This is a genomic window from Leisingera sp. ANG-Vp (assembly GCF_000813725.1).
Lineage (GTDB): Bacteria > Pseudomonadota > Alphaproteobacteria > Rhodobacterales > Rhodobacteraceae > Leisingera.
In genome coordinates this window covers 1-56257 of the sequence record NZ_JWLD01000084.1, presented here as the reverse complement: position 1 = coordinate 56257, position 56257 = coordinate 1, and the positions used below count along the sequence as shown (strand labels likewise).

Here is a 56257-nt window from a genome sequence, read left to right as displayed (position 1 = left end):
TCGATGCCCTTCATCGAGATGCCGCAGCGCGAGGAGGCATTGCCCTTGATGACCAGCAGGCCGCCGTGGCCGGTGGCACCGGCGTACTGGCTGGCGTCGCCTTCGACAATCACCTGGCCGGACATCATGTTTTCCGCCACACCCGGGCCAACCGAGCCTTCGACGCGCACAGTCGCCTGCTGGTTCATGCCGGCGCAGTAGTAGCCGGTGGAGCCTTTGACGGTCACGTCAATCGGCGAGTCCAGGCCCACGGCGATCGCATGGCTGCCTTTGGGGTTCACGACTTCCCAGGCGGTCTTGTTGGTACCGCCATTCTGCTCCTGCAGGGTCGAATTCAGACCGCGCAGGCCATTTGCTTCAAGATCGTATGTCTGCATCTTAGTGGTTCCAGAAGTAAACGGTTGCGGGTTCGGGCTCCCAGACCTTGGCGTCTTCGATGCCCGGCAGGTTCACCAGCGCGCGGTATTCGGAACCGAAGGCCACATACTGGTCGGTTTCCGCCATCACGGCCGGCTTGCAGGCGATCGGGTCGCGGACCACGCCAAAGCCGTCCTTGGTGCCCACCACGAAGTTGAAGAAGCCGTCCAGGTCTTCCAGGGTGCCTTCCAGCGCCTCGCCCAGGGTAGCGCCGTTCTGCATCTTCCAGGTCAGGTAGGCCGCGCCGACTTCGGTGTCGTTCTGGCTTTCGATCCGCACCCCGTCGCGGCGCAGCTTGCGGCGCAGCGAGTTGTGGTTGGACAGCGAACCATTGTGCACCAGGCACTGGTCCGAGCCGGTCGAGAACGGGTGTGCGCCCTCGGTGGTCACGGCGGATTCGGTGGCCATACGGGTGTGGCCGATGCCGTGGGTGCCGCTCATGCCGCGCACGTCGAAACGCTCGGCGACTTTCTCGGGCAGACCCACTTCCTTGTAGATCTCAATGGTGTCGCCTGCGCTCATGACACGCATGCCGGGGCGCAGTTCGGCCAGCGCGCTGCGCGCCTCTTCAGCCTTGCCCGCGGCCACGTCCAGCACCGCATGGGTATCGATCACCCGGATCGACACATCGCTGCTCAGCGCTTCGGCCAGGGCGCCGTCCAGCCCGTCAAAGGCCTCCTCCGGCGCATCCGACTGAACGGTCAGCTTGGTGCGCCCGTCCGCTTCGGATCCGTAGATTGCAATGCCCGCACTGTCAGGACCGCGGTCCGTCATGGTGATGAGCATATCGGTGAGCATATCGCCCAGTTTTGGCTCTAGTGATTTGTCTTTCAGAAAAAGACCGACAATCCCGCACATGGGTGTGCCTCCTGCTTTTCATCTCGAATCAAGGCTAGCAGTTTGCGATCTGCCGTTCAACTCTTATGAAACTTATTTTCCCCTGAAGGAAAGAAAAGGCGCGCCGTCCGGCGCGCCTCTGGTTAGATCCGGGTCAGTATTTTTCGAGCAAGGAGTTTATTTTCTCCTTGTCCCCCATATGCTTGGCCTTCTCCAAATGCTCACCCTCGCGGACAAACTGGATCCTGTGCCAGGCAATCCAGAAGACCACCCCCAGGACAACCATGATTCCTTCTGATCCTTGGAAGGGGTAGACCGCCCCAACTTCTGCCAGATCCACAGCCCAGCTGTCGTATCCGATCGTAGACATTCCAATTCTCCTTATTCAGCCGGGACGCCGCTGCCGTTCACAGCTGCCTTGTCCGCAGCAATGATTTCGGCCTTGGCGTCTTCGTAGGCATGGTGTTCAGCGTAATCGAGGCCTTGCAGTTCAACCTCCTCCGGGATCCGCAGCACGCCGGCAGCAGCCTGCAGCTTGGAGATCACAAAGGCAGGCAGGAAGCCGAGCACGAAGAACATGATCACCGCACCGATGGTCTGGCCAACCGGGTTCACAGCAGCATAGCCTTCATACGGCGAGCTCGGTGCGCCCCACAGCAGGAAGCCGGCGATGATCAGGCCCACGATGCCGGAGTAGCCGTGCACAGCAACCGCACCAACCGCATCGTCGATCTTGAACGTGCGCTCGACCCAGTAGTGCAGCTTGTAGACGATCACGACGCCAACTGCGCCAACCAGCATCGCCTGGATCGGGTGATACAGATCGTTGCCCGCGGACGCGGTGATGATGCCCGCCAGACCGCCGGAGAAGGTCCAGAACGCATCGCCCTTGGACACCACATAGGCTGCCATCAGACCGCCGGACAGCGACATCAGGAAGTTGAAGGTGATCGCGGACAGCGAGGTGGGCGCCAGATAGATGTTGGTGGCCGTCCAGGTTTCGCCGGTTATCAGACCGCCGATTCCTTCGGGCGAGATCGCCGGGATGTTGCAGGCGGCGTAGAAGCCCCAGAAGCCCGAGTAGATCAGGAAGATCCCGATGGTCAGCATCCAGGGGTTATGCGGCGGGATATCGCGCGGAGTGCCGTCAGCGGCAAACTTGCCCAGGCGCGGACCCAGCACCATGATCACACCCAGCGCATAACCGCCGGCAATCGCGTGGATCACGCCGGACGCATAAGCATCGTGGTAGCCCAGGTATTTCACCATCCAGCCTTCGGCATGCCAGCCCCAGGCCGCGTCGATGATCCAGAACACCGAGCCGATCATCACCGCGTGCACCCACAGGGCGGACGAGCGGATGCGCTCGATCACCGCACCCGACACGATCGAGGCGGCAGTCCAGGAAAACAGCAGGAACGCCGCCCAGAACACACCGGTGATCCGGTCGGAAAGGTTGGTGCCCATGTTCTGCGACCACGGCAGATTCGCCGCGCCGGCGTCATGGTTCAGGCCTCCGAAGAAGGGGAAGCTGGGGAACGCCCAGTAGATCCACCATCCGAAGAAGAAGAAAGTCACCGTGACCAGCGGAATGATCATGATGTTTTTCATAAGTGTGTGCATGTGGTTGCGGTGGCGGCTGGCGCCGACCTCATACATGCAGAACCCCACGTGAATGAGGAACATGAAGACAACGGTCACCCAGTAGTAGAACTCGGTGAACACCGTTGTTAACGCGTTCAGATTTCCATCCAATGTTTTGCCCTCCTGTTGGCAGTGTTCCCGGGCATTTTTTGCCTCTTGGGAATATTATTTTCCTTTATTATTGGTTCCCCGGGGGCTGAGCTGTCAATCTTCATGTGAAAATTTGTTCACTTGCAGGGAAACTTCCGCCGCATCTGCATGTGTATTTTGTCGCTTTTGAAGCCTGGTAAGCCACGAACATCCAAGGACTTAGCCCGCTTTGGCTTGAACCGGTTCCAGACGACAGCGGCCCGGGCTCGTCAGCGTCAAACCCATGACAGAGCTGCGGTTTTGCGACGGAATCACGCGAATCTCCGGCACCTCCGCGCCTGATTCTCAGCCGAAACGGGTTGATCCGCAGCTGTCGCAACCAGAAGAAAACAGCCAAGAAAGACCGTTTCAGGCCAATTCATGCCGCAAACCCGTTCGAAATCGGCATTTTAAGCGAAATATTTTTCCTGTTAGGAATAATCATTGACATCCAGCCCCCTCTCTTGGCTAACTGGACCAGACCAATGGAACCAAATCAAGAATTTTGGTCCGCACCAATAGGGAGAAACGCAAAATGGCCATCATCTGGCGGACTTCAGCACTGGCGCAGCGCCACAGGGAAATCGGCGGCGAGCTGGAAGATTGGAACGGTATGGGAACCGCCTGGTTCTATGACCACACCCCGGAGCGCGCCAAAGCCGACTATGAGGCGATCCGCACCAAAGCAGGCCTGATGGATGTTTCCGGCCTGAAGAAAGTCCACGTCGTGGGCGAGCACGCCGCGCAGGTCATCGACCGGGTCACCACCCGCAACGTCGAAAAGATCATGCCGGGCCGCTCCACCTATGCCTCGATCCTGAATGACCAGGGCAAGTTCGTGGACGACTGCATCATCTACCGCCTGTCAGTGAACAGCTGGATGGTTGTGCATGGCACCGGCACCGGTATGGAGCAGTTGAACACGGTTGCAGCCGGCAAGAACTGCTCGGTGATCTTCGACGACAACCTGCACGATATGTCGCTGCAGGGGCCGGTTGCAGTAGATTTCCTGGCTGAATACGTGCCCGGCATCCGCGATCTGGCTTACTTCGGCATCATCCAGACCAAGCTGTTCGGCTGCCCGGTAATGATCTCGCGCACCGGTTATACCGGCGAGCGCGGTTATGAGATCTTCTGCCAGGCCAAAGATGCAGTACACGTCTGGGACAGCATCCTGGACAAGGGCAAGGACATGGGCATCGTGCCGGTGCAGTTCTCCACCCTCGACCTGCTGCGCACCGAAAGCTACCTGCTGTTCTACCCGGGCGACAACTCCGAGACCTATCCGTTCGACGATGAGACCTGCGGCGACACGCTGTGGGAGCTGGGCCTCGAGTTCACCGTCTCCCCGGGCAAAACCGGCTTCATCGGTGCCGAGAACCACTATGCTGCCGAAGGCAAGGAGCGGTTCAAGATCTACGGCGTCATGCTGGAGGGCACCACCCCGGCGGATGAAGGCGCGGACCTGCTGCAAAACGGCGAAAAGGTCGGCGTGGTCACCTACGGCATGTACTCCGACGTGAACAAGCACAACGTGGGCATCGCGCGGATGCCGGTGGCCTGCGCCAAGCCGGGCACCGAGCTGACCGTCCGCAACAGCGACGGCACCGAAATCGCCGCCACCGCCGAAGAGATGCCCTTCTACGACAAGGACAAATCGATCCGCACCGCAAAGGGCTGATCCGGATCCCGGGCGTCTCCATCCCGGAGGCGCCCGCTTTCGTTCACCCGGACTGCAGGAAAAGCGACCCACATGTCTAAGACCGTATTCCCCCCTTCCATCAAAAGCCGCCCCGTCTACGGCGAGCTTGAAGCCCGCGCCGGCAGCGGCCACCTGATGATTGCCGACGCCGAAGGCGCCGAGGCGATCCTTGATCTGGCCAAATCCGCCGACGCGGCGTTCTGGGCCAAAGCCCATATCATCTACATCCCCAAGGACACCGGCAGAAAATACAGCAGTCAGCTGGAAGAGCTGGGCGCAGGCCAGTATTACGCGGGCCCTTCCTATGAGGCCGCGCAAAGCCGCATCCGCCGCGCCCTTCTGGACTGCCACATGGGCACCCAAGTCTATCTGACCGGCACCGAAAGCCTGATGGGCCAGGCCATGGCCGAGGCCACCGCCGCCGGCATCCCCCATACCGCGATTCAGACCGAGCACCGCGGCTCCACCGCGCGGCGCATGCAATGCGTGCACTGCAAGGGCATCACCGAGGACGTCACCACCGACCCGTTTGAATGCAGCCATTGCGGCCTCAGCCTGTTCGTGCGCGATCACTATTCGCGCCGCCTCGCCGCCTTCCAGGGCGTGCGGGTGGATGCCGAAGATCCGGGCAATATCCCCGAGAAAGTGGAGCTGTTCAAATGAGTGCTGGCACCGCAAAACTGAATGTCACCGTGGCTGAGGTCAAACCGATCAACGATCTCGTCACCCGGTTCAAATTCGTCCGCACCGGCGGCGGCGACCTGCCCACGTTCTCGGGCGGCGCCCATACCGTGGTGGAAATGCAGGACGGCGATATCACCCGCCTGAATGCCTATTCGCTGATGTCCGACCCGGCTGACCGCGGCGCCTACATGATCTCGGTGCGCCGCGACGATGAAGGCCGCGGCGGCTCCAAATTCATGCATTCCCAGGTAAAAGAGGGCATGGAGATGGTGATCTCCAATCCGGTGAACCTGTTTTCGCTGGACCTGCGCGCCAAGAAGCACCTGATGCTGGCCGGCGGCATCGGCATCACGCCGTTTATCGCCCAGATGCACCAGCTCTCGATGATGGGCGGCCAGTTTGAGCTGCACTATTCGGTCCGCAACGCCTCGCTCGGCACCTACGCCGAGGACCTGGAGGCGAAGTATCCGGGCAAGGTGAACATCTATCACGATGACCAGGGCGAAGCGATCGACCTCAGCACCCTGCTTGCCACCCAGCCGCTTGGCACGCATGTCTATGTCTGCGGCCCCAAAGGCATGATTGAATGGGTGCATGGCACGTCGGAGGACATGGGCTGGCCGCGCGAGGCCGTGCATTCCGAGGAATTCCTGGCGCCTGCTTCCGGCAAGCCGTTCGAAGTGAAATGCGCTGTTTCCAACAAGGTGGTACAGGTCGGCGAGCATCAGTCGCTGCTGGAAGCCCTGGAAGCGGCGGGCATCGACGCCCCCTACCTTTGCCGCGGCGGCGCCTGCGGACAGTGCGAGACCAACGTCATCGGCTACGACGGCAAATTCCTGCACTACGACCACTGGCTGACCGACGAGCAGAAGGCAGGCGGCAAGCACATCATGCCCTGCGTTTCACGCTTTGAAGGCAAAACCCTGGTCCTGGACCGCTGAGGGAGACAGATATGACGATCCAATTCAACGACGAAACCTTCCACGGCGACTTCACCTTCAAGAACTCGGACTGGGCGATCAAACGCTTCCCCTTCCCGTTCCACGAAGACAGCTACATGTACTCGGTGAACATGGAGCCGCACACATCCTACCGGCCCGGCTCGGTGTTTGAACGCACCTTCGACGTGGACGAGCACTATGTCGCGGAAATGAAAGACCGGGCACGCGTCCTGGCCAACGACCCGCTGCGCTGCCAGTCGCTTCCGCATATGACGCTGGCCGGCTGGGATCTGGTCGAACTGATCATGGAAGCCAAGGCGCGCGAGTACCCGGACCTGTTTGAACTGCACAAGGACGGCAACCGCTGGCGCTGGATCAACAAGCCGCTGGGCATCGACGACACCTTCACCTTCCTCGATGAAAGCACCCTGCCCTACGGGCCGATGGAATACATCACCCGCCAGACCCAGGGCGATTTCGCGGTGCTGGACCAGCGTGACGACAACCTGTGGATGGATGCCGGCATGGTCACCACCCAGGCCGACTGGTCGCTGGACTTCGACATCGGCATGAACTTCTTTGAATGGCACGCGCCAGTGCCTAAAGCGCATGAAATGGGCATCTTTGTGCGCGCGCTGAAGTTCCTGCTGAACATCCAGCAGGGCCAGCCGGCCCGCCGCCTGAACTGGACCATGACGGTCAACCCGCTGCTGGATACCTCGCCCGAGAACTACCACAAATGGGGTGTGATGAAGCAGGGCCTGACGATGGAGAACATCGGCGAGAAGCAGCACCTGCGGGTCGAGCTGCAGACCTTCTTCCGCCTGCCGCGCTCCAACGCGCTGGTGTTCCCGATCCGCTGCTACCTGATCAGCTTCAACGATCTAGTGACAGTGCCGAAATGGGGCCGCCGCCTGCACCGGGTGATCCGCGACCTGCCCGAGGAACTGGCCACCTACAAGGGCTTCATCGACAACCGCCCGCTGATGGTGGAGTGGCTCTCGCAATATGACGACGGCAGCCCGACCTCGGACGGTATCTGGCCCGACGATTGATCCCGAGCGGACCTGGCGGGCCGTCCCTACCCCCTGTCACTTAGGCCCGCCTTACTGACTGCCGTTGCTTCGCGCTCCGGCAGTTTCTTTTTTACCTATAGGGGGGGGTGCTCCCGCCCCTGCATCAGACGGCTGGCTGCGCCTGCCCCCTGTGCAGCGTTGGGCCGGGCAGCGCGCTTCGCGCGCTGCAGGCGGCAGATAGCAAGCTTAAGGCAATACACGACCGCGCCGCGCACCGCGCGGCGCTACGCCCAACTGCGCAAGGACATCTTCAGATGTTCTTCAAGCAGGCGGGAGCTTCCCGCCATATCTCAGCTCGACTGCGGATATGAGATGATCGACAGATAGCGTGCAGGCAGCTTCACCAGCCCTTCGGGCCCATGCGGCGCATCAGCGTCAAAAAACAGCGTATCCCCGGCCTTCAGGGAAAACACCTTGTCGCCATGCCGGTAGTCGACCTCGCCTTCCAGCATGTAAAGCATCTCGATGCCGTCATGCTGGAAGGTCGGAAAGACATCCGACTCTTCGGTCAGGGTAATCATATAGGGTTCGACAACAACGCCCGACGCATTCGCGCCCAGGTGCCCCAGCAGCTGGTACTGATGCCCGGCCCGCGTGCCTGCGCGCTCAGTCTCCACCCCCTCGCCCGACCTGGTATGCACCGCCTCGCGGGTTTCCTCAAACCGGCGGAAGAAAGACGTGATCGGCACGCTCAAAGCATTGGCCAGCAGCTGCAGCGTTGTCAGCGACGGCGAGGTGTTGCCGTTCTCGATCTTCGAGAGCATCCCGATCGACAATCCGGTCAGATTGGCCAGGTCCGCCACTGTAATCCCCTGCTGACGCCGGAACGAGCGGACCTCGCGGCCGATGGCCACTTCCAGAACTTTTTCCGAGCCATCCCGGACTCGATGCGGATCTTGCGAAAGATTGTTGGCCACTGCGTCGGTATCGTCTTTGGGTTTTGCCACTGTGTTATCTTCCTTATGGACAGCCTCTGACAAGCGCGCAGCGGGGATTACGCAAAAACTTTTACGGCCGCAAGAAACCACGCGAAAATTATTTTACTGCCATTACCAGTTTTTCCCAAGCCCTCACCGTCACAGGAAAGAAAATTGTTGCCCCGCCGCTCCAGCCCGGAACATTGAAACCCGGGGCCGAGGACCCCGGGCCTGCACCAGCTGCCGCAAAACGCAGCGTCTCAGTCATCCAGCAGCAGCAGACAGGCCCCGAGCACCTTGCGGGTGCCATCAAACACCACCGGCTTCTCGCCGCGCCACCGGCTGGCATGACGGTGGCCCACGGGCCAGCCGGACGTCAGGCTGCGCAGGGTCTCTTCCGTTTCAGAAGCAATCGCACCGATCCTGATTTTGAGATTGCCGTGGTAGGTTTCCCGGTGCAGCGCCTCCATACGCAAATGAAACAGCGACGAGCGGCTGCGCGGAGCGATAAACATCTCCGCCACTTGCTCCGAGGCGCCGCTCCAAACCCGCAACGCGCGGGCTTGCAGCTTCTCAGCCTCCTCCAGCGCCCCCGAGCGGAACGCCAGCACCGCCAGATTGGCGGGGGCTGTGGCCTGCCGCAAGTCTGCGCCAGGAAAGGCAATCCGCGCCAGCAGGCCAGCCAGCCGGAACAGGCGCATCGCCTTTCGTACATGCCCCGCCGCAGCCTCTGCCAGCGCCCGCTCCATCAACCGCTCCCAGATCAGGTCGGCGCGGGACCAGCCAGCCGCGCGCGCCACCTTCATTTCCGTGTCCCGCTTAAAGCCCCAGATACGCGGCGCGGACGTGTTCGTTTCCGTGAAGCTCATCTGCAGGTCCCTCCATTGCTGCATTTCCGGTTTCCAGGACATAGGCGTAGTCAGCCAGTTCCAGCGCCAGCTCGGCATTCTGCTCGACCAAGACGACCGACAGCCCGTTGGCGTTGATCTCCTCAACGATCTGGGCGATTTCCTCGACAATCACCGGCGCCAGCCCCATCGAGGGTTCATCCATCAAGAGAAGCCGCGGCTTGGACATCAGCGCGCGGCCGATGGCCAGCATCTGCTGTTCGCCGCCCGACATCGTCTTGGCCATCTGGGTGCGCCGTTCGCGCAGCCGCGGGAAGCGGGTGAAGACATCTTCCAGGTCCTCCTCCACCGCGTCCTTGTCCTTGCGCAGAAACGCCCCGGTGCGCAGGTTTTCCTCGACCGTCATGTCGGGGAAAATCCGCCGCCCTTCCGGCACATGGGCGATACCGTTGGCCACCACCTTATACGCGGGCAGATGGTCGATCCGCTTGCCCTCGAAGGTGATTTCGCCCGCAGTGATCGGCAGCATCCCCGACATCGCCCGCAGCGTAGTGGTCTTGCCCGCGCCGTTGCCGCCGATGATGGTGACGATCTTGCCCTCCGGCACCGCAACCGAGATGTTCCGGATTGCGTTGATCTTGCCGTAGTTGACGGCGATGTTCTTCATCTCAAGCAACATGGCGCGCGCCTCCCAGGTAAGCCTCGATCACCGCCGGATGGTTGCGGATCTCATGCGGGCCGCCTTCAGCCAGGAATTTGCCAAAACTCATGCAGGTGATGTTGTCGCACAGCCCCATGATCGCCTGCATGTCATGCTCGACGATCAGGATGGTGATCCCGTCGGCCTTAAGCCGCTCCATCAGATCCATCATCTGCCGCGTCTCTTCCGGGTTCATACCGGTGAACGGCTCGTCCAGCAGGACCACATCCGGGTGGCTGGCATAAGCCACCGCCATGCCCAGTGCCCGCTGATGCCCATGGGACAGATCACCCGCCCGCTCGTGCATCACGTGATCCAGGCCAAAGAACTCCAATGCTTCCTTGGCACGCGCCTCGGCGCCGCTGCGGTCCTCCTTGTCCCAGCCGATGATCGCGGCAAAGATGTTGGGGCGGAACGGCATATGGGTGCCGACCAGCGCATTCTCCAGCACGGTCAGTTCGGCAAACAGAGTGGAATGCTGGAACGTCCGCACAACTCCGCGCCGGGCCACCTCATGCATCTGCAGGCCGGATATATCCTCGCCCCGCAGCAGCACCTGCCCCGAGGTCGGCGTGTAAAAGCCTGAGATCATGTTGAACGTTGTGGTCTTGCCCGCTCCGTTCGGACCTATCAGACCATGGATCGAGCCATGCGCCACCTTGAACGACAGGCTGTCTACTGCCACCAGGCCGCCAAACCGCATGGTCAGGTCTTTGACTTCGAGAAAATCGGTCATTCTGCCGGGCTCCGTTCCGGCGCGCCGTTCGAGGCACGTCTTTGAGTGAATTTCTGCACGATGCTTTCCAACCCATTGGGCAGGAACAGGATCGACAGGATCATGATGGCGCCATAGATCAGCGGCCGCATCTGCTCGAGCCCCAGCTCGCGCAGCACAACCTCGTTGATGACGGTCAGCACCACACAGCCCAGGATCGGCCCATAAAAGGTCGCGGTGCCGCCGACAATTGCCCAGGTCAGCACGAAGACCATCAGGTCGATGTCAAAGGCGTTGGGATTGATGGTGCCCACGTAATGCGCCAGCAGCGCGCCGGAAATGCCGGCAAAGCCCGAGGCAATGGCAAAGGCCAGCGTCCGGTAGGCCCGCACATTCACCCCCGAGGCCTGCGCCAGCTTGTCCTGCCAATGCACCGCATGGAAGGTGAGGCCAACCGGCGACTTCTCGATCCGCCACAGGATCCACAGGCAAACCGCCACAACAACGCCTGCAAAGTAGTAGTAGGAGGTCGGCTCGAAGAAATCGAACTGATAGAAGCCAACCGAGAAATCCGGCATCGGGTCGATCCCCTTGATCCCCTTCGCGCCGCCAAAGGGATCGCGGAACCGCTTCCACAGCAGGCGGATGATTTCGCCGGCGGCAAAAGAGCCGATCAGAAAATAGAACCCCTTCATCCGGAACAGCGGGAAGGACAGCAGCACCGCAATCAATGCGGCAAAGACCCCGCCCAGCAGCATTGACACCGGCACGTAAACACCCAGCTTCTTGGTCAGCAGAGCCGAGCTATAAGCCCCCACCCCCATGATCACCACATGCCCCAGCGACCACTCGCCGGTCAGCGTCAGCAGCCGGTAGCTCGCTACCAGCAGCACATTGATGGTCAGGAACACCAGGATTTCCTGCTGCGAGAAGCTGAGCCCATGCGGCAGGGCGATCAGCGCGGCCAGCGCCGCGATCCAAATCAGGAACTTAGGCACGGTCCGCACTCCCAAACAATCCAGTCGGCTTCACGATCAGCACCAGCAGCATCAGCGACAGCCCGACGATGTCGGCCAGCACGCCGTCCCAGAAGGTGGTCACAAATGTATGCACCAGCGCATAGGCAACCGAGGCGACGATGGCGCCCTCCAGCGAGCCGACCCCGCCGACGATGATGACGATAAAGGCGGTGACAATCACCGAATGGCCCATATGCGGGTTGACCGAGACCAGCGGCGCGGTCAGGGCCCCGGCAATCCCAGCCAGACCCGCACCGATGAACATGGCAATCCGCGCGGTTTGGGTGATTGATATCCCCTGCAGCGCCGCAGCCTCCGGGTCCTGCGCCGAGGCGCGCAAAGCCCAGCCGAATTTGGTGCGTTTCAAAAAGTACCAAAGCGCCGACAGAAGCACGATGGCGGCGATGATCACATAAAGCCGCGCCACCGGCAGCCGTACTTTCTCGGAGAACGCAATCACCTCCTGCGTGACCGGCGGGATATGCACCATCCGCACGCCAAATCCCATCACCGCCAGCGCCTGCAGGATCATCAGGAACCCGATCGAAGCCACCAGGCCGCCCAAGGGGTTGTCCTTCAACGGCCGGAACAGCGCCCTCTCCATCAGCAGGCCCAGGCAGCCGACAAACAGGAGCCCCGCCGCCACGGCCAGAAAGAACGGCACATTTAGCCCGGCATACAGCGCCACAATCGCATAGGCGCCCGCCATGAACAGTTCGCCATGGGCAAAGTTGATCACCCCCATGACACCGAAAATCAGCACAAGCCCCACAGCAACAAGGGAAATATAGCTCGCAGCATACACGGCGTTGAGGCCGGTCTGCGCCAGAAGGTCCAGCATTGGATTGTCTCTTTTTTCAGTCGGTCCCGCGGCGCGGAAACTTGCCCCGCACCGCCTGATTGCCTGCCTGAAAGGTCAGCTGCGCTGATCCCACATCTGGTCATAGGCTTGCATATGCTTGACCAGCAGGTCGCCATGCTTGGCGTACCAGTCCGGGATCGAGCGGAACTCCTTGATCGTGGCCTTGCCGCCCTCGATCGCCACCACCGGCCAGTCGCCGACCAGCGCATTGTCGATGCCAAACAGCTCGGTACCCCACCAGTCGGCATCGCCAAAGGCGTGCTTGCCCTTGCCCTCTTTCATTGCCGCGGCCACCGCATCCGGGCTGGCCGATCCGGCTTTCTCGGCCGCCGCCTTCCACAGATCCATGATCGAGGCATATTCCCAGCTCACCGCGCCCCATTGGCCCGGGTGCCGCTTATTGAACTCGGCATAGAAACCATTGGGATCGGTGAAATTGATGTTATCGCCGTTCAGCGCCGGATCGTCGAAATCCGGGAACTGGAAGACAAAGCCCTCCATGAACTCTTCCGAGGTCTTGGCGATCATCTGGTCATAGAAATCCGCTGTGCAGGAGATGATCTGCCCCTTGAACCCCTGCTGGAACAGCTGCTCGGCAATCGGGTGCACATAGTCGCTGTAGCAGGTGTCCAGACAGACGATATCCGGGTTCTTGCTGATCAGCCGGGTCACAACCGGTGCAAAATCCGTGGTCGCCGGGTCAAACAGCAGCGGCGCGTCCAGCATCTCGATACCCGCTGCCTCAAAGGCCGCCAAATAGGTCGCGACCGAGGGCAGCCCCAGCGCGTCGTCCTGCGCGCACATCACCGCGGTTTTCAGTTCCGGCCTGTTCTCGGCCAGCCACTCCACGCCGGTCACATTGTAGATCGGATGCACCTCGGCCGGCGCAATCAGCGTATTTGTATCCGGCGACAGGTCCGACGGCAGCAGGGTTGAAAACAGCATGCCGGTCTTGTCCGCCACCGGCTGCACCCCTGGCCAGGTGTCGCCGCCCAGCATCATGATGAAGCTGACACCGTCTTCGCGGATCAGCTTGGTGGCGCCGGTGCGCGCCTTGGCCGGGTCGTATTCGTTATCATAGGCCACGAACTCGACATTGTGGCTGCCATCGCCCAGCTTGATGCCGCCCGCGGCATTCACCCTCTCGGCCCAGATCTCGCAGCCGTCCAGCCCGGGCTTGCCCCAGGCCGCCACCGCGCCGGTCAAAGGCGCCAGAAAGCCGATCTTGATGGTGCTGCCCGCCGCCAGTGACGTGCCCGGCAGCCCGGCGCTCATCGCGGCAGCCGCCGTCGAATGAAGGAACGTCCTCCGGGTCAGCCCCGATTTCACGATCTTGGAAATCATCTTCTTCTCCCATGTTGGACCCGCCTGTTTGTTTTTGCGGCGGTGTGTTCTGCGGGATGAGGCCCTCCTGCGGGACCCGCGGGTTCAGGCCAACGCCACTGAACCAGTTGATCCAAATTGGACCCACCCTGGATCAAGGCTGGCAGCGAGATGGTTCACCGTCAAGAAATTTTCTTTCACTTTCAGGACCGAAAAGGCACCAAAATCAGACCACAGCTGCGCAAATGCGGCAATAAGCACATTAAAAACGGCATTAAAACATACCCTTACCGCTCACCTTAACAAATCAACCAGAAAGCCAATTTCTGAACCAATTTCCTCAACTTTCTTGCTGTCTGGCGCAGAAACCGGTAGGCTGAAAGCCAATCACAGCTGCGTCAGATGGTTGCAAAATGGCCTCCAAAGCCGGTATTGGCACCCCTGTTGCAGTGATCAGGAGCAGGGGATTCTCCCGCTCAGCCGGCCGGGAAAACCAGATTATGAGCTCAGCGGAAGAAACCACGTCGCAGATCCTGACCACCCATTCGGTGGGCGCCACCGTGCAGGTGGTGATTGACACTTTGTTTGCCCGCATCAAATCCGGCACATACCCGGTCGACACCCGGCTGCCATCCGAGCGCACCCTGGCGTCCGAGCTCGGCGTTGCCCGCAATACTGTACGCGAGGCACTGGATGTTCTGGCTGCGCAAAACGTGATCCACCGCCGCCCGGGTTCTGGCAGTTTCGTGAAATTCCGCTCCGATCCCAAGCCCGAGACGTCTTATTCCACCTTGGCCAAGGAAGTCTCACCGCTGGACCACCTGGTGGTGCGCGGAATTCTGGAACCGGAGCTGATCCGCCTCGCCGTTATCAACATGACGCCGCGCCAGATCGAAGAGCTGGACGAAATCCTCTCCCGCATCGAAGCCGTGCGCACCGACACGGATGCGTTCATCGAGGCTGAGGAGGATCTCTACCGCAAGATCGCCGAGGGTTCCGGCAACCCGCTGCTGCACTCCTGCTACGAGCTGACGATCGAGGCCTGCCGCCTGTCCTACCGCACCGCCCTGCGCCGCCGCCACCTGACGCCGCAGCGGATGCAGGACTACCAGAAGCGCTACAACACGCTGTTCAACGCCATCGCCTCGCGCGATGTGGAATCGGCGGTGGAATTCATCAAGCTGCACCTGATCGACGAGCAGAAACTGCTGCTGCAGGAAGTCTGAGCCGGATTAACCCAGGACCGCCCGCGCGCTGGCCTCATTGCCGGGCGCCGCGCTTTCCAGCCGCTGGTGCCACAGCTGCCCCAGTGCCGCCATTTCCGCCTTCAGAAGGTTGGAATGCTGCGCCAGCCAGCCCGGGATGGAGCCGAACCCGGCAATCCGCGCCTTGCCTTCCTGGATGGTCACCACCGGCCAATCCCCCACCAAAGCGTTTGAAATGCCGAAGATTTCCTCGCCCCACCATTCCGCGTGGCCAAAGGCGTGGGTGACATGACCCAGCTGTTTCATCGCTGCCAGAACCGACGGGGACTCGACCGAGCCCGCCTTTTCCACCGCGCTGTGCCAGATATCGAGGATCGCCACATATTCCCAGCTCACCGCGGACCAGGTTCCTGGGAAGCGGCGGTTGTATTCTTCATAGAACGTGTGGGGCTGATTGAAGAAGAACGCTTTCTCCCGCAGCAGCGGATCGTCAAAGTCCGGGAACTGGAACAGAACCCCCTCCATGAATTCTTCCGAGGTCTTCTCCACCAGCTTGCCGTAGCCATCCATGGTGCAGCTGATGATCTGCCCCTTGAACCCTTTGGCATAGGCGTATTCGGTCATCGCATGCACCATCGGTGTGTAGGATGAGCACCAGCACAGGATATCGGCGCCGCTTTCCAGCATCGGATCCACCACCGGCCCTGGGTCCATTGAGCATGCATCATACTGCACTTCCCTCAGGATCTTCTTGCCCGCCGCTTTGAACGCCGCCCGGTAAACCGCCTGCGTCGGCAGCCCCAGCAGGTCCATCTGACTGCACAAAGCGACGGTTTTCAGCTCCGGCCGGTTCTCGGCCAGCCAGGCGACGCCGGTCACATTCTGGATCGGGTGCGCTTCACTGGGCGCGATAAGATAGGGCGTATCCGGCGACAGATCGGTGGGCAGCAGGGTCGAGGTCAGCACCTTGTTGCGCATCAGGAAGTCCTGCACCGGGGCGAATGTGTCTCCGCCCAGCATCAGCATCAGCTTAACGTTATGCTTCTGTACCAGTTCCACCGCGCCTTCCAGCGCCCGGTCAGGGTTGTAGCCGCAATCGTAGGAATGGATTCGAATCGGGTATCGGCGGCCGCCAACCAGCACCCCGCCGGCCTTGTTCAGCCCGTCCTCCCAGATCCGGCAACCGTTCAATCCGGGCAGCCCCCAGCTCTCCACCCGCCCTGAAAGCGGGCCTAAAAAGCCTATATTCACTGATTCTGTCATCCCTACGGACAACCGGGGCAGCGCCGCGCGCGCGGTCAGTTGATGCGCAAAACTCGTCGTCTTCATGGTTTGAATCCTAACAATAATTTTGCGCGCTTCCAGTCCAATTGAGAAGAATCTTATTCCTCCAATGAAAATTGGTTGACTTACCGGCGCAAATTTGGACCTATTTGGATCAGACCAAATGAACCAAATAAATACATTGGTCTGAACCAATGGGAGAGCCACATGACCAAGAAACGCATTGCCATCATCGGCGCCGGCCCCTCCGGCCTGGCGCAGCTGCGTGCATTCCAGTCCGCCGCCAACAAAGGGGAAGAGATCCCCGAGATCGTCTGCTTCGAGAAGCAGGACAACTGGGGCGGCCTGTGGAATTACACCTGGCGCACCGGCCTGGATGAAAACGGCGAACCGGTGCACTGCTCGATGTACCGCTACCTGTGGTCCAACGGCCCCAAGGAGGGCCTGGAATTTGCCGACTATTCCTTCGAGGAGCATTTCGGCAAGCAGATCGCATCCTACCCGCCGCGCGCCGTGCTGTTCGACTACATCGAAGGCCGGGTGAAAAAGGCCAACGTGCGCAAGTGGATCCGCTTCAACTCAGCCATCCGCTGGGTGGAGTACAACGAGGGCGCGGGCAATTTCACCATCACCGTCCATGACCACTCCAAGGACAGCACCTACAAGGAAGATTTCGACCACGTGATCTGCGCCTCGGGCCACTTCTCGACCCCGAACGTGCCGTTCTACCCCGGCTTCGACACCTTCAACGGCCGCGTGCTGCACGCCCATGACTTCCGCGACGCCCGCGAATTCGCCGGCAAGGACATCCTGATCCTCGGCGCCTCCTACTCGGCCGAAGACATCGGCTCCCAGTGCTGGAAATACGGCGCCAAATCGATCACCACCTCCTACCGTAGCGAGCCGATGGGCTTCAAATGGCCGGAGAACTGGGACGAAGTGCCCGCGCTGGAGTCGGTCAGCGGCAACACCGCCACCTTTGCCGATGGCACCCAGAAAGAGGTCGACGCAATCATCCTCTGCACCGGCTACAAGCACTACTTCAACTTCCTGCCGGACGATCTGCGCCTGAAGACCGCCAACCGCCTGGCCACTGCCGACCTCTACAAAGGCGTGGTCTATGCCCATAACCCCAAGATGTTCTATCTGGGCATGCAGGACCAGTGGTTCACCTTCAACATGTTCGACGCGCAGGCCTGGTGGGTCCGCGATGCGATCATGGGCAAGATCGAGATCCCGGCAGACAAAGAGACCCTGCTGGCCGACGTCAAAGAGCGCGAAGAGCGCGAAGAAGCCTCACCGGACGTCAAATACGCGATCAAATACCAGGGCGACTATGTGCTGGAGCTGATCGAAGAGACCGACTACCCTACCTTCGACGTGGCCGGCGCCTGCCAGGCCTTCTACGAGTGGAAGGGGCACAAGGCGGAGGACATCATGGCCTTCCGCAACAACTCCTACAAATCGGTCATCACCGGCACCATGGCGCCCGTGCACCACACCCCGTGGAAGGACGCCCTGGACGACACCCTCGAAGTTTATCTGCAGAACTAGGGACCCGTCCCCGGCAGATCGCCTGCGCCGTTTTCCTTCCTGTACGGCGCAGGCACCCCTTCGCTGCTGTGCGAATCCTCATTCGCAAGCTAAACTCCACCTCATGCAGCGCGGCAATAACATGACTCTCGGCTTCCTGATTTTTCCCGGCTTTCCAATGGCCTGCCTGACCTCGGCCATCGAACCCCTGCGTGCGGCAAATGAAATTGCCGGCACCGAAACCTTCCGATGGAAACTTGTGTCCGAGGCCGGCGCCAGCGTGAATGCCTCCGCCAATGTGGCTTTCCAGCCGGACTGCTCGCTGGATCAGGCCGAAGAGATCGACACCCTGTTCCTGCTGTCCAGCCCGCAAGGCAAGTTCGACGACCCCAAGGCCTCCAACGGCAAGCTGCGCCACCTGGCCCGCCACGGCACCAAGATGGGCGCCGTATCAGGCGGGGTGTTCCCGCTGGCCCGTTCCGGCCTGCTGGACGGCCACAGCTGCTCGGTACACTGGTGCTACAAGGCCGCTTTCACCGCCGAGTTCCCCTCACTGGCCACCGTTGACGACGTGATCGTGCTGGACCGCCGCCGGTACACCGCCAGCGGCGCCGCGGCGATGTTCGACCTGTCATTGAAGCTGATCGAACAGGCCCTGGGCGATGCGGTGATGACCGAGGTCGCCTGCTGGTTCCAGCATCCGATGGTCCGCGCCGAGGGCGTGCGCCAGAAGATCCCCGCCTTCAAGACCGACAGCACCGCCGACAGCCTGCCGCCACCGGTCGCCAAGGCTGTTGAGCTCTTTGCCGACAATCTGGAACACCCGGTTTCGATCCGCGATGCCGCCAGCACAATCGGCGTCTCGCCGCGCCAGCTGGAGCGCAGCTTCAAGTCCGCCACCGGCCAAAGCCCGGCGATCTACTACCGCACCCTGCGGATGAACGCGGCGCGGCAGCTGGTGATGTACTCCCGCGACTCGATCACCTCGATCGCCAACGCGGTGGGCTACGCCACCTCCTCGACCCTGTCGCAGCACTACCGCGAAAGCTTCGGCGTCACCCCGCAGGAGGAACGCCGCAAGGTGAACCTGTTCCGGGTCCAGGACAACCGGCCGATCCCCTCGGCCTGAAGTTCCAGCCTGAGGCCTCAGCTTCCCATGATCCGCTTGCGGCGCTCTTTCATCACCGCGTCGGCCTTCACCGTGCCGTCGTGGAAGGAACCGAACACCTTGTCCCAGGGCACCTCCAGCGAGCCGTAGTTGCACTCGAAATAGCGGTGGTGCATCTGGTGGTGGAAGGTGCCCAGCGACAGCCGGTTCTTGTCCTTCATCAGCATCCCTTCGAAGCCGGTATGGGTGGTTGCGGCAGTCAGCGCGTTGAACTGCAGATGGTACAGAATATGCACCGGATGCGCCGCCACCACCCAATGGATCAGCACCGAGCCGAGGAAGATCAGATGCTCCACCGGGTGCATCGACATGCCTGACCAGGGGCCCACGTTTATATTGCGGTGATGCAGCGCGTGCACGTGTTTGTAGAAGAACGGCACATGCAGCAGCCGGTGGATCCAGTAGAAGTAAAAGCTCTCCCAGATCGGGATCAGCCAGAACAGGGCAATGAACCAGACCGGATGCGCCGCCCAGGTGATCATCGGCGCATAGCCATTGGCCATCGCCCAGAACATCAGCACCTCATAAGCAGTCCAGAAAAACACACCGCTGGTCAGGGTCCAGAACATGTTGTCCCGGATCTGCCCGCCCAGCGTGAACTGGCGCCCGTTCTTCATCAGCGGCCGCGGGTCGTATTTCAGCCGCTTTCCTTGCGCGGTGAAACTGTAGAAATAGAGGTGCAGCAGCCCGGCCACCCCGGCCATCAGAACCAGGTTGCGCAGATACATCGGGGCGATCCAGCTGAGCGACAGGTTTTGGCTCTCCTCCAGCGGCGGCTGGAACCAGTAGAAAGAGATCAGCGCAATGCCCGCAATGATCAGTTTTTCCGAGATCAGAAACCAGCCGTTCAGCCACCACTTCAGCGCCGCAACCGGCCGCGGCGGCCAGTGAAACAGCGGCGATGTCTGCAGCGGCAATGCCGGCAAGTGGTTCCAGCCTTTCAGATCCTGTTCGCTCATCTGCTGCCCTCCTTTCAGGATAGCTACAGCCTGCCGCGGAATTTCATCTTTGAAAAACAGAATATTCAGATAACATTCCTCTGAAATTCAGAGGTAAAGATGACCGTCACCCTCAAGGCCATGCGCTATTTCACCACCGCGCTGCAGCACGGCAGCATCAGCCGCGCCGCCGAGGAGCTGCATGTGGCTGCTTCAGCCGTCTCGGCAGCAATTGACCAGATCGAGACACAGTTTCAGCTCCAGCTCATCACCCGCCACCGCGCCCGCGGCATTGAACCCACCCGGGCCGGCCGCGACATGGCCCGCAAGTTCACCCGCTTGCTGGAGGACTACGACTCAATCCTGGCCGAAGGTGCCGAACTGAAACAGGAGTTCACCGGCAGCTTCCGCCTTGGCTATTACGCGCCCGTGGCCCCCGGCTTCCTACCGCAAATCCTCACGCCTTTCCTGGCGCCCCGGCATCAGGTCGCGCTGGAGCTGGAGGAATGCCACAACGATGCCGCCCAGGCGGGCCTGCAGGACGGCCGCTATGACGCAATCCTGTTTGTTCCGGACGGCAGCCATCCGCAAATCGACTATGATGTCCTTTTGCAGGCGCCACCCTACGCGCTGCTCCATCCCGGCCACCCGCTGGCGGCAAATGAGGTACTGAGCCTCGCCGATCTGGCAAATGAGCCGCTGATTGCCCTGAACCGGCCAATGGTCACCGATTATCAGCTGCGCCTGTTTGCCGGCCTCACCCGCCGGCCGGAAACCATCGTTCAAGCCAACACCACCGAGATGGTCCGCGCCATGGTCGCCGCGGGCCACGGCTGTGCCATCCTGAACATGCGCCCCGCCACCGATCTCAGCTATGGCGGCCAGCCGCTGGCGGCGCGGCCCATTGCCGACGGCGGCACCCCGCTGTCACTGGCCGTCGGCTACAACCGCACCAACCCGCGCCGCATCACCAGCGCGTTTGCCAAAGCCTGCAAAGACTGGGCCGCCAGCCCCGCCGCCGCCGAGTTCATTGTGCTGCCGCCAAATGAAACAGGCGCCCCGTAAGCCGGAGCGCCTGCCAAACTCGTTTATAGAGCCTTAAATCGCTGACTGCGCCGCCGCCACCAGCGCGTGATGCAGCGACCCGGCAGAGCTGCGCGGCCCCACGATCGAGTATTTCTGTCCGGCCTCATGGCACAGCAGGAAAACCCCCAGATGCTCCATCGAGGTCCGGGTGGCATCACCCGGCTTCCCCGCCCGGATATTGGCATTGCAGAGCCGCTCCAGCACGTCAAAGCAGCGGCTGCCTTCCATGTCGAAACGGCACCAGCCGTCGGTCTGCTCCACCACGGAACCGGCCTCGCCGACAGCTTCCTTCAGCTCACCCGCCAGCAGCTCGTGGCTGTCATGCGGCGCCGAGATCATCCACAGATCCGGTCCCATCCACCAGGCTGCAAACTCGCCATTTGCGTTCCAGCTTGCAGGCTCCGGCAGAGCCCCGCCCAGATAGGAGGCGGCGGCGGATTTCACCGCGTCTTCGCTGCCCTGGCGTGCGCCCAGCGAGGCCAGCGCCCGGTCCGTCACCTCGCGGATCAAGAGACCGGTGAAGGCATCCACCTGCGGCTCAAACCCGCCCAGGGGAGAGACCGCTTTCAGACCATGATTATCGAACTTACCCACGGAGACGCTCCCCTTCCGGATCCACAAAATGCGCGCTGACAACTTCGACCTGGACTTCCTTGCCTTCCAGCGGGTTGACCGCGCGGATCACCTCGCCTTTGCGGCTGTCGCCGCTTTTCAGGAAGCCGATCCCGATCGAGCAGCCCAGCACCGGCGAATAGGCGGCCGAGGTGATATAGCCCTGATCGGTTGCTGCGCTGACCTCGCCATCGGCATTCATCAGATGCGCCCCGGCCTGCACCGGTTCAGCGGCATTCACCGGCTTGAAACCAACCAGCTTCAGGGCGTTCTCCTGGTTCATGCCCTCACGCTCGCTCAGCGTATTGCCGATGCAGTCCTTCTTCTTGCTGACCATCCGGCCCATGCCGAGGTTCAGCGCCGAGGTGGTGCCGTTCAGCTCGTTGCCGGCAGCATGGCCCTTCTCGATCCGCATGACGCCCAGCGCCTCGGTGCCATAAGGCACAGCGTCGAACTCCTCGCCCGCTTCCATCAGCTTGCGGATCATCGCATCGCCATAGCGGGTCGGAACCGCGATCTCATAGGCCAGCTCGCCCGAGAAGGAGATCCGGAACAGCCGCGCCCGGCAACCTCCTGCGACAGTGACTTCACCGCAGGCCATGAAGGGAAACGCCTCGTTCGAGATGTCGAACTCGGGGTCCACGACTTTCTGCAACAGCTTGCGGGCATTTGGACCCGCCACCGCGAACTGTGCCCAGGCCTCGGTAGTCGAGATCAGCTGCACATCCATGTCTGGGAACAGGCACTGGCGCGCAAATTCCATGTTGCGGTAGACCAGAACTGCGTTGGCGGTGGTGGTGGTCACCACGAAATGATCCTCGGCAAAGCGCGCCGCGGTGCCGTCGTCATAGGCGATGCCATCCTCGCGCAGCATCAGGCCGTAGCGGACCTTGCCCACCGGCAGCTTGGCAAAGGCATTGGCATACATCTTGTTCAGGAACGCCGCCGCATCCTTGCCCTGCACGTCGATCTTGCCCAGCGTGGTCACGTCGCAGATACCCACCGAGTTGCGGGTCTGCAGCACCTCGCGGTCCACCGACTGGCGCCAATGGGTTTCGCCTTTCTTGGGGAACCACTGGGCGCGCAGCCACTGGCCGACCTCGACAAACTCGGCGCCCTGCTCCTCAGCCCATTTGTGGCTGGGGGTCTTGCGGGTGGGGCGGAACTCTTCGCCCACCGAGCGGCCGGCCATCACGCCAAAGGAGACCGGCGTATAGGGCGGACGGAACATAGTGGTGCCGACCTCGGGGATCTGCTTGCCCGCCAGTTCAGCCATGATCGCCAGACCGCCCATGTTGGAGGTCTTGCCCTGATCGGTGGCCATGCCCAGGGTGGTGTAGCGCTTCAGATGTTCGACCGAGCGGAAGTTCTCCTGATGCGCCAGTTTCACATCCTTGACGGTGACGTCGTTCTGCTGGTCCAGCCAGGCGCGGCCCTTGCCTTCCTTCACGTACCAGAAGGGGGTCACGTTGATCGGCGCATCCTCGGCCTCGGGCAGAGCGTCTGCCTTGGCTTCAATGCCCAGCTCTGACAATGCGGCCACGGCCCCCTCGGCACCGGCCCGCAATGCGGCAGCGGTGGAGAAATCTCCGTTAGCAGCACCAGCCACGGACATGTTCTGCGGCAGATCCCCTGCTGGCACAAAGGCCGCAATGTCCTCGCGCCAGGCCGGACGGCCGCGCTGGTGGCAGGTCAGATGCACGTTCGGGTTCCAGCCGCCGGAAACCGCCAGCGCACCGCAGGGCACGTCGCGGGTGGCGCCATTGGCCAGACGCAGCCGCGCCACTTCCAGGCCCAGCCGGCCCTTGGTGTCGATCACCTGGGCGCCGGCAAACAGCTCGGCTCCTTCGACCTTGGGCGCCTCTGCGCGGGTGTCGATCACTGCAGTGACCTTTACACCTTTGGCGATCAGGTCCGCCGCGGTGCGGTGGCCGTCGTCGTTGTTGGTGAAAACCGCAACGGTCTGATCCGGCGTCACCGCCCAGCGGTTGGCATAGGCGCGCACCGCACCCGCCAGCATCACGCCGGGGCGGTCGTTGTTTTCAAAGGCAATGGGCCGCTCAGTGGCGCCTGCCGCCAGCATCGCCCGCTTGGAATAGATCCGCCACAGGATCTGCCGCGGCTTGCCTGCTTCCGGCGCCAGCACGTGGTCGGCCGTGCGCTCCACCGCGCCATAGATGCCATGGTCGTAGGCCCCGATGATCGAGGTGCGCGGCATCACCCGCACATTCGGCATCGACGCCAGCTCGGCCTGCGCCTGCTCGACCCAAGCCGCGCCGGTCAGATCGCCAATGCCAAAAGTCTCGGCATTCAGACGCCCGCCCAGCAGGAAGTCCTCATCGGCAATAATCACTTGCGCGCCAGCACGGCCCGCGGTCAGCGCCGCCATCAGGCCGGTGGGCCCGGCGCCGATCACCAGCAGGTCGCAATGCAGGAAGCCCTTGTCATAAGCGTCCGGGTCATCCTCAAAGCTGATGCTGCCCAGACCCGCCGCCTTGCGGATAATGGGTTCGTACAGCTTCTCCCAGAAGGCTGCAGGCCACATGAAGGTCTTGTAGTAGAAGCCCGCGGTCAGGAAGTTCGAAAACCGGTCGTTGATCGCCATGAAGTCATGCTGCAGCGACGGCCAGCGGTTCTGCGAGTTCGCCTCCAGACCATCATACAGCTCGGCCACGGTGGCGCGGGTGTTCGGCTCCTGCCGCCCGCCGCTGCGCAATTCTACCAGCGCGTTGGGTTCTTCCGAGCCCGAGGTCAGAGGCCCGCGCGGACGGTGGTATTTGAACGACCGGCCCATCAGCCGCACGCCGTTCGCGAGCAGCGCCGAGGCCAGCGTGTCGCCCTCAAACCCCTTGTAGCGCTTGCCGTCGAAGGTGAAGTTCAGCGCCTTGCTGCCCTTGATCAGCCCGCCATCCAGACGGTTTACCTGCACGCCCTTGCGGGCCCCGGTGCTGCCGTCGGCCTGGAACGCAACCGTTCCTGCATTCATCCCCGCGTTCATTACGGTGTCAGTCATTTGCTGCGCCCCCTTGCCCGGGCCACATCACGGGCCAGTTCGACATTCAGGATTTCATGGGTCACGGTGTTGCGGGTCACCACCAGCCAGGAGCGGTCGCCCTGCTCGTGGAACCACAGCTCGCGGTGCTCGCCCGCCGGGTTGTCGCGGAGATACAGGTAGTCGTGGAACTGCCCTGCTGCGTCGTCAGCTTCCCAGTCGGGACGGTCGATCAGGGTTGCATCGCCCAGGTAGGTGAACTCCTGGCTATCCCGCGGCCCGAGGATCGGATGGTTGATAATCATCGCTGTTTTCCTTTCCTCAGTGCAGGTTCGGCTGGGCGCCCTGGCCCTTTTCGTCAATCATGCGGCCCTTGCGGAACCGGTCGAGCCGGTATTCCGTGGCCACCTTGTGCGGCGTGTCCGTCGCCAGCAGATGCGCATAGCACCAGCCCGAGGCCGGGGTTGCCTTGAACCCGCCGTAGCACCAGCCGCCGTTGAAATAGAGGCCGTCCACATGGGTCTTGTCGATGAAGGGGGAGCCGTCCATCGACATGTCCATGATGCCGCCCCAGCTGCGCAGCATCCGTACCCGGCCCAGCGCCGGGATCAGCGCCATGCCGCCCTCGATCACATCTTCGACCACCGGCAGATTGCCGCGCTGCGCGTAAGAATTGTACATGTCGAGGTCGCCGCCAAAGACCAGGCCGCCCTTGTCCGACTGGCTGCAATAGAAGTGGCCGGCACCAAAGGTGATGACCCCGTCCAGCACCGGCTTCAGCCCTTCCGAGACAAAGGCCTGCAGCACATGGCTTTCGATCGGCAGGCGCATGCCCGCCTTCTCCATCACACGGCTGGAGGAACCGGCCACGCAGCTCGCCACCTTATTGGCGCCGATGAAGCCCTTGGTGGTCTCCACGCCCAGGCATTTGCCGTTCTCGATCTTGAAGCCGGTGACTTCGCAGTTCTGAATGATGTCGACACCGCGCAGGTCCGCACCGCGGGCATAGCCCCAGGCCACCGCATCATGGCGCACGGTGCCGCCGCGGCGGTGCAAGAGGCCGCCCTTGATCGGGAAGCGCGCGTTGTTGAAGTTCAGGAACGGATACATCGCGCGGACGCCATCGGTGTCCAGCAGCTCCGCGTCCGAGCCATTCAGGATCATCGCATTGCCCCGGCGCCGCGCCGCGTCGCGCTGCGCATCGGTGTGCACCAGGTTCAGAATGCCGCGCTGGCTGACCATGGCGTTGTAGTTGAAGTCCTGCTCCAGCCCTTCCCACAGTTTCAGCGACAGCTCATAAAACGGCTCATTGCCGTCGAGCAGATAGTTGGAGCGGATAATGGTGGTGTTGCGGCCCACGTTGCCGCCGCCGATCCAGCCCTTCTCGATCACCGCGACATTGGTGATGCCGTGGTTCTTGGCCAGGTAATAGGCCGTCGCCAGCCCGTGGCCGCCTCCGCCGATGATCACCACATCGTAGCTTTTCTTGGGTTCCGGATCGCGCCAGGTCGGGCGCCATCCCTTGTGGCCCGTCAGGGCCTCCTTGATCACTTTCAGGCCGGAATACCGCATGATGTCCTCTCAACTGTCCCCGCAAGGGTCGTCGAGAAACGCTGCCTTTCACAGAGCGATATCGGACGCCGGACACGCCATTTGCGTCATATTCCGCAATTCGACAGTGCAAATGCAGCATGACATTCGGCGCAACCACAACATGATTTTCAACGCAATGAACTGTTTTAAAACATTAAAATCATGACGCATCACAAGTTCAGCAAAAACGCCACCCTCACCCGGTTTGCGTCACCCGCCCCAGCATCCGCGCCAAATGCGGCAAATGCGACTCACTCGGACAGGTCGATCTCATCCAGCTCATTGAGAAGGTCCAGCAGCGCTTCATAGCGGTCAGCTCCCATCTTGGCCCGGGTGCGGTTCATCAGCTCAAGACTCGCGTCAATGTTGTCCGCAATGATCTTCTCGCCCGCGGGCGCAATCCGGACCACTTGGCGGCGACGGTCCTCGGTGTCGCGCTCGCGGCTGATCAGCTGTTTCTCTTCCAGCTTCTGCAGGATCCGCGTCAGGCTCGGCAGCAGCAGGCAGGCCTTGTCAGCAATCTGGGTCGGATCGATCGGCCCGTCCTCCTGCACCACCCGCAGCACCCGCCACTGCTGTTCAGTCAGATCAGCGCCGCTCAAGAGGGCGCGGATCGGCCCCATCACACGCTCGCGCGCCCGAAGAAGCGCGATGGGAAGGGAACGGTCTGTGGCCGGCATCATCTTGGTCATATCCGATTATCACCCCCCTTCCGGGTAAACGCAATTGCCGCTTGGATTTCTTCTGCTTGACTCACGGCACCTCAATTGCTACACATGTTAAGTAATTCACGAGAGGTAACGCAAATGCCGCACATCACGCTGGACTACTCAGCCAACATGGAGGAGCGCACCGATATCGCCGCGCTTTGCAGCTATTTGCGGCAGGCAGCAGCGGCCACCGGCGTGTTTCCCCTCGCGGGTATCCGGGTGCGGGCCTTTGCGGCCAATCATGTCTCGATTGCCGACGGCAATCCGCAGCACGGCTATATCGACATCTCGGTGCGGCTGCGCGCCGGCCGGGACCTGGACACCCGCAAGCGCGCCGCCCAGGCGGTGTTCGATGCGGCCCAATCTTTCCTTGAGCCGGCCATGCAGCAGCACTCCATCGCGCTCTCGCTGGAGATGCGCGACATCGACCCCGAGCTTTCCCCGAAATGCGGCACCATCCGCGACCACATGCAGAAGGCGGACCAGTGATGAGCGACCTGACCACCAACATCGAAACGCTGAACAGCCACCTGACCCGGTTCCGCGAAGCCGGTATCCTGAACCTGATCGGCGGCGAAAGCCGCCCTGCGGCCTCCGGCGCCACGTTCGAAACATCTTCGCCGGTGGATGAGAGCACAATATGCGCCGTCTCCAAAGGCGGCAGCGAAGACATCGACGCCGCGGCTGCCGCCGCCAAGGCAGCCTTCCCGGCATGGCGCGACATGCCGGCGCTGGAGCGCAAGAAGATCCTCAACCGCATCGCCGACCTGATCGTCGAACGCGCCGAGGAAATCGCGCTGTGCGAATGCTGGGACACCGGGCAGGCCCTGCGCTTCATGTCCAAGGCGGCGCTGCGCGGCGCCGAAAACTTCCGTTTCTTTGCGGACAAGGCCACCTCGGCCCGCGACGGCCAGCAGCTGCAGTCGCCGACGCTGATGAATGTGACCACCCGGGTACCAATCGGCCCGGTGGGCGTGATCACCCCCTGGAACACGCCTTTCATGCTGTCGACCTGGAAGATCGCCCCCGCGCTCGCCGCAGGCTGCACCGTGGTCCACAAACCGGCCGAATTCTCCCCCCTCACCGCCCGCATCCTGGCCGAAATCGCCCATGAGGCCGGCCTGCCCGCCGGTGTCTGGAACCTGGTGAACGGTTTTGGCGAGGACGCCGGCAAGGCCCTCACCGAACATCCCGACATCAAGGCCATCGCCTTTGTCGGCGAAAGCAAGACCGGCTCGATGATCATGAAACAAGGCGCCGACACCCTGAAACGGGTGCATTTCGAACTGGGCGGCAAGAATCCGGTTGTAGTGTTTGACGACGCCGACCTCGACCGCGCGCTGGATGCCGCGATCTTCATGATCTATTCGCTGAACGGCGAACGCTGCACCTCCTCCTCGCGCCTGCTGGTGCAGGAGAGCATCGCGGACAGCTTCGAAGCCAAGCTGATCGAGCGCGTCAATAACATCAAGGTCGGCCACCCGCTGGACCCGGCCACTGAGGTCGGCCCGCTGATCCACAAGGTGCATTTCGACAAGGTCACCTCCTATTTCGAGACCGCAAAGCAGGACGGCGCCACCATCGCCGCGGGCGGGCGCCGCGAGGGCGAAAAGGGCTGGTTCGTCCGCCCGACGCTGTTCACCAATGCCGCCAACGATATGACCATCGCGCAGGAGGAAATCTTCGGCCCCGTCCTCACCGCAATACGTTTCAAGGACGAGGATGAGGCTCTAACATTGGCCAATGACACCCAATACGGTCTCACCGGTTACGTCTGGACCAATGACCTGACCCGCGCCCTGCGCTTCACCAACCATCTCGAAGCCGGGATGATCTGGGTGAACTCGGAAAACGTCCGCCACCTGCCCACGCCCTTTGGCGGGGTCAAGGCCAGCGGCATCGGCCGCGACGGCGGCGACTGGTCTTTCGAGTTCTACATGGAGCAGAAACACGTCGGCTTTGCCCTGGGCCAGCACAAGATCCCGCGCCTCGGCGCCTGACCTCAAGGAAACGCGCAACCAGTCTTTGAGGAGAAGACCATGGGAGAAATCGTTCTCGCCGCCAAATGCACCCATGTGCCCACCATGCTGATGTCGGAACAGCCCGGCCGGCTGGAGGGCGCCCGCAAGCCCGCCATCGACGGCCACCGGGAAATCGCCCGCCGCGCCAAGGAACTCGGCGCCGATACCATCGTGATCTGCGACACTCACTGGGTGATCAACGCAGGTTTCCACATCAACGCCAACCGCCGCTTCAAGGGGCTGTTCACCTCCAACGAATTCCCGCAGTTCATCCAGAACCTGCCCTATGAATACGAAGGCAATCCGGACCTTGGCGACGCCATCGCGGCGGCGGCCTCGGACAAAGGCGTCTATACCCTGTCGCATCAGATCGACTCGCTGGAATTGGAATACGGCACGCTGGTTCCTATGCGTTTCATGAGCCGCGAGGGCGATTTCAAGGTGGTGTCCATTGCCGCCTGGTGCACCGTCCACGATCACGGCGAAAGCCGGGTGATCGGCGAAGCCATCCGCGCGGCAGTCGAGGCCTCAGATAGCAAGGTGCTGCTGGTCGCCTCAGGTTCGCTCAGCCACAAGATCTGGGCGAACAAGGACTATGCCGCCAACAACGGCACCTTCACCATCAGTTCCGAGTTCAACCGCCAGATGGACCTGCGGGTGCTGGAGCTGTGGCAGAAGGGCGACCATGCCACCTTCCTCAAAATGCTGGGCGAATACGCCGACTTCTGCTGCGGCGAAGGCTCCATGCACGACACCGCCATGCTATATGGTGCGCTTGGCTGGGACAGCTACACCGCCCCTTGCGAAGTGATCACCGAGTATTTCCCCAGTTCCGGCACCGGCCAGACCAACGTGATCTTCCCGGTTCAGTAAAAGGAGACCCCGAATGCCCGTCCCCGCCCCGAACCTCTATCCGCCCTTCAACATCGTGCGGCTGTCCCATGTGGAATACGCCGTGACCGACCTCGCCGCCTCCCGCGCCTTCTATGTGGACACGCTTGGGCTGCAAGTGACGCATGAGGACGCCGAGCGCATTTATCTCCGCGCAATGGAAGAACGCGGCCACCACTGCATCGTGCTGGTTCAGGCGGCTGAGGCCTCGGTCGGCGTTCTGGGCTTCAAGCTTTATGACGAGCCGGATCTGGACAAGGCAGCAGAGTTCTTCGCCTCCAAGGACCTTCCCGTCGAGTGGGTTGACCGCCCCCACATGGGCCGCACCCTGCGCACCCGCGACCCCTGGGGCATCCCGCTGGAGTTCTACGTCAAGATGGAGCGGCTGGAGCCGATCCACCAGCAATACAGGCTCTACAACGGGGTAAAACCGCTGCGCATAGACCATTTCAACATGTTCAGCGCGGATGTGGACGGCGCGGTCGCCTTCTATAACGAGATGGGTTTCCGGACCACCGAGTTCACCGAGGATGACGAGAGCGGCAAGGTCTGGGCGGCCTGGATGCACCGCAAGGGCGGCGTCCATGACGTGGCCTTCACCAACGGCCTCGGCCCGCGCCTGCACCACACCGCTTTCTGGGTTCCGACCCCGCTCAATATCATTGACCTCTTGGATCTGATGTCCACCACCGGCTACGTCGGCAACATCGAACGCGGCCCCGGCCGCCATGGCATCTCCAATGCCTTCTTCCTCTATGTGCGTGACCCCGATGGCCACCGAATCGAGATCTACTGCTCTGACTACCAGACCGTCGACCCGGATCTGGAGCCGATCAAATGGTCGCTTACCGATCCCCAGCGCCAGACCCTCTGGGGCGCCCCGGCGCCGCGCAGCTGGTTCGAGGAAGGCTCGGTCTTCGAAGGCACAACCCCGAAACCCAGCGCCTTGAACGCGCAGCCGATTATTGCACCTTGAACCTCGCGGTATCAAAGCTGAGGGGCGCGGCTGGCTGGGCGGGCGCGAAAGCGCCTGCCGGTACCGCCGGGCTGAAGAAAAGAAGATTGAGGACTGCTCCGCGTCCATTGAGAGTATGCACAAATGAAATGGGATGAATTCTCCGAATGGGGCCGCCGGGTCGCGGACTGGACCCAGAACTACCACCTGACCGTCGGCGACCGCCCGGTGCGGGCCAAGACCGAACCCGGCGAGGTGCTGAACGCGCTGCCCCAAACCCCGCCCGAGGATGGCGAAGGGATGGAGGCGATCTTCCGCGACTTCGAGGACATCGTGCTGCCGGGGATCACCCATTGGCAGCACCCGCGCTTCTTTGCCTATTTCAACTCCAACGCCGCGGCGCCCTCGGTGCTGGCGGAGTTCCTTGCCTCGGCCATCGCGCCGCAATGCATGCTGTGGCAGACCTCGCCCGCCGCAACCGAAATGGAAACCCGAATGATGGACTGGCTGCGCCAGGCGCTGGACCTGCCGGACCAGTTCCAGGGCGTCATCCAGGACTCCGCCTCCTCTGCCACACTCGCAGCCGTCCTGACCATGCGGGAGAAGGCGCTGAACTGGCAGGGCAATCAGCAGGGTCTGTTTGGCCAGAAAGCGCTGCGCATCTATTGCTCCTCCGAGGTCCACACTTCCATCGACCGCGCTATCTGGGTTGCGGGCATCGGCCAGCAGAACCTGATCCGCGTGCCGATCAAGGGCGATTGGCGCGGCATGGACCCGGACGCGCTGGAAGCCGCTATCGAGGCCGACCTCGCCGCGGGCCACCAGCCCGCAGGTGTGATCCTCTGCGTCGGCGGCACAGGTGTTGGCGCCACCGACCCGGTGGACCAGGTGCTGGACGTCGCTGAGAAGTACGGCCTCTACACCCATGTGGACGCCGCCTGGGCCGGCTCCGCGATGATCTGCCCGGAGTACCGCCACTACTGGCCGGGGGTGGAGCGTGCCGACAGCATCGTCTTCAACCCGCACAAATGGCTTGGCGTGCAGTTCGACTGCTCCGCCCATTTCCTGAAGAATCCGGATGATCTGGTGCAAACCCTGGCGATCAGCCCGGAATACCTCAAGACCCACGGCCATGACGGCATCATCAACTATTCCGAATGGTCGGTGCCGCTGGGCCGCCGCTTCCGCGCGCTGAAAATCTGGTTCCTGATCCGCACCTACGGGCTGGAAGGGCTGCGCCAGCGGCTGAGGAATCACATCACTTGGTCGAATCAACTGCACGATAAGCTCAAGTTAGAGCCTGATTTTGAGATCACCACCGCACCGATGTGGTCGCTCTGGTCGTTCCGCTATGCCCCCGGGGGCGCCGCCGATCTGGACGATCTGAACCTTCGGCTGGTGAACGCGATTAACGACGACGGCCGCATCTACCTGACACAAACGCGGGTCGACGGCCAGCTGGTGATCCGCTTCCAGGCAGGCCAGTTCGAGACCACTGAGGCAGACGTGATGATGGCTTTCGATGTCATCACCGAAATCGCAAGGAGCCTGACCTGATGCGCTTTGCCACCTACACCGCCAACGGCGAGACCTTCTATGGTGCGGCCACTGATGCGGGCATGATCGCCCTGTCGCCGCAGTTCCCGGACTGGCCCACGATGCGTGACGTGATCGCCGCCGAAGGTCTCCCGAAACTGGCAGAAGCCGCCAAAGGCCAGCCCGTCTCCCACACGGATTTCACTTTTGAAATCCCGGTCCCCAATCCGGAAAAGATCATCTGCGTCGGCGTCAACTTCCCGGACCGCAACGCCGAGTACAAGGACGGCTCGGCCCAGCCCAAGCACATGTCCCTGTTCCCCCGCTTCCCGCGCTCCTTCACCGGGGCAGAACGCCCACTGATCCGGCCGCCGGAAAACCACACGCTGGACTACGAGGGCGAGGTCGCCGTGGTGATCGGCAAGCCAGGCCGCAGGATCAAACCAGAAGACGCCTACAGCCGTATTGCGGCTCTAACACTAGCGAATGAGGGCACCATCCGCGATTGGGTGCGCCACGCCAAGTTCAACGTGACCCAAGGCAAGAACTGGGACAATTCCGGTTCCATCGGCCCCTGGCTGGTGCCCTTCACTGATGCGGGCCAGCTGGATGATGCCCGCATCCTTACCCGTGTGAACGGAGAGGTCCGCCAGGAGGACACCCTCAACCGGATGATGTTCCCGATCCGCGAGGAAATCGCCTATATCTCGACCTTCACCACCCTGCAGCCGGGCGACGTGATCATCACCGGCACCCCGACAGGCGCAGGCGCTAGGTTCGACCCGCCGAAATACTTGGCGCCCGGCGATGTGGTCGAGGTCGAGGTCGAAGGCATCGGCATCCTGCGCAACACGGTTGCCGATGAATTCGGCGGAGATGAAGCATGACCCCGGAACAGCACCAGGAAGCCGCCGAAAAGTTGTTCAAGGCCGAAGAAACCGGTGAGCAATGCGGCCTGCTGTCCTTGGCCTATCCCGGCATGACGCAGGATGACGCCTATGCGGTCCAAAAGGCTCTAATCAGACAGAAACTGGCCTCCGGCCGCAAGAAAATCGGCTGGAAGATCGGCCTCACCAGCCGCGCCATGCAGCAGGCGCTGAACATCACCACGCCCGACAGCGGCGTGCTGCTGAACGACATGGCGTTTGAAAACGGCAGCACTGTTCCCGCAGGCCGCTTCATCCAGCCGCGGGTCGAAGCCGAGATCGCCTTTGTCATGAAATCCCCTCTGGCAGGCGCCGATTGCACCCGCGAAGACGTGCTGGCTGCCACGGATTATGTGGCGCCCTCGCTGGAGATCCTCGACACCCGTATCCTGCGCGCCGACCCGGACACCGGCCAGGCCCGCATCATCACCGACACCGTCAGCGACAACGCCGCCAATGCCGGCGTGGTGCTGGGTGCGGGCCGCCACGCAGTTGACGCTCATGACCTGCGCTGGGTGGGTGCCATCGCGGCCCGCAACGGCACGGTCGAGGAAACCGGTCTCGGCGCAGGCGTCTTGAACGACCCCGTCACCTCGGTTCTGTGGCTGGCGCGGCGGATGGCGGAATATGGACAACAGATCGACGCCGGGGATATCGTGCTCTCGGGCTCTTTCATCCGCCCCATCGAATGTCCGCCGGGCACGGAGATCGCCGCAGATTTCGGCCCCTTCGGTTCCGTATCCATCAATTTCGCCTGACAGGAGGCCCCCATGCCCGCGCCCAAGAACCCCTTCAAACAGGCTCTATCACAGGGCAAACGCCAGATCGGCTGCTGGATGAGCTTTGCCGACGGCCAGATTGCCGAGATCATGGGCACCAGCGGTTTCGACTGGCTGGTAATCGACGGCGAACACGCGCCCAATGACATCCGCTCAATCCGCGACCAGCTGATGGCGCTGGCCGCCTCCCCCAGCCACCCGGTGGTGCGGGTGCCAGTGGGCGAGACCTGGATGATCAAGCAGGTGCTGGATGCGGGCGCGCAGACGGTGCTGGTGCCGATTGTCGAAAGCGCCGATCAGGCCCGCGAGCTGGTCCGTGCCTGCCACTACCCGCCAAAGGGCGTGCGCGGCGTCGGGGCAACGGCAGCGCGCGCCACCATGTTCGGCACGGTCACTGAGTATATCCAGACCGCCGATCAGGAGGTCTGCCTGCTGGTGCAGGTGGAAAACCGCGCCGGAATGGAGGCGTTGGACGAAATCCTGCAGGTCGAGGGCATCGACGGCGTTTTCATCGGCCCGGCGGATCTCTCCACCGACATGGGCCACCAGGGCAACTCCGCCCACCCAGAGGTGCGCGCGGCAATTGCCGATGCCATCACCCGCATCAAGGCGGCAGGGATCGCCCCCGGCATCCTCGGCACCACAGATGAGGCCACCCAGGCCTACGCGGACATGGGCGCGCAGTTCCTGGCAGTCGGCATCGACGTCATGGTGCTGGCCCGCAACGCCCGCGACCTGGCGGCCAAGTGGAAGGCAGACTAACCGTCGGCAGCAAACCGCAAAGGAAACCCTCCCGCGCCTGACCGCTGCTCTGGCAAAGCCAGAACAACGGCAGCAGCCTTGGGCGTGGCACCGCGCGATGCGCGGTGCCACGCCCAACGGGAGGAAGCTATTTGAAATAGCTGACGACGGGCGGGAGTTCCCCCGCTCCAGGTTCCACACACGGGCCGTTCAGGGGTCAGCGCAATTCCATATCCTCAGGCCAGTTCAGCGTGGTCTCAAGCTGGATGGTCCGGCTTTCGCCTGCACTCAGCTCCATGTCCCAGGCCAGAATGCCGCGCTGCTTTTCGACATTTTCTTCCGAGGGCCGCGGCCGCGCGCTCCAGGTGATTTCCAAATCATCCTGCTGCGAATAGGGCACCCGGTCCAAGAGCCGCAGCTGCCAATCCTGCGCGGTCTGGTTCTCGACCTCGATCTCCACCTTCTGCACCTGGGCATTGCTGCGCGAGATCAGCCCCTGCTCCCCCTCGCTCTGCCCCAGCACATCCCGATGCAGCTGCAGCCCTTTGATCGGGCCAAAGCCCGCCTCCATCTCTGCTCCCGGAGCAAGCCCTTCGAAAGGCTCCAGCGCAACCAGCTTGCCGTCCACAAACCGCGGCACCTCATCCGAGGCCAGAAGCTGCTCGCCGAATGTGTTTGCGAAAGTGGCCACCCGGTAGGCGGTTTCATCCCGCGACGGCACCGCCACCGCCTGCAGCTTTGCCTCGGCCCTCAGGCTGTCCATCTCCAGCCGCAGCAGATCGGCGCCGGATGCAATTGAGACCGGCAGAGCGAACCGGTAGGTTGCCGCCGCACCGCCCAGGTCTGCGCCCCAGCCGCCCTGGGCTTCTTCAACGATGACAGGCGCCTCCAGAACTGGCTCTGCAAGGGAAGCAAAGTTGCCGTCCTGCAACTGCCGTTTCGCTGAAGGCGGCGGTGCGGGTTCTTCAATCCGGCGCAGCCAGGGGTGCAGCACAGAGGGGCTGCCCTGCTCAAATGGAACAGCGGTTGAGAGGGTCAGGGCAATATCATCCCAGTTTTCTCCCGTGTCCTGCTTCAGCATCACTGCGCGCTTCAGCGTTACTTCCGGTTCGCCGTCCGTTGCAAGATGCATTTCATAGGCCGGCTGCCAGCCAATATCATAGCCGCCCGAGAAATAGCTGAGCGTCACCGAGCCTTCACCGGCCTGCTCTGCCTCAATGTCCACAGCGATAAAAAGGCGGTCGTCATCTTCCAGCGTGATTGCAGCCAGCGCTGCCTGCGCCTCTGCCAGTTCGTCTTCCAGATCCTCCAGCTGCAGCTCGATCCGGCGTGCCTCGGCCTCCGCTGCGACAGCAGCCTGACTGGCTCCGGCGGCCTCAGTGGAGATCATCCGGGCAATTTCGCTCAGCGCGGCAGCATCCGCCTGCGCCAGGCCTTCGTTTGCGCCCAGCTGCTGCAGAAACCCGATGGAGGCCTCCGCCGCCCGCACCCCGGACCGCGCACGCGCAGCCTCGTCCCGCACGGCCGCCATCCGGGCCTCGACCTCTTTCACCCGCGCCTCAGCGGCCTGAACCTCGGGATCATCGGCATCACGCGGCGGCACATAGTCCGCCCGCAGCAAAGTGGCGACACGCCGGGCGCCGGCGATCTCCACCTGCAAGGTTTCCAGCAGGGCGGTTTTCGGGACATTCTGCAGGATCAGCCGGTGGCGCCCCTCCGGCAGGGCCAGGGCCGCGGTCCGGGTCACATCCGCAAGCCCCGGATAGAGCGTCACTTCTGTGACTGAGCTGCTGACGGGAATGGTTTCAGCCGCAGCTGGGAGGGCCGCAGCCATGGCAAAGGCAAGCACTGAAAATCGCATGGCATCTCTCGATCAAAATCCGCGCGGGAAAATCGTCCCGCCTGATGCCAAGCCTAGCGGCCGGCCTGCGCCGAGGCCAGCACTCTGGGGTTCCTTAAGCGGCGGCCCGCTTCGGCTGCGGCGGGCCAAAACGCAGCTCCGCCTCCGCCAGGTCAATGCCCAGCGCCTCGCAAGAGGCCAGCGGGGCGCGGCGGCCCGCATCGCAGATCCATAAATCTCCTTCGCGCAACCGCAGGGAAAACCCTTTTCTGCGCAGCAGACTGCACAGGGAGAACCAGTCCCCGGCCGCCTTGAAGTCCCCAGCCAAGCGCTTCCTCAATTCCGCTGCGGACAGGCTGTCCAGCGCTGGTGCAGACGCCGGATGCCCGGCCCGAACGGCCGGCAGCGGCGGGGCAGCCCCAAACGACGGGAAGACCGGCCCGGACTCCGCCGCCGGGCCAAAGACTGGAAGCATCGGGGCGGCAGGGGCGCCAGTGCTGAAGTCATCCAGTGCGTACATTGTTTCATCCTCTCAGTCTGCTGTCGGCTTCACAATAGAAACACCAGCCCGCTCCGGCAGCCGTGCAAAAGAAAAGGGGCCGCCTCTTCCGAAGCAGCCCCCTCACCAAAAGGATAAAAGGCTTAGCCTTTCTTCAGGACTTCACGGCCCAGCAGCTCGGCGATCTGCACCGCGTTCAGCGCCGCGCCCTTGCGCAGGTTGTCGCTGACGCACCACAGGTTGATGCCGTTCTCGATGGTCGAATCCTGGCGGATGCGGCTGATGAAAGTGGCAAAGTCGCCCGCGCATTCGATCGGCGAGACGTAGCCGCCGGCTTCGCGCTTGTCGATCACCATGATGCCCGGCGCCTCGCGCAGGATGTCGCGTGCCTCATCCTCGTCCAGGAACTCTTCGAACTCGATGTTCACGGCTTCGGAGTGGCCGACAAACACCGGCACACGCACACAGGTTGCGGTGACCTTGATCGACGGGTCGACGATCTTTTTGGTTTCCACAACCATCTTCCACTCTTCCTTGGTCGAGCCGTCTTCCATGAAGACGTCGATCTGCGGAATGACGTTGAAGGCGATCTGCTTCTGGAACTTGTTCGGCGCAACCTCGGTGGTCGGGTTGTAGATCGCCTTGGTCTGGTCCCACAGCTCGTCCATGCCGTCTTTGCCGGCGCCCGACACCGACTGGTAGGTCGAAACCACAACGCGCTTGATCTTGGCGCGGTCGTGCAGCGGCTTCAGCGCCACCACCATCTGCGCGGTCGAGCAGTTGGGGTTGGCGATGATGTTCTTGTTCTTGTAATCGTGGATCGCTTCCGGGTTGCACTCCGGCACGATCAGCGGGATCTCGGGGTCATAGCGGTAGAGCGAGGAGTTATCGATCACCACGCAGCCCGCGGCAGCCGCCTTGGGCGCGTAATCCTTGGTCGCGGCGGAGCCCACGGCAAACAGCGCCATGTCCCAGCCTGCGAAATCGAAGGTGTCCAGATCCTGGGTAGTGAGTGTCTTATCGCCAAAGCTGACTTCAGTGCCGAGAGAACGGCGGCTTGCCAGCGCAGCGATCTCATCCACAGGGAACTGGCGCTCGGCCAGGATGTTCAGCATTTCGCGGCCCACGTTGCCAGTGGCGCCAACGACGACGATGCGGTAACCCATTTGTCTGTTTCTCCAGTATCACCCGGCCTCATGGCCGGCGGCGGAGTATTACTGCCATCGGAGACAAGTTTAAAGTCCCCTCTCAGTCCATGCTGTCCCGGCTGAGCAGATAAATTGCGCATCCCGCGCCCAGACACACCAAAAAGAACGTGAAAATCCCCGTATAGGGCAAGGTTAGGTCCGCACCGGTCATTTCTGCGTGAATGCGCCCGGTGGCAAACTGCATGATTCCCACGCCGCCGATGCCAAAGAGGTTCAAGAGCGTGACACCCCGCCCGGCCAGATGCGGCGGCACAAAGGCGCGGCCATGCGCCATGATCACCGGGAAGGACGCCCCGAAAAAGCCAACGGCTGCCATCATCACCACCGGCATCCAGACCGGCGCACCGCTGGACAGGATCAGCCCGCCCAAGCTCGCACAGCCCAGAACGTTGCCGCCCAGGATCAGCCATTTGCGGGTTCCCAGCACCCGGTCCAGCGGCCCATAGGCAAAGGTGCCGGCGATCATCGCCGCTCCCATCACCAGCGTCGCCAGCCCGACGGCTTGCGTGCTGAGGCCATAGACATCGTTCAGGTAGGGCCCGATCCACAGCCCCCGCAGCGCGCCTGACGGCGCATAGGCCACCAGCATCAGCGGAAAGATCGCCCACATCACCGGCATCTTCAGCAAATCAAAGACCGATCCCTTATGCTCGCCCTCCGGCTTGTTCGGGTCTGATACAGTCACGAAAATCCCCGCGGCCACCACAGCCGAGATCACAGCCAGGCCTGCCAGTGTCCCGCGCCAGCCGAACAGATCCACCGCCAGCGCGGTCGGGTAAGAAGCCACCAAATTGCCGGCCGACCCCACGCCCAGCATCACAGCCGCCAAAGTGGCAAAACGCGCAGGCGGATACTGGCGGGCAAAGATGTAGTATGACGCCATCAGCACCGGCGAGCAGCCAATGCCGATCAGGAACATCGCGATGCTCACATGCAAAGGCGCCGTAGCCGCGGCAAACAGCGCCGCACCGCCGCCGCCGCCCAAGAGCAGCAGCAGCGCTGCCGTCCGCCGCGGTCCGACATGGTCCAAAGCCCAGCCCACCGGCAGCTGCATCGCGGCAAAGGACAGGAACCACATGCCCGAGGCAAAGGCCAGATCATCCGGCGCCGCGCCGATGTCCTGCCCCAGCACGCCCGACAGCACCGCCAGGAAGGCACGGAAAAACTGGCTCAGCACATAGGCCAGGCACAACAATATCAATCCCGCCTGCATTCCCCGCCCCCCGGTGATCTTTTCTTCTGCCGCACAGCTTGCATGTTTGGCCCCGCGGCACAATTCGTTTAGGCAGGAACGGCAGGTCACAGGCGCGGCACCGGGGCGGAACACATGACATCGGACACATTCTATGCCAGCCTCCCCAAGGCCCCGGACTTCGCCAGCCTGTCCGGCCCGGAAGGCTTTGTGCCGCTGCCGCCTGACTGGCACCTTTGCTGCACCGATATAGTGAACTCCACCGGGCTGGTGGCCGCAGGCCGCTACAAGACCGTCAACATGATCGGCGCCTCGGTGATTGCCGCCATGCGCAACGCGCTGCAGGGCGAGGCCTTCCCCTATATCTTCGGCGGCGACGGCGCTTCCTTTGCGGTGCCGCCCTGCCACCGGGAAACCGCGGAACAGGTTCTCGCAGCACTGCGCAGCTGGACCGAAGCGGAATACGGCATTGGCCTGCGCGCCGCGATGCTGCCGCTGTCCTGGGTCCGGGCTGAGGGGCTGGACGTGCAGATCGCCCGCTACGCGGTCTCGGAGCACGCCGATTTTGCCATGTTCAGCGGCGGCGGCCTGGCCTGGGCCGAGGCGCAGATGAAGGCGGGGGCGTTTGAGGTGGCCGCTGCCCCTCAGGCCGACCCGCCGGACCTCTCGGGCCTTTCCTGCCGCTGGAGCAACACCCCGGCCCGCAACGGGATCATCCTGTCGGTGGTGGCCCAGCCTGCCCCCGGCACTCCGGCGCAGGCCTTTGCCCGGCTTTCAGCGGATCTGCTGGACATGGCCGGGGAATTGGAAAGCAACGGCCATCCGGTGCCCGAAACCGGGCCGAAACTGCAGTTCCCCCCTGCCGGATTCGCGCTGGAAGCCCATGCGTCGCGCGGCAAATCCCCGCTGGTTTTAAGAAAGCTCTACCTTCTTGCCCACAGCGCTTTTGCCGCGTTGCTTTTCATCACCAAGCGCCGCGTCGGCGGCTTCGACCCGGTGCATTACCTGTCTGTGCTCAAAGCGAATTCCGACTTCCGCAAGTTCGACGACGGGCTAAAAATGACGCTGGATTGCACGCCGGAGATCCGCGACCGGATCCGCATGCATCTGGACCAGGCCGCCGCCGAGGGCCTGGTGCATTTCGGCCTGCACGAGCAGGACGCCGCCATGGTGACCTGCATTGTGCCCTCGCCGGTCGAAGACGGTCATGTGCATTTTGTCGATGGCGCGGCAGGGGGTTATACCCAGGCCGCCGCCAATCTGGCAGCCGCCTTTGGCAACCGGCCAAGGGGCCTCTGACCCTGCCGTGGCGCAGGGCAGCCCGCGTGGGATGCGGGTCATCCCATCCCGCCTTTGACAAACAGTACAGATGCCGCTTCCGCCCCGCCGCCGTTCACAAGGACAGGAGCGCCGCAAGGCTTTCCAGCGGGGCAACAGCTGCTTGAGGTGCGCACCGGCAGGCCCGCGGAAGTTCCGCAAATCCCAGTTCCGAATCCCTGCTCCGCCGCGCCGTTCTGGGGATAATTCCCAGCATTGTCAGTAAATTCGAAAGATTTGAGCCCCCCGCAGAAACCTTTTGAAAACCTGTGCGGCGCAAATTGGCAGACGTGCCGTGGGGGCATAATGAATTTGGGTGAATGTGGTGGCCAATATACTAACAGTGATGCACTCGGAGACAGTGCGCCTTGATCCTGACAAACTCACCGCGCTCTATGAGCAGCTCGGCGAAACCGGTGCCGAAGATGTGGTGTGCCGCGCGGTTGAGGAAATGGCAGTCCGCCTGACGCATTGCGAGCGTCTGTGGCGGCAGAACGACATGATGGCTTTGCGCAAAAGCGCCCGCTCGCTGATCGCCATTGCCGATCAGATCGGCATGACGGCGCTGGCAGCAATCGCCAATGACGTGACACAAGCTATTGATTCTGAGGATTCTCCGGCTGTTGCAGCAATCCTGTTCCGGCTGATGCGGGTGGGCGAACGCTCCCTCACAGCGGTCTGGGACGAGCAGGACATGACGATCTGAGCTTTCCGTACCCTGCGGGGCTTGCAGGCCGCGCTGCGGCGGCTACTCTGGCGCATCAAACGTGATCCGCAATCCGGAGTATCCCCATGCCGCCCGTCTTTGCCGCTGCCAGCCCGGACGCCTGTCCGCTGCACATCCTCTCTTCTGACACCTGCGAAAGCTGGCTCTCGGGCCAGCCGCAGCGCGTTCAGGCCTGGGCCAAGGCACAGGGCTTCACTGGCGCCTGCGGCCAGGCACTGGCAGTGCCCGCAGAAGACGGAAGCCTTGAGATGGCCCTGGCCGGCTACGGCAGCTCCGCCCAGCGGGCGCGCCGCCGTTTCGTGCTGGCCGAAGCCGCGCAGAAACTGCCCGGGGACACCTACCGGATTGCCTCCGGCCTGCCGGAAGACTCTGCGGCCACGGAAACGCTGGGCTGGCTGCTGACTGCCTACCGTTTCGGCCGCTACAAAGAGGGCAAGGGCGGGGCTGCGGGGCTGGTCGCCCCCGAAGGCATTGATGCGGATGCCATCGAATCGCTGGCGGCTGCCGAATGCCTGACCCGCGACCTGATCAACACCCCGGCCTCAGACATGGGGCCGGACGAGCTGCAGGCCGCCGCCGCGGCCCTGGCAGAGGAATTCGGCGCCCAGGCCTCAGTCATCACCGGCACCGAACTGCTGGAGCAGAACTTCCCGCTGATTCACACCGTCGGCCGCGCCTCGGACCGTGCGCCGCGGCTGATCGACCTGCGCTGGGGCAATGCCGGACCGAAACTCACCCTGGTAGGCAAGGGCGTCTGCTTTGACACCGGCGGGCTGAACCTCAAGCCCGGCAACAGCATGGCCTTGATGAAAAAGGACATGGGCGGTGCCGCCAATGTGCTGGGGCTCGCCCGGATGATCATGGCCGCAAACCTGCCGCTGCAGCTGCGGGTGCTGATTCCCGCGGTGGAAAACGCCGTCTCCGGCCCCGCCTTCCGCCCCGGCGATGTGCTCACCTCGCGCAAGGGGCTGACGGTCGAGATCAACAACACCGACGCCGAAGGCCGCCTGGTGCTGGCCGATGCCCTGGCGCTGGCTGCCGAGGAAGAGCCCGATTTGCTGATCTCCATGGCGACCCTCACCGGCGCTGCGCGTGTGGCAGTGGGCCCGGACCTCTCGCCCTTCTATACCGATCATGACGCCGATGCCGCCGCACTGTCCGCAAGTGCCGCTGCCAATGCAGATCCGGTCTGGCGGATGCCCTTCCACGAGCCTTATGAAAAGATGATCGAACCCGGCATCGCCGACCTCGACAACGCACCGTCAGGCGGCTTTGCGGGATCGATTACCGCGGCCCTGTTCCTGCGCCGCTTTGCAGGCGAGGCCCGCTACATGCATTTCGACATCTACGGCTGGACCCCGGCCGCCGCGCCGGGCCGTCCCAAGGGCGGCGCCTTGCAAGGCGCCCGCGCGCTCTTTGCCGCCTTGCCGGGCATGCTGGAGCTTTGAACCTTATGGCCGACCGCCGCCGCCTGCCCATAAACACCCGCGTCGCCGCCGCGCATCTGGAAGATGTGCCAGAGGGCATTGAGCGGGTAGACGGAACTTCCGCCCGCATCAGTGTGCCGGTTGCAGACCTGCTGCGCGCGCCGGATGGCGCCCGCGACCGCCAGCTTGTCTACGGCGAGCCGGTCACCGTCTATGAAGACCGAGGCGGCTGGTCCTTCCTGCAGGCGGCCAAAGATGGATACGTGGGCTATCTGCCCAGTTCATCACTCACTTCGCCCTTTGAGGCGACACATTGGGTCAGCGCTCCTGCCACTCACGCCTATACGGCAGATGATTTCAAATCGCCTGAGGCCCAGGCCCTCAGCCATGGCAGCCGGGTGCAGGTCCTGGGCGGCGAAGGGCGGTTCCTGGAAACCAACCTTGGCTTCATCCCTGCCCGCCACCTGTCACCGCTTGGCGCCCATACAGATGACCCGGCAGCGGTGGCAGAGCTGTTCCTCGGCACGCCGTATCTTTGGGGCGGCAACAGCTGCTTTGGCATCGACTGCTCCGGCTTGGTGCAAGCGGCACTCCTGGCGTGCGGCATCCCCTGCCCCGGCGACAGCGACATGCAGGAGACGGAGCTGGGCGCACCGGCCGAAGACTATCACCGCGGCGACCTGCTGTTCTGGAAAGGCCACGTGGCCATGGTGCGGGATGCGCAGACGCTGATCCACGCCAATGCTCATGACATGGCAGTGGCCCTCGAACCCATCGGCGCGGCAATCGAACGGATTGAGGCGCAGGGCGATGGCCCGCTCACCGCGCATAAACGGCTGGCATAGGCCGGACCGGCAGCCGCAGGCGGCAAAAATCTTGCGAAGATCTTTGGCCGGAAAATTCGAATTTTCCGGTCCCCGCTCCGCCGCGATCCCCGCGGCTACTCCACGGAGCGGATCAGCTTGCGCTCCAGCACCCGCAGCACGGTTTTCAAGTCTGCACCGCGCTTGAGGATGTGCCCGTCCATGCCGACCACCGAATACTGCCCCTGCCGCTGCCGCAGCTTGGGGCGTTTTTCGATACGGTAGAGCGGATGCTCTGCCGTGCGCCGGAAGACCGAGAACACTGCCAGATCACGCAAGGAAGAAATCCCGTAATCACGCCATTCGCCTGCCGCGACCATGCGGCCGTACAACGTCAAAATGACCGACAGTTCCCGCCGGTCAAATGCGACTTGCTGAGGAATGGGAGATCCGGGAAAAGGCTGCACCTGATCAAAGCTCATAAGATAAAGCTTGCCTCTTTCCCCCTGCAAATCAAGGTTTATGACGTTCGAATTTTTCTGTGATGCAGCCGGCGCACAGCCGCCGCACCCCGGTTTCCCCATGTTTTGAAGGGTTCAGGCCGCTGCCAGCTCTCCGCATTGCACGCCCAGAATCTGCTCCAGCGCTGCCCGTCCCGGCGCCGTCAGCACCAGGCCGCGCTTGTGCCGGTGCCGTTTGACCCAGCCGCTGTCCAGCGCGTGATCCAGGATCTGCCGCCCCATCGGGCCTGCCACATGCAGTTTGCGCTCGGTCCAGTCCAGGCAGGGCCGGGCAAAGGGCTGGCGCGCGGGTCTCTCCGGCAGCAGCACCCCCATCTTCAGCCACTCCCCGGCAGGCTCCGCGCGGAAGGCGCCATCGGCCTCCACCAGCATGCCGCGGTCCAGAAACGCCCGGGTCATCGCCACTGCCAAAGGCCCGGCCAGATGGTCATAACAGCTGCGCAGCTGGGCCAGGCCGCCTGCCTTGCGCTGCTGGGCCCGGTGCAGGCTGTCCGCCGGCGCAATTGCCGCCAGCTGCTCCAGGGCATGGGCCACCTCGGCACTGGCCAGCCGGTGATAGACGCAGCGGCCGCGTTTTTCGGCCACCACAAGGCCCGCATCCTGCAGCATCCGCAGATGCGCCGAGGCGGTCTGCGGCGTCACCCCGGCAGCCGCCGCCAGCTCCTTGTTGGTATAGGCCCGCCCCTCCATCAGCTCGCACAGCATTTGCGTGCGGCTGGCGTCGCTGATGGCCTGGCCCAGGATATCGAAACGCGGTGTGATCATGGCCCCATCCTACGCCCTTCTTTGATACCTGCCCAAGAAAAACCATTCGTCCGCCGCCGAACGGTCCGCGCCTTTCAGGCAAATGACCCATGGCAGAACCATCCCCCCGACAGCGCGCCGCCATGGGCAAAGAACAGCCACAGCCGCGCACCGCAGGCGGTCACCACCACCCAGTAGTCGCGCACGCCGCTGCGCCACTCGGGATCTTCCAGCCACCACTCCGGCGCAATCCGCTCGGGGCCTTCAGCACCGGCCAGCGCCCAGTCGCGGCCGCGCCAGCGGAAGCGTTCCGGCACCTGCGGCACCTGCGGCGCATGAACCAGTTCGGGCCGCCACAGCAGCAGCGGGCGCGGGCGGGAGGCACGCGGCCAATCGCCCGCCGCAGGCTCGCTCCAGGCCGCCGCCTGCACGGTGAAGCTCTTTTCCGGGATATGGCTTTCAGCCGGGTGATAGCGGGTGACCGCCTCCAGCCCCAGCCGGGCGCCAAGACGGCCGATCAGATCCTCCAGCGTCGCCTCATCCGCCTGCCGGGCCTCCTGCCGGGCGCGCGCCGCAGCGCCTGCCTCGGCATGGCCTGCGGGGGTACGGTCGTGGATGGCTTCGGTCTGCAGGGCCTCCAGCCGCAGCATGTCGATGCCGTAGCCTGCATCGATCTGCTCCAGCTTCATCTCCAGCAGGGGCCGGATGCGGGCCGGATCGCGGGTCGCCCGCGCCAGACCCACCGCCACCGTCTCCATCGCCTGGTCGCAGCGGTGCGCTTCCAGCCGCAGGCTGCGCAGGCCCCGGCCGCGCGCCTCCAGCCGGGCGCAGAGCCGGGGCAGCATCCTGTCGATGCCCGCCAGCAGATCCTCCATCAGCCCGATCGGTTCCGGCAGGGTCAGCCGCACCGCAAAATGATCCGGGCTGCGGGCGGGCGAGACCGGTTCCGGCGCGCTGCCCATCGCCTGGTCCAGCCGCAGGACCAGCCCGCGGCCGAAACGGCGCGCCAGCCCCGCCCGCGGCTGCCCCAGCAGGTCGCCGATCCGGCGCAATCCCAGCCGGTTCAGCTGCGCCACCATAGCCCCGTCCAGCCGCAGCGCTGCCACCGGCAAGGGCCCAAGCGCGGCATAGGCCTGCCCCGGTTCGGCAATCCGGCCCATCTGCGGCGGCGGCGCCTGCACCTGCGGCGCTGCCCCGCCCCGGGTCCAGTGGCGGCGTTTGGCGCTCTGCCGCGGCGTGCGTTTCTGCGCCCGGGCGCGGGTGGCGGGCGCCTCCTGATCAATGGCGTCGCCGGTGCGGTCCGGCACCGCCTCCGCGCCCGCATACCGCGCCAGCGCCCAGGCCGCGCCCAGAGTATCCGCCAGCCCCATCTGCACGCTGAGGCCCATCTCCGCACAATCGCGCCCCGCCGTCTCCATCAGCGCCGCCTCGCCGCCGAACAGATGCGCACAGCCGCTGATGTCGAGCACCAGCCCCTCCTCCCCGGCCTCGGCCACCCAGGGGCTGAACTTGCCCGCCCAGCGCCTGAGCGCTGCCAGAAACGCCGCCTCGGCGGCCCGGTTGCGCGGCCGCACCACCAGGCCTGAGCACATCGCATGCGCATCGCGCAGCGGCTGGCCGGGCTGCAGGCCTTCCGCCAAAGCGGCGGCGTTTAACGCGGAAATAACCTGCGTGTTGGACACTTCCCCGGCAACGGCCAGCGGCCCGGTAATCCCGCCGCGCTCCGCCCGCATGATGCGTTCCGCCCCAAGACGCGGAAACCAAAGCGATAAGATACGGCGGTGGGACATGGGCAGCAGGCATGCAAACGGGGGCATAGCGACGGGTGAAACAGGCCCGGAGCCAGCCCGATTATGGGAGTGCCACACTATATGTTCTTATTTTGTTCTTGTCATTTGATTCGCTCCGCACGCCAAGAGGTGCCGCGATGAACGCCCGCCGGCACAAAGCCGCGGTCTTTCTGGCGGTGATTGCCGCACTGGCCATTGGCAGCTCTGCCCCCAGCACGGCCGGCAGCGGTTATGACAAGCATGTCGCCCGCCGGATTGCCTTGATGACCTCGCAAAAGGCAGCGCTGGACGAACTCACCGGCATGATGGCCGGGCGCAGCACTTTTGATCAGGACAGGGCCCGCGCGGCGCGGCGGCTGCTGGTCAAATCCACCAAGTCGATCCGCAAGCATTTCAAAAAACCGCGGCTGGATCCGCGTTCCAATGCACGGCCGCTGATCTGGCATAGCTGGAAGGATTTCGAAAACCGCGCCGAAATGGCACAAGCGGCTGCCAAATCACTCAACGCACGCTCCCTGCCCGGGCTGCGCCGGACTCTGCCCAGCCTGATGCAAAGCTGCCTCGGCTGTCACGAGACCTACCGCAACACGCCGAACACTTTCATTACCCACTAACAGACCGGCGGCAGAGCAGCCGCCGGAACATCAGCCAGGACAAGCGGGATGGTCTGCCCCTTCAGGCGCCGTAGCGCGCCATAAAAGTCCCGATTGCCCCGTCAATCACCCGCTTGCGCTCTGCTTCAGAGAACGCCTCGTCGACATTGAACAGGAAGCGCAAAAAGATATCCGCCTTGCACAGTTCGACGAACTGCGCGGCAGCCAGATCAACATCCGCAATTGCCAGTTCGCCCCGTTCCGCAGCAACCGCCAGATAGTCGCGAATCTGCCCGTGCAGCACCATTGGACCGCTTTCGTAGAACATCGGACCCAGCTCAGGGAAGCGGTCAGCCTCAGCCACGAAGATCCGGAACAGCTGCAGGCTGATGCCGCCCATCAGAACCCCATGCACATGTTCCGCCGCCACCCGCAGCACCTCCTGCGGGCCGCAGCTGGCCGCCGCCAGATCCAGCGGGTTTTCCGCTTGCTGGACACAGACCGAGCGCACCACCTCCATGAACAGCATCCGCTTGTCAGGAAAATAGCTGTACAGCGTTGCCTTGGAGACCCCCGCCGCCTTGGCAATTTTGTCGACGCTGGCGCCTTCGAATCCATCGGCCAGGAAGACCTCGCGTGCGCCCTCCAGGACCTGGTCGAATTTCCGGCCGGTGCGCAGGACGCTGGCTTGCTGGTTCATGCGGACTCCTCGGGATAGGGGGCTAGGGCAGCTGGCTCTCCCCTAATGTAATCCGTACCGCCCCTTTGCAACAGCATTACTGTTCACGGCTTGCGGGCGCTCGCGAAACCGTTATGTTTAGAATAATTCTAAATTGAGGGCAGAAGATGCGGTTCTTCACACAACGCAAACGCTTTGCGGATTTGAGCGGGCAGGAGGTTCTGGCCCTGGCGATTTCCTCGGAAGAAGATGATGCGCGTATCTATCGGGGCTACGCAGAACGGCTGCGGGCAGAATATCCCGCCTCAGCCGCCATGTTCGAGGGCATGGCAGCGGAAGAGGACGAACACCGCGCCCAGCTGATTACCCTGCATGAGGCGCGGTTCGGCCCGGCGATCCCGCTGATCCGGCGCGAGCATGTGGCAGGATTCTATGCCCGCCGCCCGGTCTGGCTGATGGAGAACCTGAGTCTGGAGCGCATCCGCACCGAGGCCCGGGCGATGGAGCGCGATGCCGAACGCTTCTACACCGCCGCTGCCGCCCGCACCCAGGATGCCGCCACCCGCAGGCTGCTGGGTGATCTGGCCGCAGCTGAAGCTGGCCACCAGGCGCGGGCGGGCGAACTGGAGGAGACGCGTCTCGACGAAGGCACCCGCGCTGAAGAGGACGCCGCCGCCCACCGCCAGTTTGTACTGACCTGGGTGCAGCCGGGGCTGGCGGGGCTGATGGACGGATCGGTCTCCACCCTGGCGCCGATCTTTGCCACCGCCTTTGCCACCCAGGACACCTGGACGACCTTCCTGGTCGGCGTTGCCGCCTCGGTCGGGGCAGGCATCTCGATGGGCTTTACCGAGGCAGCCTCGGACGACGGCGAACTTTCAGGCCGCGGCTCGCCGGTCAAGCGCGGGCTTGCCTCCGGCGTGATGACCACCGTGGGCGGTCTCGGCCACGCATTGCCTTACCTGATCCCCGAGTTCTGGACCGCCACTACGCTCGCCTTGCTGATCGTCTTCGTGGAGCTCTGGGCCATCGCCTGGATCCAGAACCGCTTCATGCAAACCCCGTTCTGGCGCGCCACGATGCAGGTTGTGCTGGGCGGCGCCCTGGTGCTCGGCGCCGGTGCCCTGATCGGCAGCGGCTGATCTAGGCAAAGGGGGCACTCCCGCCCGCTCCGGAGCAGCCACAGGCTGCCCCTCCCCGGTTGGGCCCGGCAGCGCTGAAGCGCTGCGGGCAGGCGTGAAGGCAGCTGTTGCGCTCATCTCTGAGCAAAGCTTCAGGTCCAAATCTAGTTCAGATCGCACACCTTTGTATAAAACGCCCTGTTCCGGGCCCGTGCCTCCTCCAGCCCCCCTCCCGGCGTTCCGCCGGGCGAGCATTTCCGGCCAGTCCTACGGTCCTGCGAACACCGGGTTTTCCCGGAAGTGCCGGAACTTTTCATTGAACGGCACAGACAGCACCCGGCGGCCCAGGCACATCGTCCAGTAGGTCCCATGATAGGAATTGGCCGCCACCGTTTCGCCGCTGGCAATGAAGGCCAGCGCCTCTTCCAAGTTCGCCCGGCCATTGTCCAGCTCAGGTATGCCCGGCATCCGCAGCAGGCCATCCGACTTCAAAGCATGGCTGAACAGCACAACTTCATGCTCCGGTTCTGCCTGACCATCAAACAACGGAGACATCGCACTGGGACAAGGCACATGCTCGCACCCCGGCACGCCCCAGTTCCGCGAGGAAATCAAGGCGCAATTGCCCTCGGCAATGTCGAACTCGATACTGGCGGCCGCGGCGCCATCAATGCCGACTCCCCAGCTCACACGGTGCTTTGCCTCAGGCGTCCGGCAGATCACCGATTTCACGCAATCACGGAACACCTGCCCGCCGCCGAACATCGCCAGCCGGCAGGGCGGGGGAACCTCGCTGAAGTCCAACATGAGGCTGTCGCCAAAGTCGAAGTACAAGCCCGGAGATCAGAACAGGTCCCCAGTGTTGCGGACATTGCGGCGGTGCTGAAATACGGCATCAGGCATGGCTGGCATCTAAACCGCAATCCGGCAAACCGCCAAGCCCGCATTGCAGGCAGCACACCGTTGAGGCTGTCTAGGACAATCCCGCAATCGAAGCGGCGCCTCAGAGCGCACCCGCCCTTAGAGCGTGTCTCAGCGGATCTCTTGCCCCGTGCGCAGCACGGGGCCACGCCCAACTGTGAAGGGCAGTCCCCGGACTGCCCGTGAACAGGCGGGAGCCCTTGCCTTAGCGAAACCTCTTTGCCAATTGGTCAATTCAGGTTACCAATTCGCCAATGGCTGAGATTTTCTTCCGCACCCTGCCCTTCTTTGCAATCATCGGCCTTGGCTACGGGGCCGGGCGCAGCCGCTTCTTTACCGAAGAAGCCACTGCCTATCTCACCAAGTTTGTGTTCTACTTCCCGCTCTCGGCGATGATTTTCGGCTTTGCCGCCAACCTTTCCTTTGCCGAGGTCTTCGACCCTGCGCTGATCCTGGGCTATCTCGCAGGCACGCTGGCGGTCTACCTGCTGGTGACGGCCGTCGCCATGATCCGCGGGCTGGACATGCAAACGGCCGCGGTGGAGGCGCAATGCGCAGCGATCGGCAACGTTGGTTTCCTGGGCCTGCCGATGATGGCTATCCTGTTCGGCCCGGCCTCGGTGGCACCGATGATGGTGGTGCTGAGCGTCGATCTGGTGGTGTTCTCCTCGCTGATCGTCATTCTGATCAACGCAGGGCGCGGCCAGGGCTTGGGCACAGCAACGCTTAAACTGGTCGGGCTGGGCCTGCTGAAGAACCCGATGATCCTGTCCATCCTCGCGGGCCTCGCCTGGTCGGCATCAGAGCTGCGGATTCCGGCGCCCGCAAATGATTTCCTGACCATCCTCGGCGGCGCTGCAACGCCCGGTGCGCTCTTTGCCATCGGCGCCTCGCTCGCCTCGAAATCCGCCGAGCGGGTGCAGGTCGCAGGCTGGCTCAGCTTTGCAAAACTGGTGCTGCACCCGGCCTGCGTCGCCGTCGCAGTGCTGTGGCTGATCCCGGCGGCGCCCTTTGCGGCCGCCGTTGCCATCGCTGCCGCATCGCTGCCGGTGGCGGGCAATGTCTACATGCTGGCGCAGCATTATGGCGTGGCCCCGCACCGGGCCTCCGCCGCCATCTTCATCTCAACCGTGGTGTCTATTGTCACCGTGCCGGCGGTGATCGCCTGGGTTTCCTGATCTTCCGGATCAGAGCCGGATCACGTAATCCTTGCGGGTGGTCTCGATCACCTCCCAGGTGCCGCTGAAACCGGGCCGCAGGATGAAGCTGTCGCCCGCCGCGAGCGGATATTCGGTGCCGTCGTCGCTGGTGATCACCGAGCGCCCCTCCAGGATCCGGCAGTACTCCCACTCGTCATAGGAGATCCGCCACTTGCCGGGCGTCGATTGCCAGATGCCGCAGTACAACCCGTCGCGCTCCTCGGCGTTCCAGGTCGTGAAAACCGGATCGCCCGCCAGCACCTTCTCCGGCGCCGGGCGCTCCACTTCCGCCTCAGCCGCCTCAGGTGTCAGTCTCAGAAAATCGCTCATGGCCCTGTGCCTCCCGTTTGTTCCGCCGGACTGTCCCGCGTTCCGCTGCCGCTGTCCAGCGCCGGAAAGGCCCCGGACCGCGGCTGGATCCCGCTTCCTCACTCAGTTGTTTGCAATTTCGCAAGCCTTCTGCCGCAAAAACCGGAATTGCCGCCGCCCGCCCGCTGGACGCTGCCGCATTCAGCAGATAGCGATAGGGCTAACAGAGTTAAGGAGCCTCACGCATGGAAACCGTTTCCGAGAACCGCGCCTTTGGCGGCACCCAGGGCGTCTACAAGCACGCCAGCAGCGCGACCGGCTGCGATATGACCTTTGGCCTGTTCCTGCCGGAAGAGGCCCAGGACGGCCCGGTGCCGGTGCTGTGGTATCTCTCGGGCCTCACCTGCACCCATGAAAACGCCATGACCAAGGCAGGCGCCCAGGCCTGGTGCGCCGAGCAGGGCATCGCCATCGTCTTCCCCGACACCAGCCCCCGCGGCGAAGGCGTTGCCAATGATGACGCCTACGACCTGGGCCAGGGCGCGGGCTTTTACGTGAACGCAACGCAAGAGCCCTGGGCGCCGCATTTCCGCATGTGGGACTATGTGGCCGAGGAACTGCCCGCGCTGCTGGGTGAGAAATTCGCCATCGACCTGGACCGCCAGGCGATCACCGGCCACTCCATGGGCGGACATGGCGCGCTGACCTTGGCGATGAACCTGCCGGGCCGCTACAAATCGGTTTCCGCCTTTGCACCGATCTCCAACCCCACCGCATCGGACTGGGGCCGCAAGCAGCTGAGTGCCTATCTGGGCGACGATGAGGCAACCTGGGCCAAGCATGATGCGACCCTCTTGATGCGCGAAAAAGGCTTTGACGGCCCGATCCTGATCGACACCGGAACCTCGGATCAGTTCATCGACCTTCTGAAGCCCGAAGCACTGGCCCACGCGGCAGCCGAGCGCCGCCAGCAGGCCACCCTGCGGATGCAGCCGGGCTATGACCACAGCTATTTCTTCGTGTCGACCTTCATGGAGGAGCATGTCTCCTTCCACGCCGACGCGCTGTACCAGAACTAAGAGACAAAGGACGCGGCCATGAGTGACGAATTTGATTATGACCTGATCATCATCGGTTCCGGCCCCTCGGGCCGCGCCGCTGCCATCCAGGCAGGCAAACTGCACCGCCGGGTGCTGGTGATCGACCGCAAGGACCGGCTGGGGGGCGTGTCGGTGCACACCGGCACCATCCCCTCGAAAACCCTGCGCGAAACCGTGCTGAACCTCTCCGGCTGGCGCGAGCGCTCTTTTTACGGGCGCTCCTACCGGGTCAAGGATGACATCCTCGCCGAGGACCTGAAGGCGCGCCTGCACAAGACCCTGGATCACGAGGTCGACGTGCTGGAACACCAGTTCAACCGCAACCACGTGGATACCCTGCTCGGCCTGGCCAAATTCACCGGCCCGAACGAGGTCGAGGTCGCAACCGAGGCCGGCGAAACCACGCGGATGACCGCGGAGAAATTCCTGATCTCCACCGGCACCAAGACCTACCGCCCGGACTACGTGCCGTTCAACGGCACCACCATCCTGGACGGCGATGAATTCCTGGAGATGGCAGAAATCCCGCGCTCGCTGGTGGTCATCGGCGCCGGCGTCATCGGGGTGGAATACGCCACCATGTTCTCGGCCCTCGATGTGCGCGTCACCCTGATTGAACCGCGCGAGACCTTCCTCGACTTCATCGACAAGACCCTGATCCAGGAGTTCACCCACCAGATCCGCGAAAACGGCGTCGACCTGCGGCTGGGCTCCGCGGTGGAAAACATCGAAGACGCGGGCGAGCATGTCGAGGTCACCCTGGAAAACGGCCGCCACGTGCGCGCCGAAATGCTGCTGTTTGCAGCCGGCCGCATGGGCGCCACCGGCGCGCTGAACCTCGAGGCCACCGGGCTGAAGACCGACCACCGCGGCCGTCTCAGCGTCAACCGCAAGACCTACCAGACCGAGGTGCCGCATATTTATGCCACCGGCGATGTGATCGGCCACCCGTCGCTGGCCTCCACCTCGCTGCAGCAGGGCCGGGTCGCCGCCTGCCACGCGCTCGATACCCCGACCATGCCGGAAAGCCCCTGGTATCCCTACGGCATCTACTCAGTGCCGGAAATGTCCACCTGCGGCATGTCCGAGGAAGAGCTGAAAGAGCGCGGCATCCCATATGAAGTCGGCGAGGCACGCTTCCGCGAAACCTCGCGCGGCCACATCATGGGGCTGGAGCACGGCATGCTGAAGATGCTGCTGTCCCTCAAAACCCGCCGGGTGCTGGGTGTGCAGATCGTCGGCGAAGGCGCCACCGAGCTGATCCACATCGGCCAGGCGGTAATGAACCTGCAAGGCACCGTGGATTACTTCGTGCAGAACACCTTCAACTACCCGACCCTGGCCGAGGCCTATAAGGTTGCCGGTCTTGACGCCTTCAACCGGATGCCGATCCCGGAGGAGTTCAAGGTGAAGAAGCCCGCCCGCAAGCCCAAGGCCAAACCCGCCCCCAAGGCGGAAAAGCCTGCGGAAGCGGACAAGAAGGCGGCCGAGTGAGCGCGCTCTACATCGACGCCGACGCCTGCCCCGTGAAGCAGGAGGCCGAGCGGGTTGCGACCCGTCACGGCCTGCGCATGTTTGTGGTCTCCAACGGCGGGCTGCGGCCGTCGCAGAACCCGCTGGTGGAAACCGTGATCGTGGCAGAGGGCGCCGATGTGGCCGACATGTGGATCGCCGAGCGCTGCGGCCCCGGCGACGTGGTGGTGACGGGCGACATCCCGCTGGCCGCCAAATGCATCGAAGCCGGCGCCCGCGTGCTGCGCCACAACGGCGAGCGCTTTACCCAGGCTAACATCGGCCAGCAGCTGGCAATGCGCGACCTGATGGCAGATCTGCGTGCTGCCAATCCGCTGGGAACGCAGGGCGGCGGCAAAGGCTTCACCAAGGCCGACCGCTCCCGTTTTCTGGATGCGCTGGAGCGCGAGCTGCGCGCTGCCAAATCAGGCCGCTAACCCATCGCTGCCTTCAGCGGCGCCAAATCCCCCTCCAGTACCGGCCGCAGGAAAGTCCGGTCATAGCGCCGGACGATGCCGTTGTCCTTGGCGTATTGGAACGCGGCCAGACAGCTCCCGTCCTCGAAACTTCTGGCGCGATAGTCCTCATAAGCCGCCAGCGAGGGGAAGGAAAACAGCGCCACCGCCAGGTCATTGGCGCTTTCATGCGGCAGAAAGTAACCGTGATGCGTGCCGCCGAACCGCTCCACCAGCGGGATCCAGGCCTTGGCGTAAATCTCGAAGGCTTCGGTCTTGGCCGGTTCAATTTCATAGGTGATGTAGCAGGTGATCATATGCCTCTTCCTTGCAGATTTTCTGTGAAGGCTAGGCATACCGCCCGGCCAAGCCCAATGACTTTGTGTGATCCGCCGTTCACAAACACAGATGCCCCGCGGGCCCGCCTCCAGTCACTCAACGCGCGTTCTGCGGCTGGAAATCCTGGAGAAGAATTTTACGGGGAAATTCATGAATTTCCGGGCGCCGCCCCATTGCCAGTTCCCGGCAATTGCGCCACTGATCCCCATACACCCCACGACTGATCCCGGCGGAGCTGTCCGATGAACACGCAGGCGCAGGTCAATATCTTCGGGCTGCTGGCCGCAGCAGGCGCCGGCGTGGCCTTCTCTGTCATCGACATGATCTTCAAGTTCCTGTCCGGCGACTACCCGCTGTATGAAGTCGTGCTGTTCCGCTCTGTTGTGGCGATGATTGTCATGCTCGCCGTGATCGTTCCGCTCGAGGGCGGCTACAGCCGCCTGCGCACCCATCAGCCGAAACTGCACCTGCTGCGCTGCTGCGCGGTACTGTTTGCAAACCTCTGTTTCTTCACCGGTCTCGCCATCCTGCCCCTCGCTGAAGCCGTCGCCATTGCTTTTGCCACCCCGCTGATCGTCACCACCCTGTCCGCCCTGTTCCTGGGCGAGCGCCCCGGCCCCTGGCGCTGGGGTGCAGTCTGCGCGGGTTTCCTGGGTGTGCTGATCATCATGCGCCCGGGCCCGGGCACCTTCCAGGCCGCCGCCCTGCTGCCCTTTTTCGGCGCCTGCGGTTATGCCACCCTGCATGTGCTGACCCGCCGCGCAGGCAGCTCGGAAAGCGGCGCAACCCTCGCCTTCTACCCGATGCTGGGCTTTCTGATCGTCAGCGCCCTGGCCGGCCTCATGTTCGGCGACGGGCGGTACGAAGGCAGCGGCGCGGCGCTTGATTTCATCCTGCGCGCCTGGATCTGGCCCGCCCCCCAGGACTGGCCCTATCTGATCGGCGTGGGCCTGGCAGGCTCCATCGGCGGCTACCTGGTCAGCCAGGCCTACCGCCTGAACGAAGCCGCTCTGGCCGCCCCCTTCGAATACGTCGCCATGCCGATGTCGGTGGTCTGGGGTGTTCTGATCTTCAGCGAATGGCCGGACCTGGCCGTCTGGACCGGCAGCAGCCTGATCATCGCCTCCGGCCTGGTGTCGGTCTGGCGCGAAACCCGCCCCCCGCACCCTCCCTCCCC

At 63.2% G+C, this 56257-nt stretch carries 56 protein-coding genes (1 of these 56 cut by a window edge); 27 read left to right on the top strand and 29 right to left on the bottom strand.

The annotated features are described in order from the left end of the window. The 4 genes from RA20_RS21955 to RA20_RS21940 form a co-directional block, all read right to left on the bottom strand. Positions 1 to 377, bottom strand: partial view of a GltB/FmdC/FwdC-like GXGXG domain-containing protein gene (locus tag RA20_RS21955; RefSeq protein ID WP_039133917.1) — the 5' portion only. Its footprint begins 307 nt before the window's first position; 377 of the gene's 684 nt are visible here — the first part of the coding sequence; it begins with the start codon at positions 375 to 377; its stop codon lies beyond the left edge, outside the window. 1 nt (position 378) lies between these two features. Continuing rightward, positions 379 to 1275 (bottom strand): class II glutamine amidotransferase, encoded by an 897-nt coding sequence (locus tag RA20_RS21950; protein ID WP_039133913.1) that lies wholly within the window; start codon positions 1273 to 1275, stop codon positions 379 to 381. A 133-nt stretch (positions 1276 to 1408) separates the two neighbouring features. Continuing rightward, the gene (locus tag RA20_RS21945; protein ID WP_039133911.1) at positions 1409 to 1624 is read right to left on the bottom strand and encodes a hypothetical protein; all 216 of its coding nucleotides are present in this window, start codon (positions 1622 to 1624) and stop codon (positions 1409 to 1411) included. A gap of 11 nt (positions 1625 to 1635) precedes the next feature. Further along, the gene (locus tag RA20_RS21940) at positions 1636 to 3009 is read right to left on the bottom strand and encodes an ammonium transporter (RefSeq protein WP_039133909.1); all 1374 of its coding nucleotides are present in this window, start codon (positions 3007 to 3009) and stop codon (positions 1636 to 1638) included. Between the two features lie 553 nt (positions 3010 to 3562). Between RA20_RS21940 and RA20_RS21935 the strand changes: the two genes are divergently transcribed. From RA20_RS21935 to RA20_RS21920, 4 genes are all read left to right on the top strand, one after another. Beyond that, complete coding sequence (locus RA20_RS21935; RefSeq protein ID WP_039133906.1) at positions 3563 to 4708, top strand: aminomethyltransferase family protein; 1146 nt, start codon at positions 3563 to 3565, stop codon at positions 4706 to 4708. Between the two features lie 72 nt (positions 4709 to 4780). Beyond that, entirely contained in the window at positions 4781 to 5392 is a 612-nt protein-coding gene (locus RA20_RS21930; protein WP_039133903.1) for a dimethylamine monooxygenase subunit DmmA family protein, read from the top strand. Beyond that, positions 5389 to 6354: a PDR/VanB family oxidoreductase gene (locus tag RA20_RS21925; RefSeq protein ID WP_039133899.1), complete on the top strand. Its 966-nt coding sequence runs from the start codon at positions 5389 to 5391 to the stop codon at positions 6352 to 6354. Before RA20_RS21930 ends, RA20_RS21925 begins: the two co-directional genes overlap by 4 nt. Before the next feature lie 11 nt (positions 6355 to 6365). After that, positions 6366 to 7409, top strand: a complete 1044-nt coding sequence (locus tag RA20_RS21920; protein WP_039133896.1) for a heme-dependent oxidative N-demethylase family protein — start codon at positions 6366 to 6368, stop codon at positions 7407 to 7409. Between the two features lie 311 nt (positions 7410 to 7720). Here the strand turns inward: RA20_RS21920 and RA20_RS21915 are convergent, their stop codons facing one another. The 7 genes from RA20_RS21915 to RA20_RS21885 form a co-directional block, all read right to left on the bottom strand. Further along, positions 7721 to 8377 (bottom strand): helix-turn-helix domain-containing protein, encoded by a 657-nt coding sequence (locus tag RA20_RS21915; RefSeq protein WP_052249126.1) that lies wholly within the window; start codon positions 8375 to 8377, stop codon positions 7721 to 7723. 230 nt (positions 8378 to 8607) lie between these two features. Further along, a complete protein-coding gene (locus tag RA20_RS21910) occupies positions 8608 to 9153 on the bottom strand; it encodes a tetratricopeptide repeat-containing protein (protein ID WP_241482313.1) in 546 nt (181 codons plus the stop codon). A gap of 13 nt (positions 9154 to 9166) precedes the next feature. Beyond that, positions 9167 to 9874 carry an ABC transporter ATP-binding protein gene (locus RA20_RS21905; protein ID WP_039133891.1) on the bottom strand — a complete coding sequence of 236 codons (708 nt, stop codon included), beginning with the start codon at positions 9872 to 9874 and terminating at the stop codon, positions 9167 to 9169. After that, positions 9864 to 10631 carry an ABC transporter ATP-binding protein gene (locus tag RA20_RS21900; protein ID WP_039133888.1) on the bottom strand — a complete coding sequence of 256 codons (768 nt, stop codon included), beginning with the start codon at positions 10629 to 10631 and terminating at the stop codon, positions 9864 to 9866. Before RA20_RS21900 ends, RA20_RS21905 begins: the two co-directional genes overlap by 11 nt. Beyond that, positions 10628 to 11608, bottom strand: coding sequence for a branched-chain amino acid ABC transporter permease (locus tag RA20_RS21895; protein ID WP_152618586.1), 981 nt, complete (start codon positions 11606 to 11608; stop codon positions 10628 to 10630). The genes RA20_RS21900 and RA20_RS21895 overlap by 4 nt, the downstream gene beginning before the upstream one ends. After that, positions 11601 to 12470 (bottom strand): branched-chain amino acid ABC transporter permease, encoded by an 870-nt coding sequence (locus RA20_RS21890; RefSeq protein WP_039133882.1) that lies wholly within the window; start codon positions 12468 to 12470, stop codon positions 11601 to 11603. Before RA20_RS21890 ends, RA20_RS21895 begins: the two co-directional genes overlap by 8 nt. A gap of 75 nt (positions 12471 to 12545) precedes the next feature. After that, on the bottom strand, positions 12546 to 13835 hold the full coding sequence (locus RA20_RS21885) for an ABC transporter substrate-binding protein (protein ID WP_039133879.1): 1290 nt from the start codon (positions 13833 to 13835) through the stop codon (positions 12546 to 12548). Positions 13836 to 14314: 479 nt separating this feature from the next. Between RA20_RS21885 and RA20_RS21880 the strand changes: the two genes are divergently transcribed. After that, positions 14315 to 15040: a FadR/GntR family transcriptional regulator gene (locus tag RA20_RS21880; RefSeq protein ID WP_039133934.1), complete on the top strand. Its 726-nt coding sequence runs from the start codon at positions 14315 to 14317 to the stop codon at positions 15038 to 15040. Positions 15041 to 15046: 6 nt separating this feature from the next. On the opposite strand, the gene RA20_RS21875 is transcribed toward RA20_RS21880, so the two are convergent. Beyond that, positions 15047 to 16348, bottom strand: a complete 1302-nt coding sequence (locus RA20_RS21875) for an ABC transporter substrate-binding protein (protein WP_039133876.1) — start codon at positions 16346 to 16348, stop codon at positions 15047 to 15049. Between the two features lie 162 nt (positions 16349 to 16510). Here RA20_RS21875 and RA20_RS21870 point away from each other — a divergent pair, with 162 nt between their 5' ends. Beyond that, on the top strand, positions 16511 to 17857 hold the full coding sequence (locus RA20_RS21870) for an NAD(P)-binding domain-containing protein (RefSeq protein ID WP_039133873.1): 1347 nt from the start codon (positions 16511 to 16513) through the stop codon (positions 17855 to 17857). Positions 17858 to 17960: 103 nt separating this feature from the next. Then, entirely contained in the window at positions 17961 to 18965 is a 1005-nt protein-coding gene (locus RA20_RS21865) for a GlxA family transcriptional regulator (RefSeq protein WP_039133870.1), read from the top strand. A 17-nt stretch (positions 18966 to 18982) separates the two neighbouring features. Here RA20_RS21865 and RA20_RS21860 read toward each other — a convergent pair whose 3' ends face one another. Beyond that, positions 18983 to 19963: a sterol desaturase family protein gene (locus RA20_RS21860; protein WP_039133867.1), complete on the bottom strand. Its 981-nt coding sequence runs from the start codon at positions 19961 to 19963 to the stop codon at positions 18983 to 18985. Between the two features lie 99 nt (positions 19964 to 20062). On the opposite strand from RA20_RS21860, the gene RA20_RS21855 reads away from it, so the two are divergent. Beyond that, positions 20063 to 21007 carry a LysR family transcriptional regulator gene (locus tag RA20_RS21855; RefSeq protein WP_039133865.1) on the top strand — a complete coding sequence of 315 codons (945 nt, stop codon included), beginning with the start codon at positions 20063 to 20065 and terminating at the stop codon, positions 21005 to 21007. 33 nt (positions 21008 to 21040) lie between these two features. Here the strand turns inward: RA20_RS21855 and RA20_RS21850 are convergent, their stop codons facing one another. From RA20_RS21850 to hpaR, 5 genes are all read right to left on the bottom strand, one after another. Further along, positions 21041 to 21622, bottom strand: a complete 582-nt coding sequence (locus RA20_RS21850; protein ID WP_039133864.1) for a sarcosine oxidase subunit gamma — start codon at positions 21620 to 21622, stop codon at positions 21041 to 21043. After that, a complete protein-coding gene (locus RA20_RS21845; RefSeq protein WP_052249127.1) occupies positions 21615 to 24626 on the bottom strand; it encodes a sarcosine oxidase subunit alpha family protein in 3012 nt (1003 codons plus the stop codon). The genes RA20_RS21850 and RA20_RS21845 overlap by 8 nt, the downstream gene beginning before the upstream one ends. A gap of 23 nt (positions 24627 to 24649) precedes the next feature. Next, positions 24650 to 24937, bottom strand: coding sequence for a sarcosine oxidase subunit delta (locus tag RA20_RS21840; RefSeq protein WP_039133862.1), 288 nt, complete (start codon positions 24935 to 24937; stop codon positions 24650 to 24652). Between the two features lie 16 nt (positions 24938 to 24953). Then, on the bottom strand, positions 24954 to 26204 hold the full coding sequence (locus RA20_RS21835) for a sarcosine oxidase subunit beta family protein (RefSeq protein ID WP_039133860.1): 1251 nt from the start codon (positions 26202 to 26204) through the stop codon (positions 24954 to 24956). A gap of 272 nt (positions 26205 to 26476) precedes the next feature. Further along, entirely contained in the window at positions 26477 to 26917 is a 441-nt protein-coding gene (gene hpaR / locus RA20_RS21830) for a homoprotocatechuate degradation operon regulator HpaR (RefSeq protein WP_039133857.1), read from the bottom strand. Positions 26918 to 27031: 114 nt separating this feature from the next. On the opposite strand from hpaR, the gene RA20_RS21825 reads away from it, so the two are divergent. The 8 genes from RA20_RS21825 (at position 27032) to RA20_RS21790 (ending at position 34805) form a co-directional block, all read left to right on the top strand. After that, positions 27032 to 27424: a 5-carboxymethyl-2-hydroxymuconate Delta-isomerase gene (locus tag RA20_RS21825; RefSeq protein ID WP_039133854.1), complete on the top strand. Its 393-nt coding sequence runs from the start codon at positions 27032 to 27034 to the stop codon at positions 27422 to 27424. Continuing rightward, the gene (gene hpaE / locus RA20_RS21820) at positions 27424 to 28935 is read left to right on the top strand and encodes a 5-carboxymethyl-2-hydroxymuconate semialdehyde dehydrogenase (protein WP_039133851.1); all 1512 of its coding nucleotides are present in this window, start codon (positions 27424 to 27426) and stop codon (positions 28933 to 28935) included. Before RA20_RS21825 ends, hpaE begins: the two co-directional genes overlap by 1 nt. A gap of 39 nt (positions 28936 to 28974) precedes the next feature. Further along, entirely contained in the window at positions 28975 to 29829 is an 855-nt protein-coding gene (hpaD, locus tag RA20_RS21815; protein ID WP_039133848.1) for a 3,4-dihydroxyphenylacetate 2,3-dioxygenase, read from the top strand. A gap of 13 nt (positions 29830 to 29842) precedes the next feature. Continuing rightward, positions 29843 to 30823: a 3,4-dihydroxyphenylacetate 2,3-dioxygenase gene (hpaD, locus tag RA20_RS21810; RefSeq protein ID WP_039133845.1), complete on the top strand. Its 981-nt coding sequence runs from the start codon at positions 29843 to 29845 to the stop codon at positions 30821 to 30823. A gap of 123 nt (positions 30824 to 30946) precedes the next feature. After that, entirely contained in the window at positions 30947 to 32359 is a 1413-nt protein-coding gene (locus tag RA20_RS21805) for a pyridoxal phosphate-dependent decarboxylase family protein (RefSeq protein ID WP_039133842.1), read from the top strand. Beyond that, the gene (locus tag RA20_RS21800) at positions 32359 to 33225 is read left to right on the top strand and encodes a fumarylacetoacetate hydrolase family protein (RefSeq protein ID WP_039133839.1); all 867 of its coding nucleotides are present in this window, start codon (positions 32359 to 32361) and stop codon (positions 33223 to 33225) included. The genes RA20_RS21805 and RA20_RS21800 overlap by 1 nt, the downstream gene beginning before the upstream one ends. Beyond that, complete coding sequence (hpaH, locus tag RA20_RS21795) at positions 33222 to 34022, top strand: 2-oxo-hept-4-ene-1,7-dioate hydratase (RefSeq protein WP_039133836.1); 801 nt, start codon at positions 33222 to 33224, stop codon at positions 34020 to 34022. Before RA20_RS21800 ends, hpaH begins: the two co-directional genes overlap by 4 nt. 12 nt (positions 34023 to 34034) lie before the next feature. Next, entirely contained in the window at positions 34035 to 34805 is a 771-nt protein-coding gene (locus RA20_RS21790; protein ID WP_039133833.1) for an aldolase/citrate lyase family protein, read from the top strand. A gap of 196 nt (positions 34806 to 35001) precedes the next feature. On the opposite strand, the gene RA20_RS21785 is transcribed toward RA20_RS21790, so the two are convergent. From RA20_RS21785 to RA20_RS21770, 4 genes are all read right to left on the bottom strand, one after another. Beyond that, complete coding sequence (locus RA20_RS21785) at positions 35002 to 36645, bottom strand: DUF4139 domain-containing protein (RefSeq protein ID WP_039133830.1); 1644 nt, start codon at positions 36643 to 36645, stop codon at positions 35002 to 35004. Positions 36646 to 36739: 94 nt separating this feature from the next. Continuing rightward, positions 36740 to 37144 carry a hypothetical protein gene (locus RA20_RS21780; protein WP_039133828.1) on the bottom strand — a complete coding sequence of 135 codons (405 nt, stop codon included), beginning with the start codon at positions 37142 to 37144 and terminating at the stop codon, positions 36740 to 36742. A 122-nt stretch (positions 37145 to 37266) separates the two neighbouring features. After that, on the bottom strand, positions 37267 to 38289 hold the full coding sequence (locus RA20_RS21775; RefSeq protein WP_039133824.1) for an aspartate-semialdehyde dehydrogenase: 1023 nt from the start codon (positions 38287 to 38289) through the stop codon (positions 37267 to 37269). Between the two features lie 82 nt (positions 38290 to 38371). Continuing rightward, a complete protein-coding gene (locus RA20_RS21770; protein ID WP_039133822.1) occupies positions 38372 to 39544 on the bottom strand; it encodes an MFS transporter in 1173 nt (390 codons plus the stop codon). A gap of 114 nt (positions 39545 to 39658) precedes the next feature. Here RA20_RS21770 and RA20_RS21765 point away from each other — a divergent pair, with 114 nt between their 5' ends. From RA20_RS21765 to RA20_RS21750, 4 genes are all read left to right on the top strand, one after another. After that, the gene (locus tag RA20_RS21765; RefSeq protein WP_039133820.1) at positions 39659 to 40822 is read left to right on the top strand and encodes a DUF3095 domain-containing protein; all 1164 of its coding nucleotides are present in this window, start codon (positions 39659 to 39661) and stop codon (positions 40820 to 40822) included. Positions 40823 to 41186: 364 nt separating this feature from the next. Then, positions 41187 to 41546, top strand: a complete 360-nt coding sequence (locus tag RA20_RS21760) for a hypothetical protein (RefSeq protein ID WP_052249125.1) — start codon at positions 41187 to 41189, stop codon at positions 41544 to 41546. A gap of 86 nt (positions 41547 to 41632) precedes the next feature. Beyond that, positions 41633 to 43015, top strand: a complete 1383-nt coding sequence (locus tag RA20_RS21755) for a leucyl aminopeptidase family protein (RefSeq protein WP_039133814.1) — start codon at positions 41633 to 41635, stop codon at positions 43013 to 43015. Positions 43016 to 43020: 5 nt separating this feature from the next. Then, on the top strand, positions 43021 to 43839 hold the full coding sequence (locus RA20_RS21750) for a C40 family peptidase (protein ID WP_039133811.1): 819 nt from the start codon (positions 43021 to 43023) through the stop codon (positions 43837 to 43839). A 95-nt stretch (positions 43840 to 43934) separates the two neighbouring features. On the opposite strand, the gene RA20_RS21745 is transcribed toward RA20_RS21750, so the two are convergent. The 3 genes from RA20_RS21745 to RA20_RS21735 form a co-directional block, all read right to left on the bottom strand. Continuing rightward, positions 43935 to 44279: a DUF2794 domain-containing protein gene (locus RA20_RS21745; RefSeq protein WP_052249124.1), complete on the bottom strand. Its 345-nt coding sequence runs from the start codon at positions 44277 to 44279 to the stop codon at positions 43935 to 43937. Positions 44280 to 44393: 114 nt separating this feature from the next. Next, on the bottom strand, positions 44394 to 45083 hold the full coding sequence (locus tag RA20_RS21740; protein WP_039133809.1) for an ArsR/SmtB family transcription factor: 690 nt from the start codon (positions 45081 to 45083) through the stop codon (positions 44394 to 44396). 74 nt (positions 45084 to 45157) lie between these two features. Beyond that, positions 45158 to 46852 carry a Y-family DNA polymerase gene (locus RA20_RS21735; protein ID WP_039133925.1) on the bottom strand — a complete coding sequence of 565 codons (1695 nt, stop codon included), beginning with the start codon at positions 46850 to 46852 and terminating at the stop codon, positions 45158 to 45160. Positions 46853 to 46989: 137 nt separating this feature from the next. Between RA20_RS21735 and RA20_RS21730 the strand changes: the two genes are divergently transcribed. Further along, positions 46990 to 47466 carry a c-type cytochrome gene (locus RA20_RS21730; RefSeq protein ID WP_039133806.1) on the top strand — a complete coding sequence of 159 codons (477 nt, stop codon included), beginning with the start codon at positions 46990 to 46992 and terminating at the stop codon, positions 47464 to 47466. 61 nt (positions 47467 to 47527) lie between these two features. Here RA20_RS21730 and RA20_RS21725 read toward each other — a convergent pair whose 3' ends face one another. Continuing rightward, positions 47528 to 48145, bottom strand: a complete 618-nt coding sequence (locus RA20_RS21725; protein WP_039133803.1) for a TetR/AcrR family transcriptional regulator — start codon at positions 48143 to 48145, stop codon at positions 47528 to 47530. Between the two features lie 146 nt (positions 48146 to 48291). Between RA20_RS21725 and mbfA the strand changes: the two genes are divergently transcribed. After that, positions 48292 to 49266, top strand: a complete 975-nt coding sequence (mbfA, locus tag RA20_RS21720) for an iron exporter MbfA (RefSeq protein ID WP_039133800.1) — start codon at positions 48292 to 48294, stop codon at positions 49264 to 49266. Positions 49267 to 49512: 246 nt separating this feature from the next. On the opposite strand, the gene RA20_RS21715 is transcribed toward mbfA, so the two are convergent. Continuing rightward, positions 49513 to 50052, bottom strand: a complete 540-nt coding sequence (locus RA20_RS21715; protein WP_152618585.1) for a hypothetical protein — start codon at positions 50050 to 50052, stop codon at positions 49513 to 49515. Between the two features lie 368 nt (positions 50053 to 50420). Between RA20_RS21715 and RA20_RS21710 the strand changes: the two genes are divergently transcribed. After that, positions 50421 to 51344, top strand: coding sequence for an AEC family transporter (locus RA20_RS21710; RefSeq protein ID WP_039133796.1), 924 nt, complete (start codon positions 50421 to 50423; stop codon positions 51342 to 51344). Positions 51345 to 51353: 9 nt separating this feature from the next. Here RA20_RS21710 and RA20_RS21705 read toward each other — a convergent pair whose 3' ends face one another. Then, positions 51354 to 51695 (bottom strand): cupin domain-containing protein, encoded by a 342-nt coding sequence (locus RA20_RS21705; protein WP_039133794.1) that lies wholly within the window; start codon positions 51693 to 51695, stop codon positions 51354 to 51356. 224 nt (positions 51696 to 51919) lie between these two features. On the opposite strand from RA20_RS21705, the gene fghA reads away from it, so the two are divergent. From fghA to RA20_RS21690, 3 genes are read left to right on the top strand one after another with little or no spacing between them, the layout of a single operon-like run. Beyond that, a complete protein-coding gene (fghA, locus tag RA20_RS21700; protein ID WP_039133791.1) occupies positions 51920 to 52753 on the top strand; it encodes an S-formylglutathione hydrolase in 834 nt (277 codons plus the stop codon). Positions 52754 to 52771: 18 nt separating this feature from the next. Further along, on the top strand, positions 52772 to 54268 hold the full coding sequence (sthA, locus tag RA20_RS21695) for a Si-specific NAD(P)(+) transhydrogenase (RefSeq protein ID WP_039133788.1): 1497 nt from the start codon (positions 52772 to 52774) through the stop codon (positions 54266 to 54268). After that, positions 54265 to 54723 (top strand): YaiI/YqxD family protein, encoded by a 459-nt coding sequence (locus RA20_RS21690; protein ID WP_039133785.1) that lies wholly within the window; start codon positions 54265 to 54267, stop codon positions 54721 to 54723. The genes sthA and RA20_RS21690 overlap by 4 nt, the downstream gene beginning before the upstream one ends. Here RA20_RS21690 and RA20_RS21685 read toward each other — a convergent pair. Beyond that, positions 54720 to 55058, bottom strand: coding sequence for an NIPSNAP family protein (locus tag RA20_RS21685; RefSeq protein ID WP_039133782.1), 339 nt, complete (start codon positions 55056 to 55058; stop codon positions 54720 to 54722). The genes RA20_RS21690 and RA20_RS21685 overlap by 4 nt on opposite strands. 264 nt (positions 55059 to 55322) lie before the next feature. Between RA20_RS21685 and RA20_RS21680 the strand changes: the two genes are divergently transcribed. Next, on the top strand, positions 55323 to 56257 hold a 935-nt coding region (locus tag RA20_RS21680; protein WP_039133779.1), incomplete at its 3' end, for a DMT family transporter.

Coding starts and splice junctions, on each gene's coding strand:
- RA20_RS21950 (WP_039133913.1), bottom strand. CDS start 1,275: ATGTGCGGGATTGTCGGTCTTTTTCTGAAAGACAAATCACTAGAGCCA.
- RA20_RS21945 (WP_039133911.1), bottom strand. CDS start 1,624: ATGTCTACGATCGGATACGACAGCTGGGCTGTGGATCTGGCAGAAGTT.
- RA20_RS21935 (WP_039133906.1), top strand. CDS start 3,563: ATGGCCATCATCTGGCGGACTTCAGCACTGGCGCAGCGCCACAGGGAA.
- RA20_RS21930 (WP_039133903.1), top strand. CDS start 4,781: ATGTCTAAGACCGTATTCCCCCCTTCCATCAAAAGCCGCCCCGTCTAC.
- RA20_RS21925 (WP_039133899.1), top strand. CDS start 5,389: ATGAGTGCTGGCACCGCAAAACTGAATGTCACCGTGGCTGAGGTCAAA.
- RA20_RS21920 (WP_039133896.1), top strand. CDS start 6,366: ATGACGATCCAATTCAACGACGAAACCTTCCACGGCGACTTCACCTTC.
- RA20_RS21910 (WP_241482313.1), bottom strand. CDS start 9,153: ATGAAGGTGGCGCGCGCGGCTGGCTGGTCCCGCGCCGACCTGATCTGG.
- RA20_RS21905 (WP_039133891.1), bottom strand. CDS start 9,874: ATGTTGCTTGAGATGAAGAACATCGCCGTCAACTACGGCAAGATCAAC.
- RA20_RS21900 (WP_039133888.1), bottom strand. CDS start 10,631: ATGACCGATTTTCTCGAAGTCAAAGACCTGACCATGCGGTTTGGCGGC.
- RA20_RS21890 (WP_039133882.1), bottom strand. CDS start 12,470: ATGCTGGACCTTCTGGCGCAGACCGGCCTCAACGCCGTGTATGCTGCG.
- RA20_RS21885 (WP_039133879.1), bottom strand. CDS start 13,835: ATGATTTCCAAGATCGTGAAATCGGGGCTGACCCGGAGGACGTTCCTT.
- RA20_RS21880 (WP_039133934.1), top strand. CDS start 14,315: ATGAGCTCAGCGGAAGAAACCACGTCGCAGATCCTGACCACCCATTCG.
- RA20_RS21875 (WP_039133876.1), bottom strand. CDS start 16,348: ATGAAGACGACGAGTTTTGCGCATCAACTGACCGCGCGCGCGGCGCTG.
- RA20_RS21870 (WP_039133873.1), top strand. CDS start 16,511: ATGACCAAGAAACGCATTGCCATCATCGGCGCCGGCCCCTCCGGCCTG.
- RA20_RS21865 (WP_039133870.1), top strand. CDS start 17,961: ATGCAGCGCGGCAATAACATGACTCTCGGCTTCCTGATTTTTCCCGGC.
- RA20_RS21860 (WP_039133867.1), bottom strand. CDS start 19,963: ATGAGCGAACAGGATCTGAAAGGCTGGAACCACTTGCCGGCATTGCCG.
- RA20_RS21855 (WP_039133865.1), top strand. CDS start 20,063: ATGACCGTCACCCTCAAGGCCATGCGCTATTTCACCACCGCGCTGCAG.
- RA20_RS21845 (WP_052249127.1), bottom strand. CDS start 24,626: ATGAATGCAGGAACGGTTGCGTTCCAGGCCGACGGCAGCACCGGGGCC.
- RA20_RS21840 (WP_039133862.1), bottom strand. CDS start 24,937: ATGATTATCAACCATCCGATCCTCGGGCCGCGGGATAGCCAGGAGTTC.
- RA20_RS21835 (WP_039133860.1), bottom strand. CDS start 26,204: ATGCGGTATTCCGGCCTGAAAGTGATCAAGGAGGCCCTGACGGGCCAC.
- hpaR (WP_039133857.1), bottom strand. CDS start 26,917: ATGACCAAGATGATGCCGGCCACAGACCGTTCCCTTCCCATCGCGCTT.
- RA20_RS21825 (WP_039133854.1), top strand. CDS start 27,032: ATGCCGCACATCACGCTGGACTACTCAGCCAACATGGAGGAGCGCACC.
- hpaE (WP_039133851.1), top strand. CDS start 27,424: ATGAGCGACCTGACCACCAACATCGAAACGCTGAACAGCCACCTGACC.
- hpaD (WP_039133848.1), top strand. CDS start 28,975: ATGGGAGAAATCGTTCTCGCCGCCAAATGCACCCATGTGCCCACCATG.
- hpaD (WP_039133845.1), top strand. CDS start 29,843: ATGCCCGTCCCCGCCCCGAACCTCTATCCGCCCTTCAACATCGTGCGG.
- RA20_RS21805 (WP_039133842.1), top strand. CDS start 30,947: ATGAAATGGGATGAATTCTCCGAATGGGGCCGCCGGGTCGCGGACTGG.
- RA20_RS21800 (WP_039133839.1), top strand. CDS start 32,359: ATGCGCTTTGCCACCTACACCGCCAACGGCGAGACCTTCTATGGTGCG.
- hpaH (WP_039133836.1), top strand. CDS start 33,222: ATGACCCCGGAACAGCACCAGGAAGCCGCCGAAAAGTTGTTCAAGGCC.
- RA20_RS21790 (WP_039133833.1), top strand. CDS start 34,035: ATGCCCGCGCCCAAGAACCCCTTCAAACAGGCTCTATCACAGGGCAAA.
- RA20_RS21785 (WP_039133830.1), bottom strand. CDS start 36,645: ATGCGATTTTCAGTGCTTGCCTTTGCCATGGCTGCGGCCCTCCCAGCT.
- RA20_RS21780 (WP_039133828.1), bottom strand. CDS start 37,144: ATGTACGCACTGGATGACTTCAGCACTGGCGCCCCTGCCGCCCCGATG.
- RA20_RS21775 (WP_039133824.1), bottom strand. CDS start 38,289: ATGGGTTACCGCATCGTCGTCGTTGGCGCCACTGGCAACGTGGGCCGC.
- RA20_RS21770 (WP_039133822.1), bottom strand. CDS start 39,544: ATGCAGGCGGGATTGATATTGTTGTGCCTGGCCTATGTGCTGAGCCAG.
- RA20_RS21765 (WP_039133820.1), top strand. CDS start 39,659: ATGACATCGGACACATTCTATGCCAGCCTCCCCAAGGCCCCGGACTTC.
- RA20_RS21760 (WP_052249125.1), top strand. CDS start 41,187: ATGCACTCGGAGACAGTGCGCCTTGATCCTGACAAACTCACCGCGCTC.
- RA20_RS21755 (WP_039133814.1), top strand. CDS start 41,633: ATGCCGCCCGTCTTTGCCGCTGCCAGCCCGGACGCCTGTCCGCTGCAC.
- RA20_RS21750 (WP_039133811.1), top strand. CDS start 43,021: ATGGCCGACCGCCGCCGCCTGCCCATAAACACCCGCGTCGCCGCCGCG.
- RA20_RS21745 (WP_052249124.1), bottom strand. CDS start 44,279: ATGAGCTTTGATCAGGTGCAGCCTTTTCCCGGATCTCCCATTCCTCAG.
- RA20_RS21740 (WP_039133809.1), bottom strand. CDS start 45,083: ATGATCACACCGCGTTTCGATATCCTGGGCCAGGCCATCAGCGACGCC.
- RA20_RS21735 (WP_039133925.1), bottom strand. CDS start 46,852: ATGTCCCACCGCCGTATCTTATCGCTTTGGTTTCCGCGTCTTGGGGCG.
- RA20_RS21730 (WP_039133806.1), top strand. CDS start 46,990: ATGAACGCCCGCCGGCACAAAGCCGCGGTCTTTCTGGCGGTGATTGCC.
- RA20_RS21725 (WP_039133803.1), bottom strand. CDS start 48,145: ATGAACCAGCAAGCCAGCGTCCTGCGCACCGGCCGGAAATTCGACCAG.
- mbfA (WP_039133800.1), top strand. CDS start 48,292: ATGCGGTTCTTCACACAACGCAAACGCTTTGCGGATTTGAGCGGGCAG.
- RA20_RS21715 (WP_152618585.1), bottom strand. CDS start 50,052: ATGTTGGACTTCAGCGAGGTTCCCCCGCCCTGCCGGCTGGCGATGTTC.
- RA20_RS21710 (WP_039133796.1), top strand. CDS start 50,421: ATGGCTGAGATTTTCTTCCGCACCCTGCCCTTCTTTGCAATCATCGGC.
- RA20_RS21705 (WP_039133794.1), bottom strand. CDS start 51,695: ATGAGCGATTTTCTGAGACTGACACCTGAGGCGGCTGAGGCGGAAGTG.
- fghA (WP_039133791.1), top strand. CDS start 51,920: ATGGAAACCGTTTCCGAGAACCGCGCCTTTGGCGGCACCCAGGGCGTC.
- sthA (WP_039133788.1), top strand. CDS start 52,772: ATGAGTGACGAATTTGATTATGACCTGATCATCATCGGTTCCGGCCCC.
- RA20_RS21685 (WP_039133782.1), bottom strand. CDS start 55,058: ATGATCACCTGCTACATCACCTATGAAATTGAACCGGCCAAGACCGAA.